Origin of the sequence: Rhodoplanes sp. P11, assembly GCF_964266735.1 — a bacterium.
Classification (GTDB): domain Bacteria; phylum Pseudomonadota; class Alphaproteobacteria; order Rhizobiales; family Xanthobacteraceae; genus Rhodoplanes; species Rhodoplanes serenus.
The window spans coordinates 1,687,269-1,744,213 of the sequence record NZ_CAXWGY010000001.1; the positions used below are offsets into that span (position 1 = coordinate 1,687,269).

The following is a 56,945-nucleotide window of genomic DNA, read 5'->3' on the forward strand; positions in this document are numbered from 1 at the left end:
GCTATCGGGTGCTGCTGTTCCGCGCCGCCGACATCCTCGCCAATCTGGACGGCGTCGTCTCCATCGTCGAGACCGAGCTGCGGGCCGCCCCGCGCAACGCCGGTGCCGGCCGGGCGCGCCCGGCGCCGAGTTCCGGAAAGGGCACGTGATGGCGACCGCCCATCCGAGCTTCGCGCTGCGCCCGGTCCTCCCGGCCGACACGCCGCTGCTCGCCGAGATCCTGCGCGAGAGCGTCGCCGAGCTCGCCGCCGAGGACTACAGCGAGGCCCAGCAGGATGCCTGGGTCACGGCGGTGGACGACGAGGCGGCATTCGCGGCGCGGCTCGCCAGTGCGCTGTCGCTGGTGGTGACCCTCAACGGTGCGCCGGTCGGTTTCGCCACGCTGGTCGACGACAACACCATCGATCTCCTCTACGTGCATCCCGGCGTCGCCGGCCTCGGGGCCGGCGCCATGCTGTGCGACGCGCTGGAGAAGCTGGCCGGGGCGCGCGGCACCAAGACTCTGACGGTCGACGCCAGCGACAACGCCCGCGGCTTCTTCGAGCGGCGCGGTTACGTGGCCCAGCGCCGCAACACCGTGCTGCGCGGCGACGAGTGGCTCGCCAACACGACGATGACCAAGGCGCTCGCCGCCGGGGCCGGTGGCCGATGAAGCGCCCGGAGACGCCGTTTCCGCGCCACTGGATCTTCTACATCGTCATCAAGCTGCTGGTGATCGCCGGCGGCACCGCCTTCGTCCTCAAGTACATCGGCTGGTGGTGACGGCGCCGCCGACCGCTCGCGTTCGTTTCGCCGTTCATTCGCACTCCGGGGCCCGCCATGAAGGACCGCCTGTATCTCTACGACACCACCCTGCGCGACGGCGCGCAGACCAACGGCGTCGACTTCACCCTCTCCGACAAGCTGGCGATCGCCCACATGCTGGCCGAGATCGGCATCGACTACATCGAAGGCGGCTACCCCGGGGCCAATCCGCTCGACACCGAGCTGTTCGCGCAGGCCCACAGTATCGGCGCGACCTTCACGGCCTTCGGGATGACGCGGCGACCGGGGCGCTCCGCCGCCAACGATCCCGGCATGGCGATGCTGCTCGACGCGCATGCCGATGCCATCTGCTTCGTCGCCAAGACGTGGGACTATCACGTCCGCGTCGCGCTGGAGACGACCCCGGAGGAGAACCTCGCCTCGATCCGCGACAGCGTCGCCGCCGCCAAGGCGCGCGATCGTGAGGTGCTGGTCGACTGCGAGCACTTCTTCGACGGCTTCAAGGCCAATCCCGACTTTGCGCTCGCCTGCGCCGAGACGGCATGGCGCGAGGGCGCCCGCTGGGTGGTGCTGTGCGACACCAATGGCGGCACGCTGCCGCACGAGGTCGAGCGCATCGTCGGCGAGGTGGTGAAGCGGGTGCCCGGCGCGCATGTCGGCATCCACGCCCATAACGACACCGAGCAGGCGGTCGCCAACTCGCTCGCCGCCGTGCGGGCCGGGGCGCGCCAGATCCAGGGCACGCTGAACGGTCTCGGCGAGCGCTGCGGCAACGCCAACCTGATGTCGCTGATCCCGACCTTGAAGCTCAAGCCCGCCTACGCGGACCACCTCGAGATCGGCGTCGACGACGCGGCGCTCGGCCGGCTCACCCGGGTGTCGCGCCGGCTCGACGAGATGCTCAATCGCGCGCCCAACCGGCACGCCCCGTATGTCGGCGCCAGCGCCTTCGTCACCAAGGCCGGCATCCATGCGTCGGCGATCCTGAAGGACCCGGCCACCTACGAGCATGTCGCGCCGGAGGCGGTCGGCAACCGCCGCGATCTCCTGGTCTCGGATCAGGGCGGACGCTCCAACGTGCTCGCCGAGCTGGCTCGCATCGGCCTCACGGTCGACAAGAACGATCCGCGCATCGGCACCCTGCTCGATGTGGTGAAGGAGCGCCAGGCGATCGGCTACGCCTACGAGTCGGCGCCGGCCTCCTTCGAGCTCTTGGCCCGCCGCGTGTTCGGCACCGTGCCGGACTATGTCGAGGTGCTGAAGTTCGACGTCAATGTCGAGCACCGCATCAATGCGCTGAACAAGCGCGTCACCGCGACCGTCGCGGTGGTGAAGGTGCAGGTCGGTGACGGCGAGCCGCTGATCTCCGCCGCCGAGGGCATCGGCCCGGTGCATGCCCTCGATCTCGCGCTGCGCAAGGATCTCGGGAAGTACCAGGAGTACATCCAGGGCCTGGAGCTGACCGACTACCGGGTGCGTATCCTCGATGGCGGCACCGGGGCGGTGACGCGGGTGCTCATCGAGAGCCAGGACGAGACCGGCGCGAGCTGGACCACCGTCGGCGTCTCGCCCAACATCATCGACGCCTCGTTCCAGGCCCTGATGGACTCGATCGTCTACAAGCTGGTGCGCTCCGGCGCCCCGGCCTGAGACCGGATTCGGGTAATCAGTTCGCTGTCATTCCGGGGCGCGGCGAAGCCGCGAACCCGGAATCCAGCCGAGAGCCCCGAGTTTTGCCGCTGGGTTCCGGGTTCGCGGCATCCGGACGGCGCGAAGCGTCGGTCCAGATGCCGCGCCCCGGAACGACGGCGAACTGTCACCCGGAAACAGTGGGAAACCGGCGGGACGCGGGCTCCGACCGCTCGCCCGGCGATGTCTCTCCGTCATGGCCCGGCACGCCGCCGGCTCGTCACGAGGCGCGGGCGCTGCGCCGTCCACCCCGGCCGCGGCGAACAGGGGCCGAATGTGCCGCGGCCGGGGCGGTGGGCGGGGCGGCGGCGTCGTCGCTCGCCGCCAGGGCGCCGGACGCTTGCGCCTCCGCCCGCGGGGGTTCGCCATTCTGGTGTTCGGCGGTGGGCCGCGTGGCACCGTCGGTGCCGCCGTCGTCATCGGCACCGCTCCCGACGACCGTGCCGTTGATGCCGCCGTGGCCGAACGGTGCGCCGTTGCCGGCACCCTCGGCGGCGCGTCCGGGCAGCCGATCGGCCGGCAGCACCCGCTCGGGCGGGAACCGCATGGTCACCGTGGTGCCCTTGCCGGGCATGCTGTCGATGACGAGGTCGCCGTTCAGCGCCTTCATCAGCGCCATGCTGACCGGCAGGCCGAGGCCGCTGCCCTCCTTCTCGCCGTGGCGCACGAAACCGGAGACCGCCGGCTCCCCGCCGATCCGTGCGATGGTCTTGGGCTCGATGCCGATGCCGTGGTCTGCCACCTCGACCACGACACCGCCGCTCGCGGGCGTGCGCACCGTGACCCGCACCTTGCCGCCGGGATGCGAGAACTTGACCGCGTTGGACAGCAGGTTGAGCAGCACCTGGCGGACCCTCAGCTCGTCGGCATGCAGGCACACCGGCCCGGCCTCGAACTCGAACACCACCACGACGCCGGCCTTGCTGGCCATCGGGCCGACGAAGCTGACGGCTCCCGACACCAGCCGCACCAGGTCGAGCGGGCCTTCGTGCAGGCGCAGCACGCCGGCCTCGACCTTGGCGATGTCGAACACGTCGTTGATCAGCCCCAGCAGGTGGACGCCCGAGCTGTGGATGTCCTGCACGTAGGAGAGATAGCGCTCGTGCGGCAGCCGGCCGTGGATCTCGGCCAGGATGGCGTCCGAGAAGCCGACGATGGCGTTGAGCGGCGTGCGCAGCTCATGGCTCATGCGGGTCAGGAAGTCGGTCTTGGCGCGGTTCGCCTGCTCGGCCGCCTTCTTGGCGCCGGCGAGTGATTCGCGCGCCTCGTGCAGCTCGGTCACCTCGCGCAGCGAGGCCGCCCGGTAGGTGTCGGCCCCCAGCGCGAAGCGGCTCAGCACGGTGTCGAAGTGGCTGGTCCGGCCGTTGCGGGTGAGGGCGATCTCGAATCGCGTCGGCCGCTCGTCGCCGGGCGCGCCGCGCAGATGGTCCACCAGCGACCCGATATTGGCGTCGTCGGCCAGGAACAGGCCGGCGGCCGGACGGCCGACCACGCCGCCCTCCGGCACGCCGAGGAACGTGCAGGCGGCCGAGTTGCAGACATGCACCAGGCCCTCGCGATCGGCGATGACGATGCCGTCGGTCGACGTCTCGATCAGGATGCGGGCGCGCCGGCCCTGCTCGTCGGCGACGCGCTGCGCGGTGCGCAGATCGGTGATGTCCGACAGCGTCAGGATGGCGCCACCGATTCGCCGGTCGATCCGGTGGGCCGACACCTGCATCAGGTACAGCCGGTCGTGGATCTGGAGCTCCTCGGCATGGGTCGATCCCGAGGCGAGCACCGCCTCGATGGCGGGTCCCACCTCGGCGGTGCCGATCTGGGTGGTGACGTCGAGCAAATGAGGGCGGCCGATGTCGTGGCCGAGGCGCAGGATGCGGGCCGCCTTCTGGTTGGCGCGGACGATGTGGAAGGTCGGGTCGATCAGCACGATCGCCTCGGCCGAGCTGGCCATAATGCCTTCCAGCTCGCTGTTCGCCTCGGCGAGATCGCCGGTCTTGACCGACAGCTCGTCGTTGACGGTGGTCAGCTCCTCGTTGGTCGCCTGAAGCTCCTCGTTGGCGGTCTCCAGCTCCTCGTTGGAGGCCTGAAGCTCCTCGTTGGACGCCTGGAGTTCCTCGTTGGTCGATTGCAGCTCCTCGTTCGAGGTCTCCAGCTCCTCGACGACGGTCTGCAAGTTCTCCTTGGTGGCCTTCAGCTCCTGCTCGAGCGCGGCGATCTGCTGGCTGCTGGCCTCGTCCGCATCGCTCGCCGTGGTGGCGGCGAGGGGGGTCACCGGCTCGCACTCCTCGAAGCACACGAGAAAGAGCCGCTCGTCGGCCCGCGCCCGGTCGACCGCGTGGACCGAGACCCGCAGGCCGCGCCCGCCCTGCGGATCGGCGTGCACCTGGCCACGATGCGAGCCCTGGTCGCGCTGGCAGCGGTGCAGCAGCACGCGCAGCTCGCTGCGCAGCGACGGATCGACGATGTTGGCGAGGTTGAGATCGACCTTGCCGCTGCCGCGGCCGAGGTGAACGAAGCGGCTGACGTCGCCGTAGAAGTGCAGCGGTTCGCCGTCGTTCGATACCAGGATGCTGGGCGGGCCAAAGCGGTCGACCAGAAGGTCGCGGCCGACGCGGCCGAGATCCTCCTCGGGCGGTTCGGTCGGGCGGCGCACCGGGGCGCCGAGATCCGGGGTGGTCGGCAGGATACCCTCGGCCTTGGGCACGTAGTAGGGACGGATCGAGATGTTGCGGCGGCGGAACAGCTTGTGGCGGGCGTCCACCGCCGTGAACAGCGCCTTGCAGTTGCCGAGCGATTCCGACTTGCCGAGGAACAGGTGGCCGCCGGGCCGCAGGGCGTAGTGGAACAGCTTGAAGATGTGGTCCTGCAACGCCGGCTTGAAGTAGATCAGCAGGTTGCGGCAGCTGATCAGGTCCATGTTCTTGAACGGCGGGTCCTGCACCACGTCGTGGCGCGAGAACACCACCATGTCGCGGACCGTCTTGTCGATGCGGAACAGCCGGCCGTTGCTGGAGAAGTGGTTTTGCAGCGTGGCGCTGCCCAGGCTGACGAGGCTGCTCTCGGCATATTCGCCGCGGCGGGCGTGGTTGGTCGCGGCGGCGTCGATGTCGGTGCCGAAGATCTGCACCCGCAGGGCGCCGAGGCGGGTCTGCGCCTTGCCGGCGAGCAGCAGGGCGATGGAGTAGGCTTCCTCGCCGGTGGCGCAGCCCGGCACCCAGATGCGCAGCGAATCCCCGGTCCGCTTCTCCTTGATGATCTTGTCGAGCGCCTTGTTGAGCGCCGCGAACGCCTCCTTGTCGCGGAAGAACGACGTCACCGAGATGAGGAAGTTCTTGGCGAGGACGCCGACCTCGTCGCGGTTGTGCTCGATGTAGCCGATGTAGTCCTTGAGGGTGCCGATCTGCAACGCCGACATTCGGCGGGCGATCTGGCGGCGCAGCGTCGCCTCCTTGTACTTGCTGAAGTCGATGCCGGTCTGGTTGCGGATCACCCGGATGATGGTCTGGTAGGTGCCGCCGACATCGGACTTCTCGACGAGGCCGAGATGCAGGTCGTGTCCCTGCGCGATGGTGGCGAGCTTGCCGGCGATCTCTTTGGGCGGCAGCACGAGGTCGGCGCCTCCCACTGTGATGGCGGCGCGCGGCATGCTCTCGTACTTGGCGGAGTCGGGCTCCTGGGCGAAAGTGATGCCGCCATGCGCCTTCACGGCCCGCAGGCCGTTGGCGCCGTCCGAGCCGGTGCCGGACAGCACGATGGCGATCGCCCGGCTGCCGAGCCCGGCCGCCAAGCTGGTGAAGAAGTGGTCGATGGAGGGCTTCGGCCCGATGGTCTCCATCGGGGTACGCAGCACCAGCTTGCCGCCGCGATAGAACACGTCGCTGTTGGGCGGCGCGATGTAGATGGTGTTGGGCTTGACGGTGACGCCGTTGTTGATGGCGACCACCGGGATGCGGGTCTCGCGCGCCAGCAGCTCCACCATCATGCTGCGATGCTGCGGCGAGAGGTGCTGCACCACCACGAAGCACAGGTTGGACGAGCTTTGCAGGGCGGCGACGAACGGCCGCAACGCCTCCAGGCCACCCGCCGAGGCGCCGATCCCGACCACATAGAGATCGCGGAGGCGGCCCGCCTCGCCGGACTTGACATCCCCCGGCCCGCGGGCGGCGCGAGGTGACGGTGCGCGTCGGCTCATGGTCATGCTCCCGATCATCGGGGTGCACGCAAGTAACCTCGCCGCCGGGGCGACGCGGGTACGCCTACTAGAACAGTTTGTAATGGGCTAAAAGATACCGTTCGACCGACGCCTCGTCTTACGTACGTCTGCGTATCTTAGTAGCACTGCGGAGAATACTCGCGCGTCACGGTCGATACCGCTGGTAAGTTGTCCACTCTTTCGTTGCAATCAGTGGCAGCGTCTCGCCATGACTAGCCTTAATCCTAGCCGAGACTTATTGCGATGAGTGCGTGGCCCACACGTCTCCGCGGCGACGTCCCTGCGTCATGCTGGCGGAATCTCCCGAATCACGTCTCGGCAATGCGCGGTGGTCGGCGGAGCAGGGTGGCCAAACCTTGGGAAACTATGAGGGGCGCGTAGGCGCCGCCCTACATGCGCTCGACGGTGGCGGTATCGCCGGCCTTGTCACGCTCGCTCACCTGGGCGGTGGCGGCCTGGAGGGTCGGCACCACGTCCTCGATGTCGCGGCAGACGTGGTAGTTCATCAGCGCGCCATTGTGGATGAAGCCCGCCTCGCGCATGCGGTCGAGCACCGCGAGGAGCGGTTGCCAGAAGCCGCCGATGTCGGCGAGAAGGATCGGCTTCTTGTGGCGCCCGAGTTGCGCCCAGGTGAGCTGCTCGACCAGCTCCTCCAGGGTGCCGATGCCGCCCGGCAGGGCCACGAAGGCGTCGGCGCGCTCGAACATCAGTTGCTTGCGCTCGTGCATGTCGCGGGTGACGATCAGCTCGGTGGCGCGCCGGAACATGTTCTCGCGGGTTCGCAGGAATTCGGGGATCACCCCGATGACCCGGCCGCCGTGGTCGACGACCGCGTCGGCGACGGCCCCCATCAGGCCGTTGGAGCCGCCGCCATAGACGAGGCCGATGTGGTTCTCGGCAAACAGCCGGCCGAGCCGGCGGGCCGCGGCCACGAAGGCGGGGTCGGTCCCGTTCCGCGAGCCGCAGTAGACACAGACATTTTCGATTTTGCTCATCCCCGGCATCTGGCGTGCCCGCCCGGCGGCGTCAAGATCGTGGGCCGCGCCTCACCGCGCCTCACCGCGTCTCGCCGCGCCGGGCGCCCGGCGAACGGTCGCCGCGCCGTCATTGTGCCGGGGCGGGTGTGCGACACCGTGCACGCCCGCCCGCGATCTCCTATATGGAGGAGGGTAGCCTCCGCCCCTCCCGCCGGCGCGGCGACGCCGCCGCGCACGAGAACTCCGCGATAAGAGACCCGATGAGACCCAACGCGCCCGAATCCCGCGATGTGTCCGCCGACGGCGGCCGTCTGTTCAAGACCCTTCTGGCGCTGTGGCCCTATATCTGGCCGGCGGAGCGCGACGACCTCAAGGGGCGGGTGATGCTGGCGCTGGTGCTGCTCCTCGGCGCCAAGCTCGCCACCGTGCTGATGCCGTTCACCTTCAAGTGGGCGACCGACGCGCTGACCGCGGCCGGCACCACCGGGGTGGACGCGACGACGCTCGCCTGGATCGCCTCCGCGCCGATCGCGCTGACCATCGCGTATGGCGGCTCGCGCATCCTGATGGCGGTGCTGACCCAGCTTCGCGACGGCCTGTTCGCCAAGGTCGCCATGCACGCGGTGCGGCGCCTGGCCATCCTCACCTTCGAGCACATGCACCGGCTGTCGCTGCGCTTCCACTTGGAGCGCAAGACCGGCGGCCTGACCCGGGTGCTGGAGCGCGGCCGCAACGGCATCGAGATCATCGTCCGCATGGTGCTGTTGCAGCTCGTGCCGACCGTGGTCGAGTTCGCCCTGATCGTCGGCGTCCTCCTGTGGGTGTTCGACTGGCGCTACGTCGCCACCATCGTGGCCACGGTGGCGCTGTACATGTGGTACACCTACATCGCCACCGAGTGGCGGATCGGCATCCGCCGCAAGATGAACGACAGCGACAACGACGCCAACACCAAGGCGATCGACTCGCTGCTCAACTACGAGACGGTCAAGTATTTCGACGCCGAGGCGCGCGAGGCGCGCCGCTACGACCGCTCGATGGCCCGCTACGAGGAGGCGAGCGTCAAGGCGTACACGTCGCTCGCCGTGCTCAATGCCGGGCAGGCGATCATCTTCACCATCGGGCTCACCGTGGTGATGGCGATGTGCGCCATCGGGGTGCAGGGCGGCACCCACACGATCGGCGACTTCGTGATGATCAACGCGATGATGATCCAGCTCTACCAGCCGCTCAACTTCATGGGCATGGTGTATCGTGAGATCAAGCAGGCGGTGATCGACATCGAGCAGATGTTCCGCATCCTGAAGCGCGAGACCGAGGTGGCCGACGCGCCCGGCGCGCGTCCGCTCGCCGTCAAGGCCGGCGCCATCCGGTTCGAGGACGTGCGCTTCGCCTACGAGCCGTCGCGGCCGATCCTCGAAGGGCTCAGCTTCGAGGTACCGGCCGGCAAGACGGTCGCCATCGTGGGCCCGTCGGGGGCCGGCAAGTCGACCATCTCGCGGCTCCTGTACCGTTTCTACGACGTCACCGGCGGCCGCATCACCATCGACGGCCAGGATGTCCGGGCGGTGACCCAGGGTTCGCTGCGCAGCGCCATCGGCATGGTTCCGCAGGACACCGTGCTGTTCAACGACACGATCCGCTACAACATCCGCTACGGCCGCTGGGAGGCGACCGACGCCGAGGTCGAGGAGGCCGCCAGGCTCGCCCAGATCGACGGCTTCATCCGCATGGCGCCGAAGGGCTACGAGACCGAGGTGGGCGAGCGCGGCCTCAAGCTGTCGGGTGGCGAGAAGCAGCGCGTCGCCATCGCCCGCACGATCCTGAAAGGGCCGCCGATCCTGCTGCTCGACGAGGCGACCTCGGCGCTCGACAGCCACACCGAGAAGGAGATCCAGGACGCGCTCCAGCAGGTGTCGAAGAACCGCACCACCCTGGTGATCGCCCACCGGCTGTCCACCATCGTCGGGGCCGACGAGATCATCGTGCTCGACAAGGGGCGCATCGTCGAGCGTGGCACTCATGCGGCGCTGCTCGAAGCCGGCGGCCTCTACGCCTCCATGTGGAACCGCCAGCGCGAGGCCGACGAGGCGCGCGAGAAGCTCGCCCAGGTCGACGAGCCCGCCGCCGCCCCGAACCGCGATCCGCCCGGCACGGCGCCGCTCGCCGCCGGAGCAGGCGCCGCGGCGGGGACCGCGGTGGCCGAGGAGGCGGACACCACGACGGGGCCGCCGGAGGACCGCGCCGAGCCGGTCGCCTGACCGGCGGCGCCGTGGCCGCACGGCCCGAAGGCGCCATTGCGCCGCGCCACCACGCGCCGCGGCCGTCCGGCGCGGCCACGGGTCGCTGGGGGCGCCGGCCGGCGGCGGTGGACGAGGGGGCGCCGCCGCGCGCGAGCCGCGCGGCGATGTGCTACCAACGCGACCGACTCAAAGACGGACGCGCGCGCCTGCCCGGCGCGCCGAAGCCATTTCGAGAGCACCCATGTCCATCGTCGATTCGATTCGCTCCCAGCTCGTGCCCATTCATTCCGAGGGCTATCCGTTCGTCGGCGCCTTTGCGCTGGTCAGTCTCGTCCTGTTCTGGCTGTGGTCGCCGCTCGGCTGGATCGGCGTCGTCCTCACCCTGTGGTGCGCCTACTTCTTCCGCGATCCGCCGCGGGTGACGCCGCTGCGCGACGGCATCCTGGTGTCGCCCGCCGACGGTCGCGTGTCCCGCATCGCGCCGGCCAAGCCGCCGGCCGAGCTCGGCCTCGGCGAAGCCCCGCTGCTGCGCGTCTCGATCTTCATGAACGTGTTCAACGTGCATGTGAACCGCAGCCCCACGGCCGGCCGCATCGAGCGCATCGCCTACACGCCCGGCCTGTTCCTCAACGCCGAGCTGGACAAGGCGAGCGAGAACAACGAGCGCAACGGCTTCGTCATCGCCACCCCGTCGGGCGTGCGGATCGGCATGGTGCAGATCGCCGGGCTGATCGCGCGGCGCATCGTCACCTTCACCCGCGAGGGGGCGACGGTCGGGGCGGGCGAGCGCGTCGGCATGATCCGCTTCGGCTCGCGGGTCGACGTCTATCTGCCGGAGGGCACCCGGCCGCTGGTCGCCGAGGGGCAGACCATGCTGGCCGGCGAGACCGTCATCGCCGACCTCAAGGTGAGCGATCCGGGCCGCACCTATCGGGTCGGGTAGTCGTCGGGCCGAGTAGGGCCGGGCGCGGCGCGCCGTCGGGGTGACGGCCGGTACGAGGCCGGCCGGCGCGGCGTGTACGGGCTGTGGGCCGCCGATCCGGGCGTGCATTCCAGGAACAGACGGAGTCCGTGTCGCCGCCGCTCCGCGGAGGCGGCGCGCGGCTAGTTTGGAACCTCTCTAATGTGGGGGCCGATTCGTGAGTCTGGCCCGACAACGGTATTTCAGTAAGGGTTGAAAACCCCGGCGCCGTGGCCGACAACATCACAAGAAGACTTCGAGGCGTCTGCACAACGATAATAAACAAGAAGCCGACTTCGTGTCGTCCTCTCTCTCGGGGCGGCCTGTGGCGGCTCATAATCCGGAACAACACATGGAAGATCCAAGTCGGGCATATCGATAGCCTGACCGAGCAGATCTTTTTCTTGTTCCGATTGGAATGTGTTCGAGTTTCCACTTCACGCGGCCGCGCTTCGACGGTCGCGCCGACCTCGGCGCGGCACACCATCCATGACGAGGCGAGCGATGAGTCGGATCAAGATCGACCACCAGATTCCCGCGGCCACCCAGGCCCGTCTCCTGCTCGTGGTGTTCGGCGCCCGTGCCTACGGGGTGGCGCGTCGGATGCAGCGGCGCAATTTCCGCCGGCCGGAGCGCGCGCGCTACTGGGCCGAGGTGGCCCGGGCGATCCGCAAGGGGCGCGCCGGCGATTCCGTGAGGAGCACCGCGATCACCGGCCATGTCTGGCGCGCTCCGGCACCGGCAGGGGCGGGTGATCGGGCCGGACTGTAAGCGACCGGCCGGCGGACGACGGCGGCGTCCCCCGCGCGATGAGATCCGCCGCGCGATGAGATCGGCTCCGGTGCGTGACGGTCGGCTGCGCACCGGAATCCGTGGCGGAACCGCCGGCGGGGTTCTATAGTTCGCCCGCCATGTCCCTGTTCCCGCCCTTCGATCCCGAACGTGATCGACGCACCCCGCGCCTGCGCGGCTTCCGTCCGATCCCCATCCGCACCCTCATCCCCAACGTCATCACGCTGCTGTCGCTGTGTGCCGGGCTCACCGCCATCCGGCTCGCCGCCGAGGGGCGTTTCGAGGTGGCGCTCGGCGCCATCGTGTTCGCGGCCGTGCTCGACGGGCTCGACGGGCGTCTCGCCCGCCTGCTGCGCGGCACCTCGCGGTTCGGCGCCGAGCTCGACAGCCTCGCCGACTTCGTCAACTTCGGCGTCGCCCCGGCCCTGATCCTGTATTTCTGGGGCCTGCACGTCTTCAACAATATCGGCTGGATCGTCGTCATCGTCTTCGCGATCTGCGGGGGCCTGCGCCTCGCCCGCTTCAACGTGATGATCGACGACCCCAACCGGCCCGCCTGGGCCGCCAACTTCTTCACCGGCATGCCGGCACCGGCCGGCGCCATCGTGGTGCTGTTCCCGATCTACCTCCAGTTCCTCGGCGTCGCGAAGTCGATCATCCCGATGACGCTGGTGCTGATCTACACGCTCGCCATCGGGCTGTTGATGATCTCCAAGCTGCCGGTGTGGTCGGGCAAGCGGCTCGGCACCCGGGTGGCACCCGAGATGGTGCTGCCGGCCTTCGTGCTGGCGGTGCTGTTCTTCGCGCTGTTGATCAGCTTCCCGTGGGAAGTGCTGACGGTCGGCACCCTGGTCTATCTCGGCGTGCTGCCGCTCGGCTGGAAGTCGTACCGCCGCCAGGCCCAGGCCGATGCCGATCGCGCCGCCGCCGACCGGGCCGCCGCGACCCGGACGGCCGCACCCGCGGCGTCGCCCGGCCAACCCGCTGCGGCGGGTACACCGGCGGCGGGTGCACCCGGGACCGGGCCGACGGCAGCGCCGCCCGCCGGCGACGGCAGCGCCCAGGGCGACCGCCCGAATCGCCTCAACTGACTGCGTTGGCGATCCTCTCGCGGGTCGCCGCACAGCGCCCCGCCGGAGGCGGTTGACGGCGGCGCCGTGGCGGGCGATGCCTTCGCCCGAAGCGCCGCCGCGCCCGCGTGCCGGCCGCAGCAACGAAGGCCACGCCGTTGAGTCACGAGCCCACCATCACGCCCGAGCTGATCGCCCAGCACGGGCTCAAGCCCGACGAATATGATCGCATCGTCGCCCTCATCGGGCGGACGCCGACCTTCACGGAGCTCGGCATCTTCTCGGCGATGTGGAACGAGCACTGCTCGTACAAGTCGTCCAAGATCCACTTGAAGACGCTGCCGACCAGCGCCCCCTGGGTGATCCAGGGGCCGGGCGAGAACGCCGGTGTCATCGACATCGGGGACGGGCTCGCGGCGGTGTTCAAGATGGAGAGCCACAATCACCCGAGCTACATCGAGCCCTACCAGGGTGCGACCACCGGGGTAGGGGGCATCCTGCGCGACGTCTTCACCATGGGGGCGCGGCCGATCGCCTGCCTGAACGCGCTGTCGTTCGGGTCGCCGAGCCATCCGAAGACCCGGCGCCTCGTCGCCGGCTGCGTCGCCGGCATCGGCGGCTACGGCAACTCCTTCGGGGTGCCCACCGTCGGCGGCTCGGTGCGCTTCCACAAGAGCTACGACGGTAATTGCCTGGTCAACGCCTTCGCGCTCGGCCTCGCCGAGGCGGACAAGATCTTCTACGCGGCGGCCTCCGGCGTCGGCATGCCGATCGTCTATCTCGGCTCCAAGACGGGCCGCGACGGCATGGGCGGTGCCACCATGGCGTCGGCCGAGTTCGACGAGGACGCCGAGCAGAAGCGCCCGACCGTCCAGGTCGGCGATCCGTTCTCCGAGAAGCTCTTGCTCGAAGCCTGCCTGGAGATCATGGCCAAGGGCTGCGTCATCGCCATCCAGGACATGGGCGCCGCGGGCCTCACCTGCTCGGCCGTCGAGATGGGCGCCAAGGGCGACCTCGGCGTCACCCTCGATCTCGACCAGGTGCCGTGCCGCGAGACCGGCATGACGGCCTACGAGATGATGCTGTCGGAGAGCCAGGAGCGCATGCTCATGGTGCTCAAGCCCGAGAAGGAGCAGGAGGCCGAGGCGATCTTCCGCAAATGGGGGCTCGACTTCGCCGTGGTGGGCGAGACCAACCCGTCGAAGCGCTTCGTGGTGAAGCGCGGCGGCGTGGTGATGGCCGACCTGCCGATCAAGGAGCTCGGCGACGAGGCGCCGGTCTACGACCGCCCGCATGTCCCGACCGAGAAGCCCGCCGTGATCGATCCGGCCGCGGTGGAGCCGAAGACGACGCTGGCCGAGGCGCTGGAGATGCTGATCGGCACCCCCGACCTGTGCAGCAAGCGCTGGGTGTGGGAGCAGTACGACCACGTCATCCTCGGCAACACGATGCAGCGTCCGGGCGGCGATGCCGCCGTGGTGCGGGTGCTCGACGGCCCCAAGGGCCTGGCGATGACCACCGACGTGACGCCGCGCTATTGCGAGGCCGACCCGGTCGAGGGCGGCAAGCAGGCGGTGGCGGAGGCGTGGCGCAACCTGACCGCGGTCGGGGCGCGGCCGCTCGCCGTCACCGACAATCTGAACTTCGGCAATCCCGAGAAGCCGGAGATCATGGGCCAACTGGTCGGCTGCATCGCCGGCATCGCCGAGGCGTGCCGGGCGCTCGACTTCCCGGTCGTGTCCGGCAACGTGTCGCTCTACAACGAGACCAACGGCAAGGCAATCCAGCCGACCCCGACGATCGGCGGCGTCGGCGTGCTCGACGACGTCACTCGCAGCGCCACGGTCGCCTTCAAGGCCGCCGACGAGACCATCCTGCTGGTCGGGGAGACCGTCGGCTGGCTCGGCCAGTCGGTCTACTTGCGCGATGTCTGCGGCCGCGAGGAGGGGGCGCCGCCCCCGGTCGATCTCGCCGCCGAGAAGCGCAACGGCGATCTGGTCCGTGGCCTGATCGGCGACGGCCTCGTCACCGCGGTGCACGACGTTTCCGACGGCGGCCTCCTGGTGGCGGTGGCCGAGATGGCGATGGCGGGCGAGCTGGGCGCGCATCTGGATGCGCGGGCGGTCGGCGACGTGCCGCCGCACGCCTTCTGGTTCGGCGAGGACCAGGCCCGCTACGTGGTCACCACCAAGGGCGAGGCGGTCGCCGCCGTCACGGCGCGGGCCGCGGCGGCCGGCGTTCCGGTGGTGCGGCTCGGTGTCACCGGCGGCCACGCGCTCGCGATTTCCGGTGAGCGCCCGATTGGGCTACATGCCTTGACCGAGCGATTCGAGCAGTGGCTGCCCGCCTACATGGCGGCGGCCGCCGCCTAGGGCCTCGCCGGCGAGCGGCCCTCCTGCTCGCCGGACAGAATGTGCCCACCAAGAACGTGCGGAGTGGGCTCCGATCCGGCCGGATCGGAGTTCCCTTCAGGGAGCAAGGGCGCCGAGACCGGGCGACCATCGAGGACGGGTGCGGAGACCGCCATGCCGATGAGTGCGAACGACATCGAAGCGTTGATCAAGCGGCACATTCCGGATGCCGAGGTGACCATCCGGGATCTCGCCGGCGACGGCGACCACTACGCCGCGACGGTGATCTCCGAGACGTTCCGCGGCAAGACTCGCCTCCAGCAGCATCAGCTCGTCTATGCGGCCCTCAAGGCCGAGATGGGCGGCGAGCTGCACGCCCTGGCCTTGCAGACCGGCACCCCGAAGGGGGCTTGAGTCTGACGGCCGCCGGCCGGCACGCGACCTTCTGCTGGACCACGGCCGGCCCGCCGGCAAGGCGGCGCGCCGGCGGTAGTGACGAGCGGCGCCGGCCCGCGGCGGTCGCTGGACGGTGGGTGGGTGGCGCCTATTATTCAGGCGGTCCGTCCGGCCGACCGCATCCCTCCATCCGTTCGGCCACGAGGCCGGAACGGGAGCGGCCGAGGCGGCCGGACCGCGGTGTCGCGCGGCGTCCCGGAGTTCGGTCCGGCGTCTTCTGTTCGGCAATCCGGGCGTCGTCTCCCTGTTCTCGTCGGTCTCCTTCGGAGGTGACATGATCCGCCCTGGTTTCGCCGCGCTCGCGGCGCTCGCCCTGCTGGTCTGTGGCCCAGTCCAAGCGCAGGACCTGTCCCCCAACGGGGTGAAGACGTTGGCGCCGGTCGGCGCGATCAAGCCCACCGGCACCTGGAACCTCGGGACTCGGGCCGGAGATTTCGTCTTCGTGGCAGGAATGCGCGGCATCGACCCGGCTGCCAACCGCCTCGTCGACGGCGACGAAGCCCGCATCCGCCAGGCGTTCCTCAACATGAAGTTGATCGCCGAATCGGAAGGAGCGTCGCTGCGAGACGCTGTCCGGCTGGTGGTCTACGTCACCGACATGTACCGATTTCGTCCGCTGGTGAACAAGGTGCAGGAGGAGCTGTGGGGCAAGGGGCCCTATCCGCCGCGCACCATTATCGAAGTCGACCGGCTGAACCAGGACGACATCTGCGAGGTGGAGGGCACGTTCTATGCCCCTGCGAAAAAGTGAATATTGATTCGAGGGGCCACGGGGCTTCGCTCGCTCAGGGGGCTTGGTGACATCCCGTGTCCTCGGCTACATATTCGTGACATGCGGGTCCGGCTGCGATTGGGCTGCCGGCCCCAAGGGACGCGATCATGGGCATCGAGCAATTCATCGACAACGAAGTGAAGTCCAACGACGTCGTGCTGTTCATGAAGGGCACGCCGCAGTTCCCGATGTGCGGCTTCTCCGGGCAGGTGGTGCAGATCCTCGACTATCTGGGCGTGCCCTATAAGGGCCTCAACGTCCTCGAGAACGACGATCTCCGCCAGGGCATCAAGGACTTCTCCAACTGGCCGACGATCCCGCAGCTCTATGTGAAGGGCGAGTTCGTGGGCGGCTGCGACATCGTGCGCGAGATGTTCCAGGCCAACGAGCTCCAGCAGTTCTTCAAGGACAAGGGAATCTCAGTCCGCGAGACCGCCGGCTGACGGCTGCGGCCGGCGTCGGTCCGGCCTGATGCTCGGCACCGGGGCGGCGCGCCGCCCCGCCTACGCCGGTGCTCCGGCTGGCGGGCTGGTGATCGCTCAGCCGAGGGTGCGGGCGAGAAAGTCGCGCACGAGCGGCAGCGCCGCGTCGAAATGCGTCTCCAGCAGCCAGTGGCCGGCGCCGGGGATCAGGTGCAGCTCGGCGTCCGGCAGGTCGCGAAGATAGGCGCGGGCCGCCGGCTCCGGCATGTAGCCGTCCTCGGGACCCCAGACGATGAGGGCCGGTGGCCGCCGGGTGCGCAGGTAATCCTGGTAGCGCGGGAACCAGGCGAGGTTGGCCTCGAGCTTCTCCATCAGGCCGACCGACAGCGCCCGGCGCACCGGCGTATCCATCAGTGGCCAGTGCAGCGTCCACAGGTCGGGCGTCACCCGAGCCGCGACCGCGTCGTCGACCTCGCCGACGAACTCGTGCCGGAAGCCGTCCTCGCTCACCGCCTCCTCGAGCGGTCGCCGGGTGGCCGGTGACGGGGCGTCCCAGTAGGCGCGGATGGTCGCGTATTTGGGGCCGAGCACATCGGCGTAGATGTCGCCGTTCTGGATAATGAGGGCGGCGATGCGCTCCGGCCGCGCGATGGCGTGGCGCAGGCCGATCTGGGAGCCGTAGTCGTGCAGCCAGAGGGCGTAGCGGGCGAGCCCCAGCGTGCTCGCAAACGTGTCGAGGAATTCGGCGTAGGCATCGAAATCATAAGCAAAATTTCGCGGGTCTGGGGTGCCGCTATAGCCGAAGCCGGGGAAATCCGGCGCGAGGGTGCGCCAGCGGTCCGCGAGAGCCGGCATCAGCCGTCGGTACTGGAACGACGAGCACGGATAGCCATGCGGCAGCAGCAGCGCCGGCGCATCGCGCGGGCCGGCCTCGCGATAGAAGACCTCGACGCCGCCGACCGTGATGGTCCGGTGAACGACGGCGTGATCGGTGGTCTCGTCCGGCATGGAGCCTCTCGGCTTCGGGGTGTTCCGGCGGGAGAACCGGGCCGTGAAGTGTTTGGTTCCTGGCCGGGCGGCCTGATGCGCAGGGCCGGGTGATCTCGCCGGCTTGCTCCGGCGTAACGCTCGGTGCGGGTGGCTGTGGTGCATCCGGTGTTCGTGCTGGCGGAGCGACGGTGAGGAGAGGGGGCATGCGGGATCTCGTGGCGCGTCTGCGCGCCTATGCGGCGGTCGACGATCCGCTCGCCGCGGCCGCCGCCACCGTCGCCCTGGTGGTGGTCGGCAACCAGCCGTTCTATCCGCTCTATCTGCACGCCATCGCGGGCTCCGCCGCCTGGCCGGCCTGGCTGACGCTGCTGTCGACGCCGTTTTTCCTCGCCGTGCCGGCGGTGGCCCGGTGGAATTCGCTCATCGGCCGCCTGCTGCTGCCGGTGGTCGGCGTCGCCAACACGCTGCTCGCCATCAAGGCGCTGGGGCGGGGCAGCGGGCTCGACCTCTTCCTCATCCCCTGCGCGCTGCTCGCCGCCGTGCTGGTGCGGCCGCGCGAGCGCCTGCTGGCGCTGCCGGTGCTGGCGCTGCCGTTCCTCGCCTATGGGTGGCTCGGTGGCCTCCTCGGTGCCCCGCTGGTGCGCGTCTCGCCCGAGCAGGAGGCCGCCATGCTGGTGGTCAACGCCATCAGCGTGGCGAGCCTGGTGACGCTGATCGGCCTGCTGGTGGCCGGCCTGCTCGATCGGCGCGCCGCGGAGCCGGCCGCGGCGCGCTGATGCCGTAGGGGGACACTGGAACCGGCTCCGGACCTTATGGGACCTTTATGGCGCGGCGGGTCGAGCCGTCTCGATACCCTATGGGGGCATCGGCACATTGACGGGCAGGACGATCACGAGAGGACTTGACCGTCATGCCCATCCTGCGTGCCATGAAACGACTGCTGCTGGCGCGTGTCGCCGATGTCGCCGGCCTGCTGATCGGGCCGCCCGATCCCCGCTACTGGCCGGAGCGCCACTACATGCGCGGCCCCGGCCCCAAGTGGCGCGAGAAGCAGGCCCGCGGAGGCGCCCGGTGAGCGCCGTCTCTTATCGCGATTGGGCGCGCGGCTCGAGCGAGGGCGCCGCGCTGGTCCAGCCGCCGCCGCCGCTTCGCCCGCGCCGCGAGGCGGAGCCGGCCGAGACGCGCCCCGACGGAGACGCAGACGATCGCCGTCGCCGTGCCTTCGCCTACTGCGTCAGCAACGATCTCGTCTAGCTAGAGCATTGTCCGGCGAAGTGGACCTCGGTTCGCCGTCGAAAATACCTCGGCCGGTCTTGTAAGCCAGACGACACCGATCGCGCTCTTCGGCAGGACCCGCGACAGGGGCGGAGACTCGCTATATCGTCGGAGACCCTGGAACGAATTCCGTCCCGATGCGTTGTGTCGCGGGCCGTCTTGCTCGGGGAGGGCCGCGATCGATGCCGACCTTCTTCTTCAATCTGATTCACCGCGGCGGCGTGACATTGGACCCGGACGGCACGACGCTGCCGGATGAACCCGCGGCCCGGCTCCACGCCGAAGGAGTGGCGCGCGAGCTGATGCAGCATCGCGAGGCCGCGACGCGCTTCTGGCGCCTGCGCGTCTGCGACGACGAGCGTCGGCTGCTGTTCGAAGTGCCCTTCGTCGAAATCGACCCGACGCTGCTGCATCTGCCGCTGCACCTGCGCGAGGCGATGCGGGATGTGGTGGTCGGTGCGGCCTCCCTTGGGAATGCCATTCACGACGTCAGGTTCAGCATCCGCCAGTTGAGGGGGACGATGGCGCGTGCCGATGGTCTGCCGTATCTGGTCGCCCTGGACGGGCGGACCTTGCCCGACCGCCCTGCCACCTAGGGTCGGGACGACGGCCCGTTTCGGACGAGACAAAGAGCTAGGCCGGCTGATAACGTGGTGGGCCTCCGTACGCGACCGGCCACACCGGGTATGTCGTCGATCGCACAGCGCTGCCGTCCTCGACGAGGCAGATGCACATCGATCGTGATCCCGCGGGCAACCACGGCCCTCTGTCCGAAAGCTGCTGTCTCGAATCCGAAGGTTCAGCGATGAGCGAGTTCGGTCTGCCGGGAGCCGCCGGTCCGAACGGCAAATTGGCCGCCCTGTCACGCGGCGGCAACGCGACGTCGAACGGAGTCCTGGCGGCTCTGTCGCCGGAAGCGTTCGGCCGGCTCAAGCCGTTCCTGCGCGAGCGCTTCTTCCGTGACGGCCACGTGCTGTGGAAGGGCGGCGAGCGGCCGGATCGGGTCTATTTTCCTGTCTCCGGCATGATCTCGCTGGTCGTGGCGGCCAAGCCGGGCGCAGCCCTGGAGGTCGGCAGCGTCGGCCGCGAGAGCGCCGTCGGGTTCGACGGCGGAGCGGATGCGCCGACCGCACCGGCGAGTGGCGTGGTGCACGCATCCGGTACCTTCGTCCACATGCCGGCACGCGAGTTCGCCGCCGCCAGCCGGCAGAGCGAGGAGCTGCATCGGGTGGAGCTCGTCTGCCGCGAGTGGATTCTGGCTCAGGCCCAGCAGGTCGCCGTCTGCAACGCGATCCACAGCGCCGATGCCCGTTTCGGCCGCTGGCTCGCCCGCGCCGCCGAGGCGACCGGCAGCGATGTCGTCGCCGTCACCCAGGAGGTCGCGGCCGAGATGCTCGGCCTGCGTCGCACCACCGTGACGCTGATCGCCCAGAACTTGCAGGCCGCCGGCATCATCCGGTATCAGCGCGGCGTCATCACCATCCTGGATCACACCGGGCTGCGGGGGGCGGCCTGCTCGTGCAGCGCCTCGCTCGGGCCGTCGCGCTGGCCGTCCAGGCTGGTCGCGTCGCGGGCCGACGGGGCCGGCGCCGATCGGCCTTCGGCCGAGGCGGCGAACCGGAGCGGTTGAGCCGCCGGCCCGACCGTATGCGAGCCGTCAGCCCGGCGACCCGGGCTCGTCGAGCCGGTCTGCCTTCAGTTGATCGAGGCGGCGGATCGCGCCGTCGATGATGCAAGCCTCGCGCCGGTAGTCGCGGGCCCGCGCCCGCCAGTCGGCCGCCAGCATGCCGCGACCGTTCCGCTCCGAGTCGCGGGCCAGCTTCTCCACCAGTGCGACCCGCTCCTCGAGGCTGCGCTGCGCCACCGCCAGCGCCCGCCGCAGGCTCTCGTCGAGCGCCGGGCTCATCGTCTCCGCCGTGTAGGCGTGGCCGACGTGACAGCGGTAGCGGGCAGGCTCGCCGTCGTCGTCGAACTCCCACATCACGCCACCGCAGTCCGGGCAGGTGAGCATGGAGCGCCGCCCGAGATGCTCCATCGTATCCATGTTGGTCTGCCCGCTACGGGCGACCTCGACCTCGTAGCGGAGCTTGTCGGGCACTTGTCGCGTCTCCCCGACAGGTGAATGAATAAGCGCTTCGAGCAGGCGCGGCAGCTCGGCCAGCCGCACCACATGATCGGCCTTCACCCGCTCGAGCGCCGTGCGGGGCATCTCGGGGAACTCCGCGTCCGCCGGGTCCTGCACCACGGCCAGGCCGCCGCAGGCGGCCAGCGTCCGCAGCCCCGAGGCGCCGTCGCCGAGCGTGCCGGTCAGCACCACGCCGATCGCCCGCGGCCCGCAGCACAGCGCCGCCGAGCGCAGCATCGGGTCGATCGCCGGCCGGGTGTTGTTCTCGCGCGGTCCACGGCCGAGACAAACGCGGTCGCCGTCGAGCAGCAGGTGACGGTCGGGCGGCGCGACCAGAATGTGTCCGGGCTCGACGCGATCGCCGTCGCGGGCGAAGCGTGCCGGCAGCGGCCCCGCTCGGGACAGCAGCTCGTCCAGCACCGAGCGCAGATGTGCGGGGAGGTGGATGGTCACCAGCACGGCGGCGGGAAAACGCGCCGGGAGGGCGCCGACCAGCTCGATCAGCGCCTTGACGCCGCCGGCCGAGGTCCCGATCGCCACGATGTCGCGTTGCCCCAAGCCCGTGCTCCACGATCGGTTTATCGTTTCAACGCGGGTGATCCGGCCACCGTTCCTGCGTCGGCCACCCGACCGTCCCCGCGCCCGTCGATTGTCAGTCGGTATGGCGGGCGATAATCTCGCATCCGAAACCTTCGATTTGGAAACGTCGCGGCGGCGTTTCCGGAGCCCTGTTCATCACGACGCTCCGGTCTGCGGACAGGATCGGTGCCGGTCGGCGAGCCGTGCGGGCGCTGCGGATCGGCCGACTCGGCAGAGAGCGTGACGATGGTGGGCGACGTTCACGACGAGCCGCGGCGAGCGGCGGACGGGCCGGGCGGCGAGCCGGGCGTGCTGGTGACGATCGGCGCGTCGGCGGGCGGGATCGCGGCCCTGCAACGGCTCTTTGCCGAGCTGCCCGACGACACCGGCGCCGGCTTCGTGGTGGTGATCCACCTCGATCCCGAGTACCGCAGCGAGCTCGCCTCGATTCTCGCCGCCAAGACCACGATGCCGGTGCGGCAGGTCACCGACTCCATGCCGTTCCTGCCGAACCACGTCTATGTGGTGCCGCCCGACCGGCGGTTGCAGATCGTCGATCATCGCATCTCGGCGGAGCCGTTCGAGGACGAGCGCGCGCGCCGCAGCCCGATCGACCAGTTCTTCCGCTCGGTCGCCCTGGGGTTCGGCGACGGCTGCGCCGTGGTGCTCAGCGGCGCCGGATCGGACGGGGCGCTCGGCGCGCGCGCCATCAAGGAGGCGGGCGGCATCATCCTGGTGCAGGACCCGAACGAGGCCGAGTACCCCTCGATGCCGCGCAGCGCGATCGCCACCGGGGTGGCCGATTTCGTGATGCCGGTCCGCGATCTCGCCGCGCGGCTCGTCGAGCTGATCCGCGGCAAGCGCGGCCGGCCGGGCGAGCCGGACGGCGCCGTCGACGAGGAGAATCTCCGCCGCATCCTGGCGCATCTGCGGGTGCGCACCGGCCACGACTTCTCCAAGTACAAGCGCTCGACCGTGCTGCGGCGGGTGGCGCGCCGCATGCAGGTCACCCGCACCGAGACGCTGCGCGAGTACTACGACGCGCTGCATCAGGACTCGGAGGAGGCGCGGGCGCTGCTCGGCGACCTGCTGATCTCGGTGACGACGTTCTTCCGCGATACCGAGGCGTTCCAGGGCCTGAAGACCCAGGTGCTGCCGGAGCTGTTCCAGGGCAAGGAGCCGAACGACACGATCCGGGTCTGGATACCCGGCTGTGCCACCGGCGAGGAGGCCTACACGATCGCCATGCTGCTTCTGGAGGAGGCGTCGCGCCACGACCTGCGGCCGCTCGTCCAGGTGTTCGGCTCCGACCTCGACACGCGGGCCCTCGCAGTGGCGCGCGAGGGGCGCTATCCGGCCACCATCGAGGCGGATATCGGCGAGGACCGGCTACGCCGCTTCTTCACCCGCGAGGGCGACGGCTTCCGGGTGCGCCAGGAGCTGCGCGACGTGGTGCTGTTCGCGGCGCACGATCTCCTGAAAGATCCGCCGTTCTCGCGCATCGACCTGATCTCCTGCCGCAACGTGCTGATCTATTTCGATCGCGACCTCCAGGACCAGGTCGTCAGCACGTTCCACTACGCGCTCAATCCCGGCGGCTTCCTGCTGGTCGGCGCCTCCGAGGCGGCCGAGAATCCGGCCGGCCTGTTCCGCTGCATCGATCGCGGCGCTCGCATCTACCAGTCGCGCGCATTGCCCGGCGACAAGCCACGCCTGCTGCCGCAGCTCGTCGGCCCGATCGGGCTTCGCGAGCATATCCCCGGCCTCGGCCGCAGTGTCAGCCCGACCGCGGCGCTGAGCGATGCCGTGGCACACCGGCGCGCCATCGAGTTGCTGGCGCCGCCGAGCTTCCTGGTCGACCAGACTCATCGGGTCATTCATCTCTCGGAGACGGCCGGGCGATTCGTCATGCCGTCCGGCGGCCCGCTGACCGGCGACATCGTCGACCTGGTCCGCTCGGAGCTGCGTTTCGAGCTGCGCTCGGCGCTGCATCGCGCCTTCGAGCAGGGGCAGGCGACCCTGAGCCTGCCGATCCCGGTGCGCTTCAACGGCGCGCCGCACCGTGTCCAGCTCCTGGTCAGGCCGGTGCCGGCCGAGGATGGCAGCGGCTCCGGCTCCGCCGTCGTCATGCTGATCGAAGGCGAGCCGCTCGACGAGACGCTCGGCAAGTCCGAGGAGCATCAGGCCGCCGACGAGACGGTGCGCCGGCTCTCGCAGGAGCTGGAGATGACGCAGGCGCGCCTGCGCACCGTCCGCGAGGAGTCGGACGCCGCTAACGAGGAGCTGCGCGCCGCCAACGAGGAGCTCCAGTCGATCAACGAGGAGTATCGCTCGACCTCGGAGGAGCTGGAGACCAGCAAGGAGGAGCTCCAGTCGATCAACGAGGAGCTGCAGACCGTCAACAGCGAGCTGAAGCTCAAGCTGGAGGCGATCTCGCGCGCCCACAGCGATTTGCAGAACCTGATGGCGGCGACCGACTACGGCACGCTGTTCCTCGACTCGGTGCTTCGCATCAAACGGTTCACGGAATCCGTCACGCAACTGTTCAGCATCACGCCGAACGACAGCGGCCGGCCGATCACCGACTTCGCTCATCAGCTCGAATACGACGGCCTGGTCCGCGACGCCCGCGGCGTCCTCTCCGATCTCGTGCCGGTCCGCCGCGAGATCCATAGTCGCGACGGCCGCTGGTACGAGATGCGGATGCGGCCTTACCGCACCGTCGACGACAAGATCGACGGAGTCGTGATCACGTTCATCGACGTGACGCAACGGCGCAGCACCGAGGAGGCGTTGCGCGACAGCGAGGAGAAGCTGAAGCGGCAGACGCGCCTGATCGAGCTGTCGCGCGACCCGATCTTTGTCTGGCATCTCGACGACGGCATCGTCGACTGGAATCGCGGCTGCGAGGAGCTCTATGGCTTCATGCGTGACGAGGCGCTTGGCCGCTCGCCCGCGGTGCTGCTCGGCACCACCCTCGAGACCGGCACGCTGGCGGAGATCAAGGCGCGGCTGAACGCCGAGGGAAGCTGGAGCGGCGACGTGCTCCAGCGGACCAAGGACGGCTGCGAGCTGGTGGTCGACACCCGGATGCGCGTCGAGTCGTTCGCCGGCGATCGCCTGGTGATCGAGACCGGCCGCGACATCACCGAGCGCAGGCTGTGGGACGAGCGCCAGCGCCTGCTGCTGCGCGAGTTGACCCATCGGGTCAAGAACACGCTGGCGGTCGCCCAGGCGATCGCCCATTCGACGTTCCGGGGCGACGCCGAGATGCGCGAGAGAGTGGCGCGCTTCGACGAGCGGTTGGCGGCGCTGGCGAGCAGCCACGGCCTCCTGGTGCAGACCGACTGGACGGCGGCCGATCTCGGCGCGCTGGTGGCCGGCCAGCTCGCCCCCTACGTCTCCGCCCATCCGGACGGGCTGATCACCGAGGGTGGCCCGTTGGCGCTGTCGGCCGACATCGCGACGCCGCTCGGGCTGGTGATCCACGAGCTGGCGACCAATGCCGCCAAGCACGGCGCGCTGTCGCGCCCGAGCGGAAGCGTGCGAGTGGCGTGGAGGCTCGGCGAGCGCGACGGCGCCCGGATGCTGACGCTCGTCTGGTCGGAGATCGGTGGTCCGCCGGTGACGCCGCCGTCCCGGTCCGGCCTCGGAAGCCGGCTGATCGACGGCGCCATCCCGAACGCGACGGTGACGCGCGACTTCCGTCCCGACGGCCTCGTCTGCACCATCGAGGTCGCCATGCCGGACAGGGAGGTGACCTTGCCCCCAACTTATCCCCGGTCATAACTGGACTCTGTTCTCCATCTGGACCTTGTTGCTGCGGGTGGCGAACTCGGCGGGGGTGAGCCCGCCGAGGCTGGTGTGAGGTCGGTGGCCGTTGTAGTCACGCCGCCAGGCCTCGATGATCCGCCGGGCGGCCGGCAGATTGCGGAAGACGTGCTCGTTCAGGCACTCGTCCCGGAAGCGCCCGTTAAGGCTTTCGACGAACGCGTTCTGGACCGGCTTGCCGGGGGCGATGTAGTGCCATTCGACGGCCTGGTCCTCCTGCCACTGCAGGATCGCCCGCGACGTCAGCTCGGTCCCGTTGTCACTGACGATCATTTTCGGACGACCTCGCCTGTCGACGAGCCCGTCGAGCTCCCGGGCGACACGGCGCCCCGACAGCGAGCCGTCCACGACCGACGTTAGGCACTCCCGGGTGAAGTCGTCGACCACGACCAGCACCCGGAACCGGCGGCCGTCGGCGAGCACATCCGACACGAAGTCGAGGGACCAGCGCTGGTTCGGCCCTTGCGGCAGCGTCACCGGCGCCCGTGTCCCCAAGGCGCGCTTGCGGCCGCGCTGGCGGCGAACCGTTAGCCGTTCCTCCCGATACAGGCGGAACAGCTTCTTGTGGTTCACGGTCACGCCCTCCCGCGTCAGCAGGATGTGCAGCCGCCGATAGCCGAACCGCCGGCGCTCGGTCGCCAGAGCCCGCAGGCGCTCGCGCAGCTCCGCGTCGTCCTCGCGTCGGCGAACATAGCGGAACGTCTTCGGCGCCAGCCTGAACAGGCCGCAGGCACGCCGCTGCGAGTAGCCCCTCTCTTCCATCGCCCAGCCCACGGCCTTTCGCCGCGCTCCGAGCGTCAGAAGTTTTTCCGAACGCCTCGCGCAGCGTCGCCGCATCGAAAACCGCCTCGGCCAGCAGCTTCTTCAGCTTCCGATTTTCTTCCTCGAGCGCCTTCAGCCGCTTCGCGTCCGACACCTCCATCCCGGAAAACCGCGACCGCCACGTGTAGAAGGTCGCGTCGCTGATCCCGTACTTACGGCACAGATCCGCGACCGCGATCCCGGCTTGATGCTCCTTCAGGATCCCGACGATCTGCTCTTCGCTGAACCGGCTCTTCCTCATCTCCGTCTCCTCTCGACGGAGTCCAATTCAAACCGGGGGCATTCCAGGGGGGCAAGGTCATCACCAACATGGCGGGAACGTCAAAAAGGGGGTCCGCACGCCACGCCTGCCGCCGCTCGGGACCACGCTCGAGCCCAGTGCATGGGGCGCTCGCGAGGCGGACTGACCACCAAGATCCACGCTCTCGTGGATGCCAACGGCCTTCCGGTCGTCCTTAAGCTCACGGAGGGCCAGGCCCACGACGGCAAGAGCGCCGCCGACATGCTATCGTCGATCGGCAGAGGCCAGATCCTCATGGCCGACCGGGCCTACGACAGCGACGCGCTGCGCAAGTCTATGGAGGCGCGCGGCGCCTGGGCGAATGTCAGGCCCATGCCGACCCGCGTGAATGTGCCAGCCTTCAGCCCATTCCTGTACCGCTACAGGAACCACGTCGAACGCTTCTTCAACAAGCTCAAACACTTCAGAGCCATTGCCACGCGCTACGAAAAACACGCCGCCAACTTCCTCGCCCTCGTGAAGCTTGCAGCCACCCGAATTTGGCTGCGAACTTATGAGTCGGTGACTTATACCAACGGCGTGAGAGGGTGACTCGGGTTTTCGAGGGGTGGTCGGCGTGATTCTCTGAGGTCTCTTGATTCGAGGGAGGCAGGGATGCCGGGGATCACGATCACGCGGAACGACCTTACGGCGGCGCAGCTACGGCATAAGGCGGCGCGGAGCCGCGACGCCAATGCGGCGCGGCGGATGCTGGCGCTGGCGTTGGTGCTGGAGGGAAAGTCTCGGAGCGAAGCGGCCTCGTCGTGCGGGATGGACCGGCAGACGCTGCGCGACTGGGTGCATCGGTACAACGCCTTGGGGCTGGCCGGGCTGGCCGACCGGAAGGCGCCTGGTGCGTCGCCCCGGCTGTCGCCGTCGCAGATGCGGGAGGTGGCGGAGCTGGTCCGGCAAGGGCCCGATCCGGCCGTCCACGGTGTCGTGCGCTGGCGTCGGATCGACCTGTCGCGCCTGATCGAAGAGCGCTGGGGCGTCACCCTCGCCGAACGCTCGGTGGGGGACCTGCTGCGGCGCCTCGGCATCCGGCGGATGTCGGTGCGGCCGCGCTGTCCCGAGCAGGACATCGCGGCCCAGGAGGCGCATAAAAAAACTTCGCCGACCTGGTCACCGCCTGCATCCCGGCCCGCGCACGCGGCAAGCCGATCGAGCTCTGGTGGCAGGACGAAGCGCGTGTCGGCCAGCAGGGCACGCTGACCCGCATCTGGGCCGCGCGCGGCACAAGGCCGCGCGCTCCACGCGACCAGCGCTACGATTGGGCCTATCTGTTCGGGGCGGTCTGTCCGGCTCGCGATTGCGGCGCAACTGGCTCTCCAACCGCGTCTTCGACACCTACGACGACATCGTCGACGCCTGCTGTGACGCCTGGAACGCCCTCGCCGCCGAGCCGAGCCGCATCCGCTCGATCGCAAGCAGAGCTTGGGCAGCGGTCAATCTCTGATGCCGTGGGTATTAGAGTGGAATCCGATCCAGTTGGATCGGATTCCACTCTAAGCGGGCAGCCAAGACCGGCAGCCTAAATCAGCAGCCCGTCGCGCAGCTCCAGCACCCGGTCGAAGCGGTCGACGATCTTGTCGTCGTGGGTGACCACCACGATGGCGGCCTGCTGCTCGACCGCCACCCGGCGCAGCAGATCCATCACCACCTGGGCGCGCTGCGAATCGAGCGCCGCAGTGGGCTCGTCGGCCAGGATGATGCGCGGCCGGTTGGCCAGCGCCCGGGCGATGGCGACGCGCTGCGCCTCGCCGCCGGAGAGCTGGGCCGGGAAGGCGTCGCGCCGATGGCCGACGTCGAGATAGGCGAGCAGCTCGCGGGCACGGCGCTTCGCCGTGCCGGCGCTCTCACCGGCGAGCCGCAGCACCAGCGCGACATTGTCGGTCGAGGTGAGGAACGGCAGCAGATTGTGGAACTGGAAGATGAACCCGATGGTGGCGAGTCGCAGGCTACGCAGATCGCTGCGCCGCCAGCGCCCATCGCTGAACACCGGCTCGCCGGCGAGCCGCAGCTCGCCCGACGACGGCGCCAGGATGCAGCCGACGATGTTGAGCACGGTGGTCTTGCCTGAGCCGCTGGGGCCGCGCAGGCCGACGACCTCGCCGGCCGCCACCGTGAACGAGACGCCGCGCAGGGCGTCGACGCGGGTCTCGCCCTCGCCGTAGTGCTTGCGCACATCGGTGAAGGCGATCAGCGGGGCGTCGGGGTCGGTCATCGTCGCCTCACCCGGCCAGCGCGGTCGCCGGGTCGACCTTGAGGGCGAGTCGCACCCCGAGGCTGCTGGCCAGGATGCAGACCAGCACCACCACGGCGCCGAGCGCCAGCACGTCCGGGCTCTCGACCACGACGCGGCGCGGGAAACCGTCCTTGGCGGCGACGATGAAGCTCACCCCGAACACGAAGCCGATCGCCCCCATGGCCAGCGCCTGCTGCATGATCAGACCGACGATCACCCGGTCGGGCGCGCCGATCAGCTTCAGGGTGGCGATCTCGCGGGTCTTGTCGATGGTCAGCGTGTAGACGATCAGCGCGATGATGACGGTCGACACGATCAGCAGGAGCGACGTGAAAAGGCCGATCTGACGGCGCGCCCGCTCGATCACCGAGCGGCTGAGCACGGTCTCCTGATCCTCCTGGGTGAGCACCGCAAGATGCTTCCAGCGGCGCACCCCGTCGGCGACGGCGGCGACCGGAACGTCTGGGCTCACCCGCGCCACTACGGCGTTGACGATGTCGCTCGTCGCCTCGCCGCTGCCGCGGGCGAGCTCGCGGCGCGCGGCCGGCGGGGCCAGCTCGAACTGCAGCTTCTGCGAATCGCGCAGCGTAATGAAGGCGACCGGGTCGCCGCCCGACGACACCTGACGGGCCGTCAGCCCGACCACCCTGAACTCGCGGCGTCCGAGGCGGATGCGCTCCCCCACCGCGACGCCGGCCGAGCGGTCGATGACCACCTCGTAGCGGCTCTGCGCGATCGCCCGGCCCTCGACGATGGCGGTGGGTGTGCCGGGGCGGCCCGGCTCGAAGCCGACCACGTAGAGGCGCAGCTTGCCGTTCCGCGTCTCGGTCTCCACCGACTGGAAGGTGAGCGAGCCGGCCTCGGTGACGCCGGCGACCCGCGCCACCGCCTCGCGCACGTCGCCGGGCAGGCGCGATGCTTCCGCGAACGGCCCGCGGGTGTTGGTCTCGACCACCCACAGGTCGACCGCCGGGGCGCGGGCGAGGGTCAGCGACTCGGCCACCAAGCCGCGATAGATGCCGAGCATCGACAGCACGATGGCGAGCAGCAGGCTGAGCCCCAGGCAGGTCAGCAGGAAGCGGCCGAGATTGTGCCGGATGTCGCGGATCGCCAGGTTCACGGTCGTGCCCCTCCGGTCGTGCTGCCGCCCGGGGCGGCGTCGGCCGCGGCGGCCCGTCCGTCACGCAAGCCCGTCCCGATCGCGGCGACCACGGCGGCGCCGTCGGGCAGACCGTCGACCAGCTCGACCCGGCCGTCATGGGTGCGGTGCCCGAAGCGCGCGGGCAGGCGGGCGAGCCGGCCGTCGCGGATGACCCAGAGAAAGCCCGTGGCACCGTCGAACCGCTCGATCGCCTTCTCGGGCACCATCAGGGCGCGCGGCAGCACCGCCTTGGTGACGAACACCTCGGCCTGCTCGCCGAGATGGAAGTCGGGCGGGCAGTCGGTGCAGGTCACGTAGACGCGGCGCTCCTCGTTGACGCGGTCGCTCTCGAGGCCGACCCGCGCCACGGTGCCATGGAATAGCCGCTGCGGCAGCGAGCGCAGGCGCACCTCGGCCGGCTGACCGACCGCGATGCCGCCCGATCTGGCCTCGTCCACATAGGCGAGAATCCACACGGTCTCCGGCGCCACCAGGGTGAACAGCGTCTCGCCGGCGCCGACGACGGCGCCGAGCTCCTTGGCGCGCGACACCACGAGGGCGTCGAACGGCGCCTTCAGCTCGTGCTGGCCGAGCACCGCGAGATCGCTCACGAGCTGAGCGCGCGCGTCGTCGAACTTGGCGCGCGCCGAGGCGATCTCGCTCTGGGCGACCAGCAGGTCGGCGCCGGCGATCGCCTCGTTGGCCTGCGACTCCTCGGCCGCCTCCTGCGACACCGACTGGCGCTCCAGCAGCGACTGGCGTCGCCGGTTGGTCTGCACCCGCTGGCGGTGCAGCGCCTCCGCCTTGCGGGCGGCGGCTTCGGCGACCGCGACGGCTGCTTCGGCGTTCGCCACCTGGGCGCGGGCCTTGGCGACCCGAGCCTGCTGCTCGGTGGCGTCGATGGTGGCGAGCAGCCGGCCGGCCGCGACGGTGTCGCCGTGGTCGGCGTTCAGGGCGTCGAGCGTGCCGGCGACCTTGAAGCCGGTGCGGCTCAGCACCCGCGCCTCGACGGTGCCGAGGCCGAACACCTTGACGGCAAAGTCCGTCTCGGGCCGCACCACCGGCACCGTCAGCGGTGCGTTGCGGGCCCACAGGAGGCCGCCGCCGGCCGCGGCGACCGCCAGTCCGACGAGGGCGAGGACGACGACGCGGCGCATGGCGGCCTCCTGGTCATTGGGCCGGAGCCGGCGGACCGGCCGGCGGGGCAGGGGCCTCGATCACCCGGTCGGCATCGCGCAGCACCACGTAGATGGCCGGGATCACCAGCACGGTCAGCAGCGTGGAGGAGGCGAGGCCGAACAAGAGCGAGATCGCGAGCCCCTGGAAGATCGGGTCGAGCAGGATGGTGGCGGCCCCGATCATGGCCGCAAGCGCCGTGAGCAGGATCGGCTTGAAGCGCACCGCGCCGGCCTCCAGCAGCACCTCGCGCAACGTCTTCCCGTGCCCCGCACCGTGCCGGATGAAGTCGACCAGCAGGATCGAGTTGCGCACGATGATCCCGGCGAGCGCGATGAAGCCGATCATCGAGGTCGCCGTGAAGGCAGCGCCGAACAGCCAGTGGCCGAGCACGATGCCGATCAGGGTCAGTGGGATCGGCGTCAGGATGACGAGCGGCAGGCGGAAGCTGCCGAACTGCACCACCACCAGGATGTAGATGCCGACCAGCGCGGCACCGAACGCCGCCCCCATGTCGCGGAAGGTCACGTAGGTGATCTCCCACTCGCCGTCCCACAGCATCGATGGCTTGCTCTCGTCGGCGGGCTGGCCGTGCAGCAGCACGGCGGGCTTCGGCAGCGTACCCCAATCGTGGGCATCGATCACCTTGCCGACGTCGAGCATGCCGTAGATCGGTGCCTCGAAGGCCCCCGCCAGCTCCGCCGTCACCATGTCGGCGAAGCGGCCGTCGCGGCGGAAGATCAGCGGCGAGCCGGCCTCCTCGGTGACGCGGACGATGTCGCCGAGCTCGACCCACGCCTTGTTGCCCGGCACCGTGTTGGCCGGGATGGGCGTGGAGGCGAGGGTCTCCGACCAGGTCAGGCGGGTCTTCGGCAGCCGCACCGCGATCTCGATCGGGTTGCGGTTCTCGCCGCGATGCGAGTAGCCGACCGTGACGCCGCCGATGAGTGCCTGGAGGGCGTCGTAGACGTCGCCCTGCTCGACGCCGAAGAACTCCAGCCGGTCCTGGTCGATGGCGATGCGCAGCCGCGGCCGCGGGGCGCCGATCGAGTCGTCGATGTCGACCACGAAGGGCACCTTGGCGAACAGGCCCTTCAGCTCGCGGACGACGGCGCGGCGTGTTTCGGAGTCCGGGCCGTAGACCTCGGCCAGCAGCGTCGCCAGAACCGGCGGGCCGGGCGGCACCTCGACCACCTTGGCGACCGCGCCGGCGGGCAGCGGCACCGCCTTGATGCGCTCGCGCAGATCGAGCGCGACGGCGTGGCTTGCCCGCTTGCGGTCCTTGCGCGGTGCCAGATTGACCTGAAGCTCCCCCAGCTCCGGGAACTCGCGCAGATAAGAGTGGCGCACCAGCCCGTTGAAGTTGAACGGGGCGGGCGTGCCGGCGTAGATCTGGAGGTCGCGGGCCTCCGGGATGGTGCGGGCGACGGCGGCGAGGGCGAACAGCGTCCGCTCGGTGTCCTCGAGCGTCGCGCCTTCGGCGAGGTCGACCGTGACGGCCAGCTCCGACTTGTCGTCGAACGGCAGCAGCTTCACGGTGACGCCGCGGGTGACGAACAGGACGCACACCGCAACGGTGGCGATGCCGACCGCGCCGAGGAAGATCCAGGCGTTGCGGCGATTGCGCACCACCGGCGCGGCGAACGCCCGGTACAGCCGGCCGAGGCGGCCGCCGTCGTGGCTCTCGGCGTGGATCGGCGCGCCCGAGCGCGGCGCCAGCTTCAGCATCAGCCACGGCGCCACCACGACCGCGACGAAGAACGAGAACAGCATGGCGGCCGAGGCGTTGATCGGGATCGGCGCCATGTAGGGGCCCATCAGGCCCGACACGAACAGCATCGGCAGCAGCGCCGCCACCACGGTAAGCGTGGCGATGACGGTCGGGTTGCCGACCTCGGCGACCGCCTCGATGGCGGCGCGCTCGCGTGGGCGTCCGTCCCCCATGCCCCAATGGCGGGCGATGTTCTCCACCATCACGATGGCGTCGTCGACCAGGATGCCGATCGCGAAGATGAGGGCAAACAGGCTGACCCGGTTGATGGTGTAGCCCATCAGGTTGGCGGCGAAGAGGGTGAGCAGGATGGTGGTGGGGATCACCACCGCGGTGACCACCGCCTCGCGCCAGCCGATCGCCACCGCGATCAGGATGACGATCGACACAGTGGCGAGGCCGAGATGGAAGAACAGCTCGTCGGCCTTGTCGCTCGCCGTCTCGCCGTAGTCGCGCGTCACCGTCACGGTGACGTCGTCGGGGATCAGGCGCGACTTGGCGTTGTCCAGGCGCGCCAGGAGATCGGCCGAGACCGTGACGGCGTTGGCACCGGCCCGCTTGGCGAAGGCGACGCTGACCGCCGGCGTGCGGACGAAGGCGCGATCCTCGGGCCGGTCGTGCGAGGCGGTCGCGTCGGGCGTGTCCATCCACACCCGCGCCTCGCGCGGGCTCGGGCCGATGATCACCGAGGCGAGGTCGCGCACATAGACGGGGCGGTTGTCGCGGGTGGTGACGAGCAGGAGGCCGATGTCGGGCACGCCGGCGAGCGTCTGGCCGGCCGCGACGGTGCGCATGACACTGTCCTCGCGCACGCCGCCGGCCAGGAACGAGCGGTTGGCGTTCTTCACCTTGCCGACGAGCTGCTGGAGCGTCACGCCGTAGAGGGCGAGCTTCTCCGGATCGGGCTCGACCCGGATCTGCTGCGGATTGCCGCCCGAGATGTAGGTGAGCCCGACATCGTCGACCTTGACCAGCTCGGCCCGCAGCTTGTCGGCCAGCTCGTAGAGGTCCTTGTCGGTCCAGCGCGCCGCCGCGTCCGGCTTCGGCGTCAGCGTGAGCACCAGGATGGCGACGTCGTTGATGCCGCGGCCGACGATCAGCGGCTCGGTGATGCCGGCCGGCATACGATCGTAGTTGGCGCGGATCTTCTCGTGGACGCGGAGGATGGCATTCTCGGCCGTGGTGCCGACCAGGAAGCGCGCCGTCACCATCACCCGGTCGTCCTGGGTCTGGCTGTAGACGTGCTCGACGCCGTCGATGCTCTTGACGATGGTCTCCAGCGGCTTGGTCACCAGCTCCACCGCGTCGGGCGCCTTGAGGCCGTCGGCGTTGATGCGGATGTCGACCATCGGCACGCTGATCTGCGGCTCCTCCTCGCGCGGGATCGAGATCAGCGCCAGGGTGCCGGCGACCAGCGCCGCGATGAGGAACAGCGGCGTCAGCGGCGACCGGATGCTCGCCTGGGTGAGACGCCCCGAGAGGCCGAGATTCATGGCGCCACCAGGCGGTCGCCGGACTTGAGGCCGGACAGGATTTCGAGAGCATCGGGCTCGCCCGGCCGCCGGACGAGGCGGCCGCGCTGCACCGGCACCTCGATGACGGCACTGGCGGGATCGCCGTCGCGGGCGAGGCCGACATAGTCGATGCCGAAGCGGGTGCGGACGAAACGGGCCGGCACCACCACGGCGTCGCGCTCGCCGGCCGACACCCAGACCCGGATGCGCTCGCCGACGAAATAGTCGCCGAGCCCGTCGACGGCGGCATCGGCGACGACGCGACCGTCCTCGATCTGCGGATAGACCAGCTTGATGGTGCCGAACATGGCGTCGCGGCGGCCGAGCGCCTCGCCGTCGATGCGCACCGTATCGCCGGGCTTCAGGACGCGCGCGTGGCGCTCCGGCACGCGCAGGCGCAGCACGAAGTTGCCCTCGGCGATCATCGCGATGGCCTCGCCCGGCAGCGTCACGGTGCCGGGCGTCACCGGCACCTTGAGGACGCGGCCGGAGGTCGGCGCGAACACGGTGCCTTCGGCGAGCTGCTGCTCGATGACGCTCTTCTCGGCGCGCCGCGCCCGCAGCGCGTTGTCGGCGACGTTGAACGCGGTGCGCACCTCGTCGAAGCGCGAGCGCGGCACGGTGCCCCGCTCGAACAGGCTCTCGGTGCGGTCGAGATCGATCTTCGCCTGGGCGACCTGCGCCTCGAGGCCGGCGATCTGGGCATCGAGCGAGCCCATCTGGAGGATCAGCTTGGTGTCGCCGACCGCCGCGATCGCCTGGCCGCGCTCGACATGGTCGCCGTATTTCACGTCGATCTTCGCCACGGTGCCACCGATGCGGGCACGGGCCGGCACCACATAGGCACTCTCGACGGTGGCGAACACCGCCTTCTCGTCGCGGGTCGGGGTGGGCGTCACCGTGAAGGTGTCGGCGCGAGCGGGCAGCGTTCCGGTGGCGAGCAGCAGCGCCAGCATGGCGGCGCGCACCATCGCCCGCTGCCGGTCGTCGAGGCGGGCCAGGACACGTCGCTGACTCTTCGCGGGACCCTTGCGCGAGCGGGCGGGCGGACGGGCCGGCGGTGGGGGAAGGAGCTTCATCGGGGTGGCCTCTTGTCGGACGAGGGGGCTTGACGGGTGTTTGATGAGGGAACGTCGCCGGCGGCGGGCGTGCAGTAGATGCCGTGCAGGGCGGCGAGAAGCTCGCGGGCGGCGGGGCTCGCGATGGCGTACCAGACGGTCTGGCCGTCGCGCCGCGCCGTCACCAGCCCATCCTTGCGCAGCAGCGTCAGGTGCTGCGACACGTTGGCGATGCGCATGCCGAGCGTCTCGGCGAGTTCCCCGACCGAGCGGTCCCGGTCGAGCAGGGCGCACATCATCATCAGCCGGTGCGGGCTCGCCAGCGCCCGCAGCAGCGTGCAGGCGGCCTCGGCCGCGAACGACGGATCGGGGTTCCTTGTTTTCATGATTGCGAATATATGCAATAATCGATATGAACACAACAACGACTGCGCGGCCGTCGCGCGTCGTGTTTCGAACAGGAGGATTTCGATGACCATCGACCGCGCCGTGCTGGCCTTCGCGGGCGTCATGGTGCTCGCCAGCGCCGCTCTCGCGGCGTTCGTGAGCCCGTGGTGGCTGCTGCTCACCGCTTTCGTCGGGGCCAATATGCTCCAGGCGGCCTTCACCCGTTTCTGCCCCGCCGCTATCCTGTTGCGGAAAGTGGGGCTGAGGCCCGGCTGCGCCTTCGATTGACGCGGCTGCCGTCGTCTGCCGCCACCGCACGGCGATCGAGCATCGGCCACGGCTCTCCTCGTGGGGCTGTGCTGGATGGCTTCGGCTGCGGTGCGACGGGCGATGCCCTGACACCAACAAGGAGACGACCCGTGAAGACCAATTGGCCCGAGATGATGAAGGAGCTGAGCGTCAGCCTGAAGGAGCTGCGCGGCGGCGCTCCCGACGTGATGAAGGGCTTCTCGTCCATCGCTCAGGCGGCGCTCGCCCCCAAGGCGCTCGACACCAAGACCAAGGAGCTGATCGCGCTGGCGATCGGCGTGGCGATCCGCTGCGACGACTGCATCGCCTTCCACGTCAAGGCGGCGATCGAGCAGGGCGCCACCAAGGAGGAGCTGATGGAGACTCTCGGCATGGCGGTCTACATGGGCGCCGGCCCGAGCGTCATGTATGCGAGCCACGCGGTGGAGGCTTACGGCCAGCTCGCGCCCAAGAGTTGAGCGGTCGACGCCGCGGCCGCCGCGGCTGAACGGACGGTCCCCGATCGACGACCATCAATCGTACGTCTTGCGGACGACGAACCAGGGTACAATGGGGGGCGGCCCGGCAGCGGGCCGCCCATTGTCGTTTTCCGAGGGAGAGAACCGGAGTGTCGGGCGCAACAATCGGCTGCGAGGACGGGCGGTGAGGCGCTTCGTCGTCCTGTTGGTCGCGGCCGTGGTGTTCGTCGCCGGTCTCGCGCCGGCGCGGGCCGAGACCATTCGGATCGGCGTGCTGGCATTCCTCGGGGCCGAGCGCAGCCTGGAGGAGTGGGGTCCCACGGCGCGGGCGGTCGAGGCCGGATTGCCGGGCACCACCGTCATCATCGTGCCCTACGACCACGCCGGGCTCGACCGCGCCGTGGCGGCCGGCGAGATCGATTTCCTCATCACCAATCCGGGCCACTATGTCGAGCTGGAGGTGGCGCACGGGGTCAGCCGCATCGCCACGCTCGAGTCCGGCCAGCCGGTCGCCGCCGCCATCGTGGTGCGGTCCGAGCGCAGCGACCTGCGCGACCTCGCCGACCTCGCCGGCAAGCGTGTCGCCGTCGTCGGCACGACGGCGTTCGGCGGCTTCCAGGCGGCCTGGCGCGAGCTGGCCGCCGCGGGTCTCGATCCGTTCCGCGATCTCGCCGGGCTCGACAGCGTCGGCTTCCCGATGACCGGCGTCCTCGACGCCGTGCTGACCAACCGGGTCGATGCGGGCATCGTGCGGGCCTGCCTGCTGGAGCAGCGCGAGGCGGACGGCGCCGTCGCCCGCGGAGCCCTGCGGGTGCTGGCGCCACGCTCGACCGCCGCGACGTCGTGCCGGGTGTCGAGCCGAGTCTATCCGGACTGGCCGATCGCCAAGCTGCGCGGCACTGCGCCGGATCTCGCCAAGCGGGTGGCCACCGCGCTTCTCACCTTCCGGCCAGCGCCGGGCCAGGCCGGCTGGACGGTGCCGCTCGACTACCAGCCGGTGCACGAGGCGTTCCGCGACCTGAAGATCGGCCCCTACGAGTCGCTCCGCCACGTCTCGGCGCGCGAGCTGCTGGCGCGCTACTGGCAGGTGTTCGCGGTGCTCGGCATCGCGCTCGGCGCGTGGGGCGTGCATGTGCTGCGGGTGGAGCGGCTGGTGCGCCGGCGCACCGCCGAGCTCGCCACCGTCAATATCGATCTGCGCCGCGAGATCGAGCAGCGCCGCCGCGCCGAGGAGCGCGAGGCGCAGCACCGCCGCGAGCTCGACCACGCGGCCCGGCTGTCGATCCTCGGCGAGATGGCGGGCGGCATGGCGCACGAGCTGAACCAGCCGCTCGCCGCCATCGCCAACTACGCCGACGGCTGCGAGCTGCGGCTCAAGACCGCGCCGGTGGACACCGCGGCGCTGATCGGCGCGACGCGGCGTATCCGTCAGCAGGCCGACCGCGCCGCCCAGGTGGTGCAGCGCATGCGGGCCTTCCTGCGCAAGCGCGAGCCGGTGCATGCGCCGCTCGATCTCGCCGAGGTGGCGGGCGAGGCGCTGGAGCTGTTCGAGGGGCCGGCGCGCCGCGCCGGCGTCGCGGTCGAGACGGTCTTCGCGGCGGGGCTGCCGGCCGTCCTCGGCGATCGCATCCAGCTCCAGCAGGTGCTGCTCAACCTGATGCAGAACGCCGTCGACGCCTCGGCGGGGGTGCCGGCCGCCACGCTGCGGGTGGAGACGGCGGCCCACGACGGCGGCGCCTGCGTGGCGGTCGTCGATCGCGGCAGCGGCATGCCGGCGGACGTCAAGGCGCGGCTGTTCGAGCCGTTCTTCACCACCAAGCCGACCGGCCTCGGCCTCGGCCTGGCGCTGTGCCGCTCGATCGTCGAGGAGCACCGCGGCCGCCTCGAAGCGGCCGACAACCCGGGCGGCGGCACGGTGATGCGGCTGTGGCTGCCGGCGGCGCCCGATGACGGGAGAGAGGACGGAGACCCGCGATGAAGCCCGCCGCCGTTCCGCCGGTCGTCTACGTGGTCGACGACGACGACGCCATGCGCGACTCGCTCCTGTTCCTGCTGGAGCCGCTCGGCCACGCCGTCGAGGTCTTCGCCTCGGCCGATGCCTTCCTGGCCGGCTACGATCCGCGGCGGGTCGCCTGCCTGGTCGCCGACGTGCGGATGCCCGGCATGAGCGGCCTCGCGCTGCACGAGGAGCTGGTGCGGCGCGGCTCGGTGATGCCGGTGATCATCATCACCGGCCATGGCGACGTGCCGATGGCGGTGCGGGCGATGCGCACTGGTGCCATCGACTTCATCGAGAAGCCGCTCAACAACCAGGTGCTGATCGAGCGCATCGACGAGGCGCTGCGGCTCGCCACGACGCGCCACGCCGCGGCCCAGGAGATCGGGGCGATCCGCACGCGGCTCGCCACCCTGACGGCGCGCGAGCGCGAGGTCGCCGACCTTGTCGCCGCCGGCAAGCAGAACAAGGCGATCGCCCACGTGCTCGGCATCAGCCTGAAGACCGTCGAGATCCACCGCCACAACGCGATGGACAAGATGGCGGCGACCACCGGAGCCGACCTCGCCCGCATGCTGACGCTGGCACGACCAGAAAAGTAGTTCATCGATCCGACTCAGGTCGTTCTGCCTTTCAGCGAAGAAGACACGGCCGATACGATCTTGTCAGCCTCTTGAGGAAACGCCTGAGCCCATATCGTGCAGAATGCCATGCGCACGGTTTCCTCTGGTAATAGTCCAAGCCGCTCTCCGATCTGAACGAATAGCAGGTGCGGGTCCATGTTCTCACGCCGCACGTCTTCGCAGATTTTTTTGACAGCGCCTAGTTGGTCAAACTCGCGCAATAGAGCGACAGACAATTTTCGACCGAACTTGTCCCAGACGTTAAGAACTGAATCGAAAATGTAGGATTCCGGCATTTCACCTGGCAGCCGGAATATCCTCTTGCTGGCATCGTCATGTTCACGAGAGTCGCCATCTATGAAGCAGATAGACGGTATTGAAATCGCTGGATTGGTGTTGTGATATTTATGCGTAGCGACAGCTATTCCGTCTCCTTGCATTGAGTGAACTTCGACATGATCTATAAGAGTGAGATTTCTTTGTCTTATTGCTGCCTCAACCCATGCTTTGGAAAGCTCATCTTCGACAAATATGGCCGCCTGTTTTGCAATTTGTCCGGTGATTGCTCTTAAGGAGCCTACATCAAGCTTGCCTTGAAATATCCTATCTTGTGTTGCAACCCAAATAGCTTTTGATGGTAATGGCATTAACGCTTCGTTAGAGTGGGTTGTAAAAATTACCTGGACCCTTTTCCTCTCCGCTGCTTCAATTAGGTATTCGACTACACGTATCGTTGCTACAGGGTGCAGTCCATTTTCAATTTCTTCAATTAAAATAAGGGCTTGATCATCCGCGGATTCGATTTCTGCAATCATCCTGATAATGCTTGACTCGCCTGCGCCGAAGTGGAACTCGGAATACCCAAGGCCTTTCAAAGTCACTCCTGTCAACAATTGTATGCGACCACTGTTCTGGATTCTCATTGATTTGTAACCAGTGACGTCCTTGCCCAGAATTCTGCCTACGGCCTCTCGCACAGTATCAGGAAACGCAGAAATCTGGTCTACCGGAACCTTGAAGTCGCCGCGGGCGCACTTGAGGAGTTCTGCTCTTTCGTTTGCGGGGACCGTTCGAGAGACGCCAAACATAAGAACCTTTCGATCTGGAGCATCGCGATTCCATCTTCTATTCTTGAAGTTTGCGGTTCTGCGGATGCTGTCTTTTGGATTCAAGGCCCGGTCGACTATTTCGTACTCAATCGACCAATCTAACATGCTCTCGTCGTAGATCCCGCTCTTCGCAAAGAAGCGTCGCGGGGTGACGTCTTTGTATGCGCAGGCGGCGGCGCCTAGGACTGTCGTCTTTCCTCCTCCATTAGGTCCAATGATTGCAGTTACCGGAAAGTCGAATGCGACTGGTTGATCTGTAAATCCCCTAACTTTTTTAATAATTAGTTTTGAAAGGTATTTTCCATAGTTCTTTTGAGCGGATTTTTCGAGCAGATTGTTGATTGTGCTGGTTCGAATTTGTGTCTTTAGCATATTTCATCTCTGGCTGGAGTGCTGATCAAGCTAGATTAGCTGAGTCGGTGGCTTATAGAAGAGGGTGCTTTAGTGAAGTTCGATTTGCGCGTTCACCTGGATTAAACGAGCGATACGGTGAGGCTCCTTCCTTGGTCGAACGGTCGGTCCTGTCGAAGAGGAAGAGGGAGGAGCCAAATTTATGTTTAGGGGTTAACCCCTAAGCCCCTGGGGGAAATCTCCAAATTCCTTTGTTCCGAGTGCCGGCCTAGCGTCGCGGAGGCTGCGGAGCGGGCTGTCGTCACGTGCCGGCGCTCCGCCGCCCACAAGGAGCCCGGCATGTCCGAATCCCGTCGAAACTTCCTGCGCGCCTTCGGCGCCATGACGGTCGGGGCCGCGGTCGCGGCACCCGCCGCCGCGGCACCAGCCGCCGCGGCACCCACCACCGCTTCAAATGCCGGCACCGCCGCGCCGTCGCCGCGCTGGGCCATGGTGGTGGACGTCGCCAAGTGCATCGGCTGCCAGTCGTGCACGATGTCGTGCATCTACGAGAACGCCGTGCCGGAGGATTCCTTCCGCACCATCGTGTCGACCTACGAGGTGCAGGAGGGCGGGCGCACCGCCATGGTGATGCTGCCGCGGCTCTGCAACCACTGCGCCGACGCCCCCTGCATCCCGGTCTGCCCGGTCGGCGCCACCTATCAGCGCCCCGACGGCATCGTGGTGGTCGACGCCGACCGCTGCGTCGGCTGCGCCTACTGCGTCCAGGCGTGCCCGTACGACGCGCGCTTCATCAATCACCACACCGGCAAGGCCGACAAGTGCACGTTCTGCGCCCACCGGGTCGAGGCGGGGCTGATGCCGGCCTGCGTCGAGACCTGCGTGGGCGGCGCCCGCATCTTCGGCGATCTCGCCGATCCGGACAGCACCGTGTCGAAGCTGGTCGCCAAGGGCGACTCCAAGGTGCTCAAGCCCGAGCTCGGCACCCGCCCGCACGTCTTCTATCTCGGCCTCGACGACCGCCTGACCGGCAAGGTCGAGGGCGAGCCCACCCTCTGGCGTCCGCGCGCGACGGAGAGCCACGCATGACCATTCTCGAAGTCGTCAACGTCTCCCGCGATGTCGCCTGGCTGCCCTGGGCCGTGCAGTACTTCTTCCTGGTCGGTCTGTCGGTGGCGTGCTTCTTCATGTCGCTGCGCGGCCTGGTGCTCGGGGCCGCGCGCGAGCGCCGCTTCGCCCGTGACGCGCTGATCGGCGCGCTCGCCTGCGGGCTCGTCGCGCCGGTGGCGCTGCTCGCCGACCTGCACCAGCCGGGCCGGTTCTGGCACTTCTACGCCTATCCCAATCTCGGCTCCTGGATGGCCTGGGGCGCCTTCTTCATTCCGGCCTATGTGGGCGGCCTTCTCGTCTATGCCTGGGCGGTCCTGCGCGGCGATCTCGCCGCCGCCGGCCAGGGCGACGGCGTGCTGGCCCGTCTCCAGCGCCTCGTCGCGCTGGGCGGCGCGCCGGCACCGCGCCTCGCGCGCCTCGCCGCCGGCTGGACCGTGGTGTTCGGCCTGCTGATCCTGCTCTACACCGGCATGGAGGTGATGGTGGTGCGGGCGCGTCCCCTGTGGGACACGCCGATCCTGCCGCTCCAGTTTGCCGCGACCGCCGTCACCGGCGCCGCCGGCCTGGTGTTGATCGTGGCGCGGCTGCGCGGCGACGCGACGCCCGCCGCCGATGCCGCGGCGGCGCGCTGGATGGCCGGGGGCCTCCTCGCCACCGTGCTGCTCGGGCTGGTCTGGCTCGGCCTCGGGCTGACCGGCGTCGCCGAGACCCACGCCCGCGCCCTCGCCAGCGTCGCCGGCCATCGCGCCTGGCAGCTCACCGCCGCCTGGGCGGCACTCGCCACCGTGCTGCCGCTGGCGCTGCTGTGGGGCCGGCCGGCCGGCTGGGGCTGGATCGTCGGTCTCCTCGGCCTGCACGCCGCCTGGATGTTCCGCTGGACCGTGTTCATCGGCGGCCAGACCGTGCCGAAGACCGGCGCCGGCCTCTACGTCTATCAGCTCCCGCTTGGCCACGACGGCCTGCTCGGCATCGCCGGCTCGCTCGGCCTGTGGGTGTTCGTCTTCGTCCTGCTCACCACGCTGCTACCCCCGCCGCCGCCGGTCCCCGTCCGGCCGGCGCTCGTTCCGGCCGAATAGGAGCCCGCCATGGATCGCAGAACCATCCTCAAGTCCGGCGTCGCCGCCGGCGGGCTGGGCCTGTTCGCGGCCGGCTATGCCGACACCGCCCGCAAGGTGGTCGACGGCGTCGTCGACGCCCTCGCCCCCAAGGCGGGCGCCGCCAACATCCACGGCGCCTCGCTGAAGCCCGAATACACCGTCGACCCGGTCACCGGCGCGGTGACGCCCGATCCGCGCCAGCAGGTCTCCTACGTGATGTGCATGGGCTGCACGACCTATTGCGGCGTGCGGGTGCGGGTCGACCGCGACACCGGCACGGTGCTGCGCATCGCCGGCAATCCGTATCACCCGCTGTCGTCCGATCCGCCGCTCGCCCCCGACGCCTCGATCCGCGACTCCTTCGCGGCGGTGTCGCGGGCCGGCGAGAGGGGGCTGGCGGGCCGTTCCACCACCTGCGGCCGCGGCTCGGCGATGCTCGGCTGGATGACCAGCCCGTATCGCATCACCCAGCCGCTCAAGCGGGTCGGCCGCCGCGGCAGCGGCGAATGGCAGCCGATCTCCTTCGAGCAGATGGTGCGCGAGATCGCCGACGGTGGCGACCTGTTCGGAGAGGGCCACGTCGACGGCCTGCGGGCGCTGCGCAGCTTCGATCCGATCGACCCGAAGGCGCCGGAGCTGGGGCCGAAGGTCAACCAGGTCGGGCTCCTGTCGTCGACCAACGAGGGGCGCGAGAACTTCGCCCGCCGCTTCGTCCAGAAGGCGTTCGGCTCGCTCAACTTCATCGGCCACGGGGGCTATTGCGGCGGCTCTTATCGCTCCGGCTCCGGCGCCGCCATGGGCAACGTCAAGACGCTGCCGCACGCCAAGCCGGACTTCGCCAACTGCGAGTTCGTGATCTTCTGCGGCACGGCGCCCGCCAATGCCGGCAACCCGTTCAAGCGGCAGGCGGCGCTGCTCGCCAAGGGCCGCACCGAGGGCAAGCTGAACTACGTGGTGGTCGATCCGGTGATCGGTCACTCGGACAGCCTGGCGAGCCGCCATCGCGGTCGCTGGATTCCGATCCGGCCGGCGACCGACGGCGCCTTCGCCATGGCGCTGGCCCGCTGGATCATCGACAACGCGCGTTACGACCGCGCCTTCCTGGAGCAGCCGAACCCCAAGGCGGCGGCCGCCGCCGGCGAGGCCGGATGGTGCAACGCCACGCATCTGGTGATCGCCGAGCCCGGCCATCCGCGTGACGGCTTCATGCTGCGTGGCTCCGATCTCGGGATGGCCACCGAGGGCGACACGTACGGCGACAAGGACCCCTATGTGGTGGTCGAGCCCGGCAGCCGCCGGCTGGTGCCGCACGGCGATCTCGCCGGCCCGGCGACGCTGTTCGTCGACGGCCGTTTTGCGGTCGGCGACACGGAGATCCGGCTGCGCTCGTCGTTCGACCTCTATGCCGAGAGCGCCCGTCGCCACACCCTCGACGAGTACGCGAACATCTGCGGTATCCCGGCCCAGACGCTGGCCGGTCTCGCCGAGGAGTTCACCAGCCACGGCAAGAAGGCGGCGGTGAACACCCATGGCGGCACCATGGCGGGCAACGGCTTCTACAACGCCTTCGCGCTCGTCACCCTGAACACGCTGATCGGCAACATCAACGTGAAGGGCGGCACGATGGCGCCGGGCGGCCCCTTCCCGGCGGAAGGCAAGGGGCCGCGCTACGATCTCGACGGCTTCCCGGGCCAGGTGACGCCGAAGGGCACGCCGCTGTCGCGCAACGTGCCCTACGAGCGGTCGAGCGAGTTCAAGCGCAAGAAGGAGGCCGGCAAGCCGTACCCGGCCGAGGCGCCGTGGTATCCGGCGGCGCCGCAGCTCGGCTCCGAATGGCTCACCAGCGCGCTCAACGGCTACCCGTATCCGATGAAGGCGCTGTTCGTCTGGAACACCAACCCGATCTACGGCATTCCCGGCCTCAAGGGCGCCGTGTCGGAGGCGCTGAAGGACCCCAAGCGGCTGCCGCTGATCGTCTCGATCGATCCGTTCATCAACGAGACCGGGGCGTTCGCCGACTACATCCTGCCGGACTCGCTGCTGTTCGAGACCTGGGGCTTCGCGGCGCCCTGGCATGCGGTCCCGAGCCGCACCTCGACGGCGCGCTGGCCGGTGGTGCGCTCGAAGAACGCCACCACCGCCGATGGCGAGCCGATCGGCATGGAGGCGTTCTTCATCGCGCTCGCCAAGGCGATCGGGCTGCCTGGCTTCGGGCCGAACGCCATGACCGACGCGGCCGGCGCGCCGCTCGCGCTCGACCGGCCGACCGACTGGTTCTTCCGGGCCGCCGCCAACGTCGCCTTCGCGGGACAGAAGCCGGTCGCTGATGCCACCGACGAGGACATCGATCTCACCGGCTTCGGGCCGCATGTCGAGGCCCTGAAGGCGACGCTGAAGCCGGAGGAGTGGCGCAAGGCGGCCCATGTGTTCACCCGCGGCGGCCGCTACCAGCCCTATGGCCAGGCGTATGACGGCGATCGCATGGCGCAGAAGTTCGCGCCGGCCCTGACCCTCTACAACGAGCAGGTCGCGACCGCCCGCAACGCCGTCACCGGCAAGCGCCACTCCGGTGTGCCGCAGTGGACGCCGCCGGCCTTCTCGGACGGCACGCCGATGCGCCAGGTGTATGGCGAGGCCGACTGGCCGCTGCTGCTGATCAGCCAGAAGTCGGTGCTGATGGGCGCCTACACGATCGGGCTCGATCGGCTGCGCGGCCTCCATCCGGAGAATCCGGTGGCGCTGCATGCCGACGACGCGGCGCGCCTCGGCATCCGCAACGGCGACAAGGTGCGCATCGCCACGCCGGGCGGCGAGGTGGTGGGGACCGCGCTGGTGCGGCACGGGGTGATGCGTGGCGTCGTCGCGGTCGAGCACGGCTTCGGCCACACCGAGTTCGGCGCCCGCGGGCACCGCATCGGCGGCACCCGGCAGCCCGACGGCGAGGCGCTCGCCGCCGGCATCAACCTCAACGATGTCGGCCTGTCGGACCCGACCCGCAAGGACCTCTCGGTGTGGCTCGATCCGGTCGCCGGCTCGGCGGTTCGCCAGGGCTTGCCGGCGCGCCTGGCACGCGCCTGACGAGATGCGCCGCCGTTCCGCGGGCGCCGGTTCCCCCGGCCGGCGTCCGGCCTCCATCCACCCCCGGCAGCCCGGTGGAGGACGGCCCCTCGGGCCGCGGGCGGCGGCGCAGCCCGCCTCGCGGCGGGGTGCCGGCTCAGGCTCGCGTCGCCACCATGGATGGGCGGAGGCTCACCCGGTCGAGCCAGCCGGCGAGATCGGGCCGGGCGGAGCGCCACGGGACGTCGGGCAGGCGGAAATCCAGATAGGCGAGCGCGCAGGCGAGCGTGACGTCGCCGAGATCGGCGTCGCCAAAGCCCTCCGGGTCGCCCGAGATGCGGACCAGCGGCACGGTGCGGTCGAGCGCGCCGCGCAGGCGGTCGAACCAGCCTTGCCACTGCGTCTCGGGCGGGCGGCGGCTCTCGACCACGAGGCCGAAGCCGGCGTCGATCAGCCCCTGCGCCAGCCCGGTGCGGGCGGCGCGGTCGAGCGCCGCGTCGGCGTCGGGAGCCGGGCGGCCGGCGAGCCGCAGCAGGTACTCGCCGATGGCGGTGCTCTCGGTCAGCGTCGTGTCGCCGACGACGAGCGCCGGAATCTTGGCGAGCGGCGTCGCGGCGAGAAGCTCCGGCGGATCACGCCACGGATCGACCGCCACCAGCGTCATCTGGTCGGCGAGGCCGAGCTCGTGGGCCAGCACCCGCACCTTGCGGGCATAGGGGGAGGGGGCGTTGTAGAACAGTCGCATCGGGGTCCTCACGGGGGATGGTCGGCACGGACACGCTGCCGCGCGGCGAGCCATGCGGCGATCCGGTCGAGCAGCAGCGCCAGCGCGAACGCGGCGGTGCCGAAGGCGAACAGCAGCCGGTGCTCGCCGGTCTCGGCGAAGGCGGCCGACAGCAGCCAGGCGCCGGCCGCCTGGCCGACCGAGAACACCACGGTGGCGCGGCTCCAGGCGACCTGCTGGCGGGTGGGATCGTGGAAGATCTCGCGGATCTTGCCGAGCACCAGCGGGGCCGATCCGGGCACATAGGCGCCGACCATGAAGCTGGTGATCGCCAGCGCCGCCGTCCCGGTCGACACCAGCACGATGCCGACCGCGGCGATCTGCACGGTGAGCGCGATGGCGAGCGCCGCGCCGTAGCCGACCCGGTCGCCGAGCGCCCCGAACAGCGCCGGGCCGACGGTGGCGCCGAGCCCGAACGCCACCCACCAGCCGGCCCCCGCCGCGATCCCGGCCCCGAGGCCGCGGGCGATGAAGTCGACCAGGAACACCATGTGGGGCACCAGCGCGACCGCGATGGTGCCGTACACGGCGATCACCAGCGTGGCACTCGTCGGCCATGGCTGCGCCGCGTCGGCGACGGCCGCATCGGTCGATACGACGACGTCCGGCGGCCAGCCGCGGGCGGTCGCGACGGTGGCGAGAGCGGCGAGGAGCCCGAGCGCCATCCAGGTCTCGCCGAGACCGATGCGCAGCAGGGCCGGCACCACGAGGCCCGAGGTCACGATGCCGAGCCCGACGCCGGCGAACACCAAGCCGCCGGCGACGCCGCGCCGCGCCGGCTCGACCAGCCGCAGGGCCGCGGGCGCCGCCATCACCATCAGGGCGCCGCCGCCGAGGCCGGAGACGAAACGCCAGGCGGCGAACCAGGAGAAGGGCAGCGGCCAGGCGCAGGCCACGAAGGTCGCCGCCGTCACCAGCATCAGCACCGGAGCGGCGATGCGGGTGCGGGCGGCGAGCCGCCGGCCCGCGATGGCGCCGATCAGGTAGCCGGCGAGATTGGACGCGCCCAGATAGGCCGCCTGGTCCGGCCCGAACCAGCCAGCCGCCACCACGGCGGGCAGCAGCGGCGTGTAGGCGAAGCGGGCGAGGCCGACGCCGACGAACAGGGCGGCGAGCGCCGCCAGGATGGCGGCGCGGGGGCTCGGCGCGGGTGGGGTCGCTTGGTGCATGGGGGCTCCGGGGCGCCGACTGTAGAGAGCGGCGGTCGCCCGGAGAAACGCTTTGTGGTGATCGCGGCGATCACGCCCGGTGATCACGGCCGGCGATCGATGTGGTGATCGCGGTGGTCGCCCGACGCCTTCACTCGGCCGCGATGGCGGCCGGGCGGCTCTCCCGCATGGCCGCCACGAAGGCGGCCAGCGCGCTCGACAGGCGGCCGTCGCGGCGGCGGATCAGCACGGTGTCGACCCTTGCGTCGGCGGGCGGCAGCGCATGGACGCGGACGCGCTCCGCTGGCCATACCGGCCCGAGCAACGCGCGTGGCAGCAGGGTGACGCCGAGCCCGGCGGCGACACAACCGAAGATGGCCTCCAGGGTGCCGAACTCCTGCACCCGCAGGCCGACGATGCCGCGCCGCGCCAGCACCTCCTCCAGTCGCTGCCGGTACGAGCAGCCGAGCCGCAAGACGACGACGCGCAGGTCGCCTGGCGACGGCCCGGCGTCGAGCGGTGGCGCGTCGGGCGCCGTCATCACCACCAGCTCCTCACGGAACATGGTCTCGGACACGAGGTCGGAATGGTCCACGGGGCCGCACACGAAAGCTGCCTCCAGGTCACGCCGCAGCACGCGCTCGATCAGCTCGGCGGTGGTGCCGGTGCGCAGCATCAGGTCGACGTCCGGGCAGTCCCGGGTGAAGCCGGCGAGCCGCGGCGAGAGCCGCAACGCCAGCGTCGTCTCCAGCGCGCCGACCACCAGCGGGCCGTGCGGCGTGCCGTCGTCGCGGGCTGCGGCGGCGGCCTCGTCGATCAGGCCGGCGATGCGGTCCACATAGGGCAGCAGGCGGCGGCCGGCCGCCGTCGGCACGACGCCGCGGCTGTGACGGGCGAACAGCGGCGTGCCGATCTCCGCCTCGAGCGCTCGGATGCGCGCCGTCACGTTCGACTGCACGGTGTTCAGCGCCTCGGCGGCGGCCCGCATGCTGCCGAGCCGGGCGACGGCGGCGAACACGGCGAGGTCGGCGGGCTGCATGGGTTCTTCCTTCGACGGGCACGTCGGTCGAGCGTCGGCCGCCACGCCAGTCTAGGAAGCCTCGCCGCGCCCGTCACCCTGCCGCGGCGGCCGGCGGTGATCGACGCCCCGGGGTCACGGCCGCGGCGACGGTGTTCCGCTCTCGATCGGGGCCTCGGGACGCGCCGCCCAGGCGGCCCACGAGCCCTTGTAGAGCCGCACGTTGCGAAAGCCGAGCTCCTTCAGGATGCCGAAGGTCTCGGAGGCGCGGCCGCCGGTCTGGCAGTAGACGATCGTCTCCTTGGCGGGATCGAGCCCGGCATAGAGGCGGCGCAGCTCGGCGATGGGCTTCAAGGCCATGCCGCGGGTGTCGGCCACCTGGCGGCGGGCGATCTTGAGGTTGGCGTCGGGATCGATCCAGTTCTCCTCGTAGGGGATGTTCACGGCGCCTGGGACGTGACCGGCGCGGGCGGCGCGGACGTCGCGCCCGGCATATTCGGCGGGGGTGCGGGTGTCGACGATCTGCACCGCAGGGTCCTTCAGCCGCGCGATCAGCTCCTCGGTGGTGACGGTCATCCGGGGATCGGGCGTGAGCCGGACGACGGCCGGCCGCCGCCTGCCGTCGCCCGTCTCGATCGGCCTGCCGGACTCGTGCCAGCCCTCGATGCCGTCGTGGAACACGGCGACCTGGCGGCCGCCGAAGTACTGCACGGCCACCATCGCCGCATAGGCGCGCGGGCTGCCGCGGTTGGCGTAGACGACGATCTCGCGGCCGAGGTCGAGCCCGGCCTCGGCGAGGCTCTTCTCGGCGCGCAGCAGCTCGCCGACCTCCTTGGGGGCCGGCAGGCGCAGCAGGCGGTCGGCGTCCGCGACCGTGACGGCGCCGGGCAGATGCGCCTGGCGGTACGCGGCGGCATCCCGGGCGTCCCAGACGAGGGCACCGCGGGCGATCGCCGCGGCCGTCCCCTCGGCATCGAGGATCAGCGGGCCGGCCCGCAGCGGGACCGCGATGGTCAGCAGCAGGGCGATCAGAGCGAGGCGAAACGAGACGGGCATCGGGCGGCCTCGGCGCGGGGGCGCAGCACAGCAGATGCGGGACCATCGGGGCTGCGGGGTGGCGGGTCGTTGATCCGGATCAGGCGTTGGTAGGGGAGCGCCCGCCCGCGAGGGCGGGCCGTCCGCGCCGTCAAGACATCTTGACGCTGCTTTTGCATGTTATTACATAACGAATATTCCCCTTATCGCGGGCGCCTCTGCGGTGCCCGGAGGTGCTTTCATGACCGCCATCACTGCCCCGAATCCGAGCCGGCGCGACTTTCTCTATCTCGCGACCGGGGTGGCCGCTGCCGCCGGCGTCGCCGCCGCGGCTTGGCCGCTGGTCGACCAGATGAACCCGGACCGCAAGACCATCGCGTCCGGGGTGCCGATCGAGATCGATCTCGCTCCCATCGCGCCGGGGCAGATCCTCAGCCTGATCTGGCGCGGCAAGCCGATCTTCGTGCGTCATCGCACCGCGCAGGAGATCGCCGCCGAGGAGGCGACGCCGCTGTCCGCCCTGATGGACCCGCAGGCCGACGCCGACCGGGTGAAGCCCGGCAAGGCGCAATGGCTGGTGGTGTATGCGAGCTGCACCCATCTCGGTTGCATTCCGCTCGGTCACCGCGGCGACTGGGGCGGCTGGTTCTGCCCGTGCCACGGCTCGCAGTACGACGCCTCGGGGCGAGTGCGGCGCGGGCCGGCCGCCCTCAACCTGCCGGTGCCGCCCTACAGCTTCGTCGACGACACGACGCTGCGGATCGGCGAGGCGTGAGATGACGCGAGGAGAGACGATGATGCGCATCGCGGTGGCGAGCGACGACTTCCGCACGGTGACGGCGCATGCCGGCAAGGCATGCCGGTTCCTGGTGTTCGAGACGGCGCCCGGCGCGGCGCCCCGCGAGGTGGCACGGCTCGACCTGCCGCCCGAGCAGTCGATTCACGAGTTCCGTGGCGACGGTCCGCATCCGTTGTTCGCGATGCGCGCCGTGATCGCCGGCAGCGCCGGTGCCGGCTTCGTCCGCCGGCTGGCGGGCCACGGGGTGGCGACGGTCACCACCGACGAGACTGATCCGGCGACGGCAGCCGCGCGCTACGCGGCCGGCACGCTGGCGCCCGCGGTGGCCGACGCCGACGCCGACGGCTGCGGCTGCACCTGCGGGTGAGGACGGCGAGCCGCTCGCCCGCCCGTGCCGCGGCATGCACTCTCAAAACGCGAAAACCGCCGGGCGGGGGATGGTCCCGCTCGGCGGTTTCGTCTCGCGGTCCGCGCCGGCGGGCCACGAGAGTTCGGCAGCTCGTGGGGTCCACCCCGGCGCGCTTGCGCCGCGCCGGGGGCACTCCGGAGCCGAGAGCGGCATCCGATCCAACTGGATCGGCCCTACTCTAGAAGCCCTTATTTGATCGCATTTTCGACGGCGAACCGGGTCCCACTTCGCGGAAAATGCTCTAGCTCTTGGCGGTCGGGCAGGTGTTGATGCCGAAGATCGTGTAGGCCGGGCAGTAGGAGATCGCCGCGGTGGCCAGCGGCACCAGGCCGATCCAGGCCCACATCGGGCCGCCGGTCAGCGCCCAGTAGACGAGGCCGAAGCCGACCACGGCCCGCACCAGCCGATCCATCATTCCCATGTTTTTCGTCATGACAGTCCTCTCGCTCGCTTCGATGCACAGGATGAAGTCGAGACGTAATCGCGGGAGCGCCGGTCGTCTGTGACGAAGTCACCAATCCGGCGCGGCCGTCGATCCGGACGGATGGCGACGATCGCCGCGGAATGGCCGTCGTCACGTCGGACATCGCCGAAAAACGGCGGAGCGACGCGGCCGCGGAGGCATTGTACGCCGGAGGGGCGGTGCCGTCGCGCGCATTCGGCAGCGGCGATGTCGCAGCGTCATGTCTCGCCGACGAAGCGTCGCCGTTCAGGCGTCGCCCGGGCCGGCGGTGCGGCGCAGGGAGGCGGCGTCGCGGACCTCGATGCGGCCGCGCGCGAGCGACACCCAGCCACGCCGCTCGAATGTCTTGAGATGCCGGCTGATCACCTCGCGGGCGCTGCCGATCTCGGCGGCGAGCTGCTGATGGGTGATCGACAGCGCGCGGCGATCGGCGGCGAGCGCCAGGAGCCGTGCGGCCAGGCGGCTCTCGATCGACTCGAAGGCGACGTTGCGGATCACCCGCATGAGATCCGCCATGCGCTCCGCATGGGCCGTGAACACGAAGCTGCGGAAGCGGCCCGAACGGGCCATCAGGGTCTCGAAGGCGGTGTCGGTCAACGCCACTGCCTCGACGGCGGTCTCGGTGGTGGCGAAGGCGCTGTAGCGGTCGGCCGCCAGCAGCGCCATGGTGGTGAGGATGCAGATGCTGCCGGGTCCGAGCCGATACAGCACGATCTCGTTGCCGTCGCGATCGAGCTGATAGACGCGGATGCGCCCTTGCCGCACCAGCAGGAAGGCGCCGCACGCCTGGTGCGGCTCGAACACGGTGGCGTCGGCCGGCAGCGCTACCGAAGCGGAGGCGCCGGTGAGGATGGCGCGCTCGTCCGGTGGCAGCGTGGACAACGGCGAAAACTCCGCGAGCCAGCCGGGTGAGGGGGTGTTCACGCGCAGCCCCCTCGGGCATCACCGGCGCGGCCGCGGCCGCGCAGCCGGGGGCCATGCGCCGCCGTGCGGCGGGCACGGCCTGCCACCGCTGCGGCGCGGTTCGCCCGCTTGCTCGATGCTCGCATCATCACCGATCCCTATCAGCCGGCCCTGGCCCCCTCAAGCCGGCGACGAGCGAGCCGCCGCGGCACCGTGAACGTGCGAGCCGGGGTTGCGTGGCGGCCGATGCTTCGCCTAGATCACCCGGCGCGCCGCCGCCGCGGCCGCCCGCCGCGGAGGCGGCTCGTCGACCGCCCCGCCGTCCCGTCCCACCTCGACCTCCGAGCACGCCCCATGAGCGACCTGAAGATCATCGCCGGCCCGTTCACGTTCGACGCCCGCTTCGAGCGCGCGGCGGCGCCTAAGACCTGCGCGGCCTTCATCGAGCGGCTGCCCTTCGTCAGCAAGGTGGTGCATGTGCGCTGGAGCGGCGAGGGCGTGTGGATTCCGCTCGGCGACTACAGCTTCGGGGTCGACTACGAGAACCACACGAGCTTCCCGGCGCCCGGCCAGATCATCCTCTATCCGGGCGGCATCAGCGAGACCGAGATCCTGCTCGCCTATGGCGGCGTGCGCTTCGCCAGCAAGGTCGGTCAGCTCGCCGGCAACCACTTCATCACGCTGACCTCGAACCTCGACAAGCTGCCGGAGCTCGGCCGTCTGGCCCTGTGGGAGGGCGCCCAGCCGATCCGCTTCGAGGCGGTCCAATAGATAAAGGACTTTCAGAGCGGAACACGATCCCGTCGGATCGGATTCCGCTCTGGAAGGCGTCCGCCCGGATCGATCCCGAGAGTCGCGCTCGCAAAACGTCCTCGGCAGTAATTCGACACCGCGACTGGGTCGATGTCGTCATTTTCAGACAATTCGCACAGGTTTCGCTGTGCCGTTCTTCGCCATTCGTCTGATGGATTCACGCCTTGACGTCTGGTGGTCGTCATGAGACCGTTTCTCGTCGCAAAACGACGATGCGGGAGAGACCGGCCGAGGCCGCGAGCCAAAGCCGGCGCCGACGGAGCAACACCCCCGGAAACTCTCAGGCACCCGAGACCGCATCGATCGGACACTCTGGAGAGAGGCGTTTCGGACGCCCACCGAAGGGGAAGTTTCGCCCGGCGACGGGCGGGATAAGCTCTCAGGTACCGTGACAGAGGGGGCCACCGGATCGGACATCGTCCGGTCCACGGCTCCTCGTGTCACGGAGGGCGAGCATGCCCCACACTCCGGTCGATCCCATCTCTGCTCATCACGATTCTGATCATCACGTCGCCGATCATCACGCTTCCGTTCATCAGGTCTCTGATCATCCTCTCTCCGCGCACGACGTCTCGCCGTCTCCCATCGCGGCGCCGCTCGCCGGCATCCCGCAAGCGGCGGCGGACGGCGCCGGCCGTCACGTTGTCGTGGTGGGGGCCGGCATCACCGGCGTCACCACGGCTTACGAGCTGCTGACCCGCGGCTACGCCGTGACAGTGCTGGACCGGCAGCGCTATCCGGCGATGGAGACCTCCTTCGCCAATGGCGGCCAGCTCTCCGCCAGCAATGCCGAGGTGTGGAACAGCTGGGCCACCGTGCTGAAGGGCCTGAGGTGGATGTTCAGGTCCGATGCGCCGCTGCGGCTCGGCCTCGCGCCGAGCTGGCACAAGCTGTCGTGGCTGGCCGAGTTCATGGCCGCCATCCCGCGCCGGGAGCCCAACACGATCGCCACCGCCCGGTTGGCGATCGCGGCGCGCGAGCGGCTGTTCGCCATCGCCCGCCAGGAGGGCATCGACTTCAGCCACGAGACCCGCGGCATTCTCCACGTCTATCGCGATCGCGCCGGCTGGGAGCACGCCGCCGCGGTGAACCGTCTGCTCGCCGCCGGCGGGCTCGCACGTCGCCCGGTCTCCGCCACCGAGATTCACGACATCGAGCCGAGCCTCCATGGCCGCTGGTACGGCGGCTTCCTGACGCCGTCGGACTCGACCGGCGACATCCACATGTTCACCCGTCGGCTCGCCCAGGCGTGCCGGCGGCGCGGTGCCCGGTTTGTCCAGAATGCCGAGGTGACCGCCGCCTCGGCCGACACGCGGGGCGTGCGCCTCGGCTGGCGCACCGGCGATGACGTCGGCGTGCTCACGGCCGATTTGGTCGTGGTTTGCGCCGGCGTCGGCAGCCGCCGCATCGCCGCGATGCTGGGAGATCGCCTCAACGTCTATCCGGTGAAGGGCTACTCGATCACGGTCGAGCTGCACGACGACATCAGCCGACGCGCCGCGCCGTGGGTGAGCCTGCTCGACGACGAGGCGAAGGTGGTGTCGAGCCGGTTGGGTCCGGACCGCCTGCGGGTCGCCGGCACCGCCGAGATCGCCGGCTTCGGTCTCGATATCCGCGCCGACCGCGTGCGCCCGCTGGTGGAGTGGACGCAACGCCTGTTTCCGGCGGTGGCGACCGACCGGGTGATTCCGTGGGCGGGTCTGCGGCCGATGATGCCCGACATGATGCCGCGCGTCGGTCCCGGTCGGCACGCCCGCGTGTTCTACAACACCGGCCACGGTCATCTCGGCTGGACGCTGGCGGCCGCGACCGCGGCGCTGGTCGCCGATCGCATCGCCGGCGATCCGGCGGGCCGCCTCGATCGCGCCGCGTAATCGCGTCCGTCGCGCGTCGGCGCGCGGTTGCGACGCGCGCCAGTCGACACGCCGAAGGCGACCTGCACGCGGCGATCGCATCGCCGCGGCAGCCCTCGACCATGTGATTGCTTGCACCGCCACACGAACGACGCGACAACGCGCAACGACGCGCAAGGGAGGAACGGATGGACGCCTTCACCCACTGGCTCAATGTCGTCAACGGCGTGGTATGGGGCGTCCCCATGCTGATCGCCATTCTCGGCACCGGGCTCTATCTCCAGATCCGGCTGAAGTTCATGCCGATCGCTCGTATCGGCCACGGCTTTCGGATGGTCTGGGACGGCCGCCGCTCGGCCGAGACGGCAGTCGGCGAGATCAGCCCCTTCGCGGCGCTGATGACGGCGCTCGCCGCGACCGTCGGCACCGGCAACATCGCCGGCGTCGCCACCGCGATCGCGCTCGGCGGCCCCGGCGCGCTGTTCTGGATGTGGTGCACGGCGCTGGTCGGCATGGCCACGAAGTACGCCGAGGTGCTGCTCGCGGTGCATTACCGCGAGGTGGACGAGCGCGGCGAGGCGGTGGGTGGCCCCATGTACGCCATCAGGAACGGGCTCGGCCCGCGCTTCGCGTGGCTCGGCGTGCTGTTCGCGGTGTTCGGGGGCGTCGCCGGCTTCGGCATCGGCAACATGGTTCAATCGAACTCCATCGCCAGCGTGATGGACACCACCTTCGGGGTCCCGAACTGGGTCACCGGCGTGGTGCTGAGCGGCATCACCGGCGCCGTCGTGCTCGGCGGCATCCGCCGCATCGGGGCGGTGGCGACCGCGCTGGTGCCGTTCATGTGCGTCGCCTACGTGGTCGGCGCCCTGCTGGTCCTCGTCATCTTCGCGGATCGCGTGCCGGGCGCGCTGGCGCTCGTCTTCCAGCACGCCTTCACGCCGGTTGCGGCGACCGGCGGCTTCGCCGGCGCCGCCGTGTGGGCGGCGATGCGCTACGGCGTCGCCCGCGGCGTGTTCTCCAACGAGGCGGGCCTCGGCACCGCCGGCATCGCCCAGGCGGCCGGCAAGGCGAAGAGCCCGGTGAACTCGGCGCTGATCGGCATGATGGGGACGTTCATCGACACCATCGTGGTGTGCAGCATGACGGGCCTGGCCATCATCGCGTCGGGCGTGTGGTCGAACGGCGAGTCGGGCGCGGTGCTGTCCACCTCGGCGTTCAGCGCCGCACTGCCCGGCATCGGTCAGTACGTGCTGGCCGGCAGCCTGATCATCTTCGCGCTGACCACCATCCTGGGCTGGGCCTATTACGGCGAGAAGTGCTGGGAGTTCCTGATCGGCGTCAAGGCCATCACGCCGTACCGGGTGCTGTGGACGATCGCCGTGCTGATCGGCACCGTCACCCATCTCGACACCGTGTGGTTGATCGCCGACACGCTCAACGCCCTGATGGCGGTACCCAACCTGATCTCGCTGGTGCTGCTCTCGCCGGTGGTAGTGGAGCTGACCCGCGCGCATTTCGCCGACATGGCCCGCCGACCGGCCGAGGCCGCCGTCACCGAGCTCTGACCCGACCGGGTCCCTCGTTCGCCGACCCGTCAAAAAGAGCGGCCCGCCTTCGGATCGTCTCCGGAGGCGGGCCGCGTCGTCATCGCCGGTCTGGCGCCGGCTGGCCGTGCAGGCGGCCGTTTACGAGACGGCCGGTT

General features: G+C 69.8%; 49 protein-coding genes, 1 pseudogene and 2 riboswitches (2 of these 52 cut by a window edge). Of the genes and pseudogenes, 31 read left to right on the forward strand and 19 right to left on the reverse strand.

Annotation, left to right across the window (positions count from 1 at the left end; all coding sequences use genetic code 11):
- The 3 genes from ACFQUV_RS07665 to cimA form a co-directional block, all read left to right on the forward strand.
- Nucleotides 1-149: the end of an endonuclease domain-containing protein gene (locus ACFQUV_RS07665; protein ID WP_129609159.1), read on the forward strand. It extends 226 nt beyond the left edge of the window; 149 of the gene's 375 nt are visible here — the last part of the coding sequence; the start codon falls outside the window, past its left edge; the stop codon is at nt 147-149.
- Nucleotides 149-652 carry a GNAT family N-acetyltransferase gene (locus tag ACFQUV_RS07670; protein ID WP_129609192.1) on the forward strand — a complete coding sequence of 168 codons (504 nt, stop codon included), beginning with the start codon at nt 149-151 and terminating at the stop codon, nt 650-652. Before ACFQUV_RS07665 ends, ACFQUV_RS07670 begins: the two co-directional genes overlap by 1 nt.
- 167 nt (nt 653-819) lie before the next feature.
- Complete coding sequence (gene cimA, locus ACFQUV_RS07675; RefSeq protein ID WP_129609160.1) at nt 820-2,415, forward strand: citramalate synthase; 1,596 nt, start codon at nt 820-822, stop codon at nt 2,413-2,415.
- 259 nt (nt 2,416-2,674) lie between these two features.
- Here the strand turns inward: cimA and ACFQUV_RS07680 are convergent, their stop codons facing one another.
- Nucleotides 2,675-6,646 carry a chemotaxis protein CheB gene (locus tag ACFQUV_RS07680; protein ID WP_165363895.1) on the reverse strand — a complete coding sequence of 1,324 codons (3,972 nt, stop codon included), beginning with the start codon at nt 6,644-6,646 and terminating at the stop codon, nt 2,675-2,677.
- A 410-nt stretch (nt 6,647-7,056) separates the two neighbouring features.
- The gene (locus ACFQUV_RS07685; protein ID WP_129609162.1) at nt 7,057-7,662 is read right to left on the reverse strand and encodes a TIGR00730 family Rossman fold protein; all 606 of its coding nucleotides are present in this window, start codon (nt 7,660-7,662) and stop codon (nt 7,057-7,059) included.
- A gap of 242 nt (nt 7,663-7,904) precedes the next feature.
- Between ACFQUV_RS07685 and ACFQUV_RS07690 the strand changes: the two genes are divergently transcribed.
- The 8 genes from ACFQUV_RS07690 to grxD all read left to right on the forward strand — a co-directional run bounded on the left by ACFQUV_RS07690 (nt 7,905) and on the right by grxD (nt 16,732).
- A complete protein-coding gene (locus tag ACFQUV_RS07690; protein ID WP_129609163.1) occupies nt 7,905-9,905 on the forward strand; it encodes an ABC transporter ATP-binding protein/permease in 2,001 nt (666 codons plus the stop codon).
- A 148-nt stretch (nt 9,906-10,053) separates the two neighbouring features.
- Entirely contained in the window at nt 10,054-10,830 is a 777-nt protein-coding gene (locus ACFQUV_RS07695) for a phosphatidylserine decarboxylase (protein WP_280176758.1), read from the forward strand.
- Between the two features lie 522 nt (nt 10,831-11,352).
- A complete protein-coding gene (locus ACFQUV_RS07700) occupies nt 11,353-11,619 on the forward strand; it encodes a hypothetical protein (protein WP_129609165.1) in 267 nt (88 codons plus the stop codon).
- A gap of 140 nt (nt 11,620-11,759) precedes the next feature.
- Nucleotides 11,760-12,731, forward strand: a complete 972-nt coding sequence (gene pssA, locus ACFQUV_RS07705) for a CDP-diacylglycerol--serine O-phosphatidyltransferase (RefSeq protein WP_129609166.1) — start codon at nt 11,760-11,762, stop codon at nt 12,729-12,731.
- Between the two features lie 137 nt (nt 12,732-12,868).
- Entirely contained in the window at nt 12,869-15,082 is a 2,214-nt protein-coding gene (purL, locus tag ACFQUV_RS07710) for a phosphoribosylformylglycinamidine synthase subunit PurL (RefSeq protein WP_129609167.1), read from the forward strand.
- A gap of 153 nt (nt 15,083-15,235) precedes the next feature.
- A complete protein-coding gene (locus tag ACFQUV_RS07715) occupies nt 15,236-15,475 on the forward strand; it encodes a BolA family protein (protein WP_129609168.1) in 240 nt (79 codons plus the stop codon).
- A 316-nt stretch (nt 15,476-15,791) separates the two neighbouring features.
- Nucleotides 15,792-16,268: a RidA family protein gene (locus ACFQUV_RS07720; protein WP_129609169.1), complete on the forward strand. Its 477-nt coding sequence runs from the start codon at nt 15,792-15,794 to the stop codon at nt 16,266-16,268.
- Between the two features lie 128 nt (nt 16,269-16,396).
- Nucleotides 16,397-16,732: a Grx4 family monothiol glutaredoxin gene (gene grxD / locus ACFQUV_RS07725; RefSeq protein WP_129609170.1), complete on the forward strand. Its 336-nt coding sequence runs from the start codon at nt 16,397-16,399 to the stop codon at nt 16,730-16,732.
- A gap of 96 nt (nt 16,733-16,828) precedes the next feature.
- On the opposite strand, the gene ACFQUV_RS07730 is transcribed toward grxD, so the two are convergent.
- A complete protein-coding gene (locus ACFQUV_RS07730) occupies nt 16,829-17,719 on the reverse strand; it encodes an alpha/beta fold hydrolase (protein ID WP_129609171.1) in 891 nt (296 codons plus the stop codon).
- Between the two features lie 185 nt (nt 17,720-17,904).
- Between ACFQUV_RS07730 and ACFQUV_RS07735 the strand changes: the two genes are divergently transcribed.
- The 5 genes from ACFQUV_RS07735 to ACFQUV_RS07755 all read left to right on the forward strand — a co-directional run bounded on the left by ACFQUV_RS07735 (nt 17,905) and on the right by ACFQUV_RS07755 (nt 20,606).
- The gene (locus ACFQUV_RS07735; protein WP_129609172.1) at nt 17,905-18,477 is read left to right on the forward strand and encodes a hypothetical protein; all 573 of its coding nucleotides are present in this window, start codon (nt 17,905-17,907) and stop codon (nt 18,475-18,477) included.
- A gap of 134 nt (nt 18,478-18,611) precedes the next feature.
- Nucleotides 18,612-18,776, forward strand: a complete 165-nt coding sequence (locus tag ACFQUV_RS07740) for a hypothetical protein (protein ID WP_165363899.1) — start codon at nt 18,612-18,614, stop codon at nt 18,774-18,776.
- Complete coding sequence (locus ACFQUV_RS07745; RefSeq protein ID WP_129609173.1) at nt 18,773-18,955, forward strand: hypothetical protein; 183 nt, start codon at nt 18,773-18,775, stop codon at nt 18,953-18,955. The genes ACFQUV_RS07740 and ACFQUV_RS07745 overlap by 4 nt, the downstream gene beginning before the upstream one ends.
- 203 nt (nt 18,956-19,158) lie before the next feature.
- Entirely contained in the window at nt 19,159-19,572 is a 414-nt protein-coding gene (locus ACFQUV_RS07750) for a DUF6894 family protein (protein WP_129609174.1), read from the forward strand.
- A 209-nt stretch (nt 19,573-19,781) separates the two neighbouring features.
- A complete protein-coding gene (locus tag ACFQUV_RS07755) occupies nt 19,782-20,606 on the forward strand; it encodes a Crp/Fnr family transcriptional regulator (RefSeq protein WP_165363901.1) in 825 nt (274 codons plus the stop codon).
- Nucleotides 20,607-20,633: 27 nt separating this feature from the next.
- On the opposite strand, the gene ACFQUV_RS07760 is transcribed toward ACFQUV_RS07755, so the two are convergent.
- Nucleotides 20,634-21,659 (reverse strand): chemotaxis protein CheB, encoded by a 1,026-nt coding sequence (locus ACFQUV_RS07760; RefSeq protein WP_129609176.1) that lies wholly within the window; start codon nt 21,657-21,659, stop codon nt 20,634-20,636.
- A 267-nt stretch (nt 21,660-21,926) separates the two neighbouring features.
- Between ACFQUV_RS07760 and ACFQUV_RS07765 the strand changes: the two genes are divergently transcribed.
- Nucleotides 21,927-25,469, forward strand: coding sequence for a chemotaxis protein CheB (locus tag ACFQUV_RS07765; RefSeq protein WP_129609177.1), 3,543 nt, complete (start codon nt 21,927-21,929; stop codon nt 25,467-25,469).
- Here the strand turns inward: ACFQUV_RS07765 and ACFQUV_RS07770 are convergent.
- A protein-coding gene (locus ACFQUV_RS07770; RefSeq protein WP_129609178.1) for an IS3 family transposase occupies nt 25,464-26,574 on the reverse strand; the annotation gives its coding sequence in 2 pieces (ribosomal slippage) (nt 25,464-26,319 and nt 26,318-26,574; 1,113 coding nt in all). The genes ACFQUV_RS07765 and ACFQUV_RS07770 overlap by 6 nt on opposite strands.
- On the opposite strand from ACFQUV_RS07770, the gene ACFQUV_RS07775 reads away from it, so the two are divergent.
- Entirely contained in the window at nt 26,521-27,165 is a 645-nt protein-coding gene (locus ACFQUV_RS07775; RefSeq protein WP_280176759.1) for an IS5 family transposase, read from the forward strand. The genes ACFQUV_RS07770 and ACFQUV_RS07775 overlap by 54 nt on opposite strands.
- 63 nt (nt 27,166-27,228) lie before the next feature.
- Nucleotides 27,229-28,069: pseudogene (locus tag ACFQUV_RS07780) on the forward strand (IS630 family transposase).
- Nucleotides 28,070-28,144: 75 nt separating this feature from the next.
- Here ACFQUV_RS07780 and ACFQUV_RS07785 read toward each other — a convergent pair.
- The 6 genes from ACFQUV_RS07785 to ACFQUV_RS07810 form a co-directional block, all read right to left on the reverse strand.
- Nucleotides 28,145-28,837: an ABC transporter ATP-binding protein gene (locus ACFQUV_RS07785; protein ID WP_129609179.1), complete on the reverse strand. Its 693-nt coding sequence runs from the start codon at nt 28,835-28,837 to the stop codon at nt 28,145-28,147.
- 7 nt (nt 28,838-28,844) lie between these two features.
- On the reverse strand, nt 28,845-29,978 hold the full coding sequence (locus ACFQUV_RS07790) for an ABC transporter permease (RefSeq protein WP_129609180.1): 1,134 nt from the start codon (nt 29,976-29,978) through the stop codon (nt 28,845-28,847).
- A complete protein-coding gene (locus tag ACFQUV_RS07795) occupies nt 29,975-31,156 on the reverse strand; it encodes an efflux RND transporter periplasmic adaptor subunit (protein ID WP_129609181.1) in 1,182 nt (393 codons plus the stop codon). Before ACFQUV_RS07795 ends, ACFQUV_RS07790 begins: the two co-directional genes overlap by 4 nt.
- Before the next feature lie 13 nt (nt 31,157-31,169).
- Entirely contained in the window at nt 31,170-34,439 is a 3,270-nt protein-coding gene (locus ACFQUV_RS07800) for an efflux RND transporter permease subunit (RefSeq protein WP_129609182.1), read from the reverse strand.
- A complete protein-coding gene (locus ACFQUV_RS07805) occupies nt 34,436-35,431 on the reverse strand; it encodes an efflux RND transporter periplasmic adaptor subunit (protein ID WP_129609193.1) in 996 nt (331 codons plus the stop codon). Before ACFQUV_RS07805 ends, ACFQUV_RS07800 begins: the two co-directional genes overlap by 4 nt.
- A gap of 104 nt (nt 35,432-35,535) precedes the next feature.
- Nucleotides 35,536-35,997, reverse strand: coding sequence for an ArsR/SmtB family transcription factor (locus ACFQUV_RS07810; RefSeq protein WP_378394512.1), 462 nt, complete (start codon nt 35,995-35,997; stop codon nt 35,536-35,538).
- On the opposite strand from ACFQUV_RS07810, the gene ACFQUV_RS07815 reads away from it, so the two are divergent.
- The 4 genes from ACFQUV_RS07815 (at nt 35,990) to ACFQUV_RS07830 (ending at nt 39,270) form a co-directional block, all read left to right on the forward strand.
- Nucleotides 35,990-36,193, forward strand: coding sequence for a DUF2892 domain-containing protein (locus tag ACFQUV_RS07815; protein WP_111384848.1), 204 nt, complete (start codon nt 35,990-35,992; stop codon nt 36,191-36,193). The genes ACFQUV_RS07810 and ACFQUV_RS07815 overlap by 8 nt on opposite strands.
- Before the next feature lie 152 nt (nt 36,194-36,345).
- Nucleotides 36,346-36,672: a carboxymuconolactone decarboxylase family protein gene (locus ACFQUV_RS07820; RefSeq protein WP_155480563.1), complete on the forward strand. Its 327-nt coding sequence runs from the start codon at nt 36,346-36,348 to the stop codon at nt 36,670-36,672.
- Between the two features lie 184 nt (nt 36,673-36,856).
- Nucleotides 36,857-38,650: a PhnD/SsuA/transferrin family substrate-binding protein gene (locus tag ACFQUV_RS07825; protein WP_207211471.1), complete on the forward strand. Its 1,794-nt coding sequence runs from the start codon at nt 36,857-36,859 to the stop codon at nt 38,648-38,650.
- Nucleotides 38,647-39,270, forward strand: a complete 624-nt coding sequence (locus tag ACFQUV_RS07830) for a response regulator transcription factor (protein WP_129609185.1) — start codon at nt 38,647-38,649, stop codon at nt 39,268-39,270. Before ACFQUV_RS07825 ends, ACFQUV_RS07830 begins: the two co-directional genes overlap by 4 nt.
- A gap of 14 nt (nt 39,271-39,284) precedes the next feature.
- Here the strand turns inward: ACFQUV_RS07830 and ACFQUV_RS07835 are convergent, their stop codons facing one another.
- Complete coding sequence (locus tag ACFQUV_RS07835) at nt 39,285-40,772, reverse strand: ATP-dependent endonuclease (protein ID WP_129609186.1); 1,488 nt, start codon at nt 40,770-40,772, stop codon at nt 39,285-39,287.
- A 318-nt stretch (nt 40,773-41,090) separates the two neighbouring features.
- Between ACFQUV_RS07835 and dsrO the strand changes: the two genes are divergently transcribed.
- The 3 genes from dsrO to ACFQUV_RS07850 are packed head-to-tail and all read left to right on the forward strand — an operon-like array spanning nt 41,091 to nt 46,036.
- Nucleotides 41,091-41,840: a sulfate reduction electron transfer complex DsrMKJOP subunit DsrO gene (gene dsrO / locus ACFQUV_RS07840; RefSeq protein ID WP_129609187.1), complete on the forward strand. Its 750-nt coding sequence runs from the start codon at nt 41,091-41,093 to the stop codon at nt 41,838-41,840.
- A complete protein-coding gene (gene nrfD / locus ACFQUV_RS07845; protein ID WP_129609188.1) occupies nt 41,837-42,937 on the forward strand; it encodes an NrfD/PsrC family molybdoenzyme membrane anchor subunit in 1,101 nt (366 codons plus the stop codon). Before dsrO ends, nrfD begins: the two co-directional genes overlap by 4 nt.
- Nucleotides 42,938-42,946: 9 nt before the next feature.
- Nucleotides 42,947-46,036: a molybdopterin dinucleotide binding domain-containing protein gene (locus tag ACFQUV_RS07850; RefSeq protein ID WP_129609189.1), complete on the forward strand. Its 3,090-nt coding sequence runs from the start codon at nt 42,947-42,949 to the stop codon at nt 46,034-46,036.
- 136 nt (nt 46,037-46,172) lie between these two features.
- Here the strand turns inward: ACFQUV_RS07850 and ACFQUV_RS07855 are convergent, their stop codons facing one another.
- The 4 genes from ACFQUV_RS07855 to ACFQUV_RS07870 form a co-directional block, all read right to left on the reverse strand.
- Entirely contained in the window at nt 46,173-46,760 is a 588-nt protein-coding gene (locus ACFQUV_RS07855) for a glutathione S-transferase family protein (protein ID WP_165363902.1), read from the reverse strand.
- A gap of 8 nt (nt 46,761-46,768) precedes the next feature.
- Nucleotides 46,769-47,968, reverse strand: coding sequence for a YbfB/YjiJ family MFS transporter (locus ACFQUV_RS07860; protein ID WP_378394518.1), 1,200 nt, complete (start codon nt 47,966-47,968; stop codon nt 46,769-46,771).
- 130 nt (nt 47,969-48,098) lie between these two features.
- Nucleotides 48,099-48,986: a LysR family transcriptional regulator gene (locus ACFQUV_RS07865; RefSeq protein ID WP_129611086.1), complete on the reverse strand. Its 888-nt coding sequence runs from the start codon at nt 48,984-48,986 to the stop codon at nt 48,099-48,101.
- Nucleotides 48,987-49,100: 114 nt separating this feature from the next.
- A complete protein-coding gene (locus tag ACFQUV_RS07870) occupies nt 49,101-50,021 on the reverse strand; it encodes a sulfurtransferase (protein WP_129611087.1) in 921 nt (306 codons plus the stop codon).
- A 220-nt stretch (nt 50,022-50,241) separates the two neighbouring features.
- On the opposite strand from ACFQUV_RS07870, the gene petA reads away from it, so the two are divergent.
- Nucleotides 50,242-50,775, forward strand: coding sequence for a ubiquinol-cytochrome c reductase iron-sulfur subunit (petA, locus tag ACFQUV_RS07875; protein WP_129611088.1), 534 nt, complete (start codon nt 50,242-50,244; stop codon nt 50,773-50,775).
- Nucleotides 50,776-50,794: 19 nt separating this feature from the next.
- Nucleotides 50,795-51,166: a nitrogen fixation protein gene (locus tag ACFQUV_RS07880; RefSeq protein ID WP_307719476.1), complete on the forward strand. Its 372-nt coding sequence runs from the start codon at nt 50,795-50,797 to the stop codon at nt 51,164-51,166.
- Between the two features lie 283 nt (nt 51,167-51,449).
- On the opposite strand, the gene ACFQUV_RS07885 is transcribed toward ACFQUV_RS07880, so the two are convergent.
- Together ACFQUV_RS07885 and ACFQUV_RS07890 are read right to left on the reverse strand one after the other, a co-directional pair.
- On the reverse strand, nt 51,450-51,641 hold the full coding sequence (locus tag ACFQUV_RS07885; protein WP_111384518.1) for a DUF2892 domain-containing protein: 192 nt from the start codon (nt 51,639-51,641) through the stop codon (nt 51,450-51,452).
- A gap of 276 nt (nt 51,642-51,917) precedes the next feature.
- Nucleotides 51,918-52,553: a Crp/Fnr family transcriptional regulator gene (locus tag ACFQUV_RS07890; protein WP_244601728.1), complete on the reverse strand. Its 636-nt coding sequence runs from the start codon at nt 52,551-52,553 to the stop codon at nt 51,918-51,920.
- A gap of 375 nt (nt 52,554-52,928) precedes the next feature.
- On the opposite strand from ACFQUV_RS07890, the gene ACFQUV_RS07895 reads away from it, so the two are divergent.
- The 3 genes from ACFQUV_RS07895 to ACFQUV_RS07905 all read left to right on the forward strand — a co-directional run bounded on the left by ACFQUV_RS07895 (nt 52,929) and on the right by ACFQUV_RS07905 (nt 56,808).
- Nucleotides 52,929-53,345, forward strand: a complete 417-nt coding sequence (locus tag ACFQUV_RS07895) for a DUF3830 family protein (RefSeq protein WP_111384520.1) — start codon at nt 52,929-52,931, stop codon at nt 53,343-53,345.
- Nucleotides 53,346-53,592: 247 nt separating this feature from the next.
- A riboswitch (glycine riboswitch) is annotated at nt 53,593-53,694 on the forward strand.
- 1 nt (nt 53,695) lies between these two features.
- Nucleotides 53,696-53,786: riboswitch (glycine riboswitch) on the forward strand.
- A 56-nt stretch (nt 53,787-53,842) separates the two neighbouring features.
- A complete protein-coding gene (locus tag ACFQUV_RS07900) occupies nt 53,843-55,261 on the forward strand; it encodes a D-amino acid dehydrogenase (protein ID WP_129611091.1) in 1,419 nt (472 codons plus the stop codon).
- Nucleotides 55,262-55,428: 167 nt separating this feature from the next.
- On the forward strand, nt 55,429-56,808 hold the full coding sequence (locus tag ACFQUV_RS07905; protein WP_129611092.1) for a sodium:alanine symporter family protein: 1,380 nt from the start codon (nt 55,429-55,431) through the stop codon (nt 56,806-56,808).
- 120 nt (nt 56,809-56,928) lie between these two features.
- On the opposite strand, the gene ACFQUV_RS07910 is transcribed toward ACFQUV_RS07905, so the two are convergent.
- Nucleotides 56,929-56,945, reverse strand: the 3' end of a protein-coding gene (locus tag ACFQUV_RS07910; RefSeq protein WP_129611093.1) for an MFS transporter. 1,300 nt of this gene lie beyond the right edge of the window; 17 of the gene's 1,317 nt are visible here — the last part of the coding sequence; its start codon lies off the right edge, out of view — the gene reads right to left on this strand; its stop codon occupies nt 56,929-56,931.

Coding starts and splice junctions, on each gene's coding strand:
- ACFQUV_RS07755 (WP_165363901.1), top strand. CDS start 19,782: ATGAGCGAGTTCGGTCTGCCGGGAGCCGCCGGTCCGAACGGCAAATTG.
- ACFQUV_RS07775 (WP_280176759.1), top strand. CDS start 26,521: ATGCTCCTTCAGGATCCCGACGATCTGCTCTTCGCTGAACCGGCTCTT.
- ACFQUV_RS07895 (WP_111384520.1), top strand. CDS start 52,929: ATGAGCGACCTGAAGATCATCGCCGGCCCGTTCACGTTCGACGCCCGC.
- ACFQUV_RS07830 (WP_129609185.1), top strand. CDS start 38,647: ATGAAGCCCGCCGCCGTTCCGCCGGTCGTCTACGTGGTCGACGACGAC.
- ACFQUV_RS07715 (WP_129609168.1), top strand. CDS start 15,236: ATGCCGATGAGTGCGAACGACATCGAAGCGTTGATCAAGCGGCACATT.
- ACFQUV_RS07820 (WP_155480563.1), top strand. CDS start 36,346: ATGATGAAGGAGCTGAGCGTCAGCCTGAAGGAGCTGCGCGGCGGCGCT.
- ACFQUV_RS07800 (WP_129609182.1), bottom strand. CDS start 34,439: ATGAATCTCGGCCTCTCGGGGCGTCTCACCCAGGCGAGCATCCGGTCG.
- ACFQUV_RS07855 (WP_165363902.1), bottom strand. CDS start 46,760: ATGCGACTGTTCTACAACGCCCCCTCCCCCTATGCCCGCAAGGTGCGG.
- ACFQUV_RS07750 (WP_129609174.1), top strand. CDS start 19,159: ATGCCGACCTTCTTCTTCAATCTGATTCACCGCGGCGGCGTGACATTG.
- ACFQUV_RS07815 (WP_111384848.1), top strand. CDS start 35,990: ATGACCATCGACCGCGCCGTGCTGGCCTTCGCGGGCGTCATGGTGCTC.
- ACFQUV_RS07860 (WP_378394518.1), bottom strand. CDS start 47,968: ATGCACCAAGCGACCCCACCCGCGCCGAGCCCCCGCGCCGCCATCCTG.
- ACFQUV_RS07690 (WP_129609163.1), top strand. CDS start 7,905: ATGAGACCCAACGCGCCCGAATCCCGCGATGTGTCCGCCGACGGCGGC.
- ACFQUV_RS07880 (WP_307719476.1), top strand. CDS start 50,795: ATGATGCGCATCGCGGTGGCGAGCGACGACTTCCGCACGGTGACGGCG.
- ACFQUV_RS07720 (WP_129609169.1), top strand. CDS start 15,792: ATGATCCGCCCTGGTTTCGCCGCGCTCGCGGCGCTCGCCCTGCTGGTC.
- nrfD (WP_129609188.1), top strand. CDS start 41,837: ATGACCATTCTCGAAGTCGTCAACGTCTCCCGCGATGTCGCCTGGCTG.
- petA (WP_129611088.1), top strand. CDS start 50,242: ATGACCGCCATCACTGCCCCGAATCCGAGCCGGCGCGACTTTCTCTAT.
- dsrO (WP_129609187.1), top strand. CDS start 41,091: ATGTCCGAATCCCGTCGAAACTTCCTGCGCGCCTTCGGCGCCATGACG.
- ACFQUV_RS07805 (WP_129609193.1), bottom strand. CDS start 35,431: ATGGTGCGCGCCGCCATGCTGGCGCTGCTGCTCGCCACCGGAACGCTG.
- ACFQUV_RS07835 (WP_129609186.1), bottom strand. CDS start 40,772: ATGCTAAAGACACAAATTCGAACCAGCACAATCAACAATCTGCTCGAA.
- ACFQUV_RS07765 (WP_129609177.1), top strand. CDS start 21,927: ATGGTGGGCGACGTTCACGACGAGCCGCGGCGAGCGGCGGACGGGCCG.
- ACFQUV_RS07680 (WP_165363895.1), bottom strand. CDS start 6,646: ATGAGCCGACGCGCACCGTCACCTCGCGCCGCCCGCGGGCCGGGGGAT.
- grxD (WP_129609170.1), top strand. CDS start 16,397: ATGGGCATCGAGCAATTCATCGACAACGAAGTGAAGTCCAACGACGTC.
- ACFQUV_RS07850 (WP_129609189.1), top strand. CDS start 42,947: ATGGATCGCAGAACCATCCTCAAGTCCGGCGTCGCCGCCGGCGGGCTG.
- ACFQUV_RS07795 (WP_129609181.1), bottom strand. CDS start 31,156: ATGCGCCGCGTCGTCGTCCTCGCCCTCGTCGGACTGGCGGTCGCCGCG.
- ACFQUV_RS07700 (WP_129609165.1), top strand. CDS start 11,353: ATGAGTCGGATCAAGATCGACCACCAGATTCCCGCGGCCACCCAGGCC.
- ACFQUV_RS07685 (WP_129609162.1), bottom strand. CDS start 7,662: ATGAGCAAAATCGAAAATGTCTGTGTCTACTGCGGCTCGCGGAACGGG.
- ACFQUV_RS07730 (WP_129609171.1), bottom strand. CDS start 17,719: ATGCCGGACGAGACCACCGATCACGCCGTCGTTCACCGGACCATCACG.
- ACFQUV_RS07905 (WP_129611092.1), top strand. CDS start 55,429: ATGGACGCCTTCACCCACTGGCTCAATGTCGTCAACGGCGTGGTATGG.
- ACFQUV_RS07740 (WP_165363899.1), top strand. CDS start 18,612: ATGCCCATCCTGCGTGCCATGAAACGACTGCTGCTGGCGCGTGTCGCC.
- cimA (WP_129609160.1), top strand. CDS start 820: ATGAAGGACCGCCTGTATCTCTACGACACCACCCTGCGCGACGGCGCG.
- ACFQUV_RS07810 (WP_378394512.1), bottom strand. CDS start 35,997: ATGGTCATCGAAATCCTCCTGTTCGAAACACGACGCGCGACGGCCGCG.
- ACFQUV_RS07900 (WP_129611091.1), top strand. CDS start 53,843: ATGCCCCACACTCCGGTCGATCCCATCTCTGCTCATCACGATTCTGAT.
- ACFQUV_RS07785 (WP_129609179.1), bottom strand. CDS start 28,837: ATGACCGACCCCGACGCCCCGCTGATCGCCTTCACCGATGTGCGCAAG.
- ACFQUV_RS07670 (WP_129609192.1), top strand. CDS start 149: ATGGCGACCGCCCATCCGAGCTTCGCGCTGCGCCCGGTCCTCCCGGCC.
- pssA (WP_129609166.1), top strand. CDS start 11,760: ATGTCCCTGTTCCCGCCCTTCGATCCCGAACGTGATCGACGCACCCCG.
- ACFQUV_RS07885 (WP_111384518.1), bottom strand. CDS start 51,641: ATGACGAAAAACATGGGAATGATGGATCGGCTGGTGCGGGCCGTGGTC.
- ACFQUV_RS07865 (WP_129611086.1), bottom strand. CDS start 48,986: ATGCAGCCCGCCGACCTCGCCGTGTTCGCCGCCGTCGCCCGGCTCGGC.
- ACFQUV_RS07735 (WP_129609172.1), top strand. CDS start 17,905: ATGCGGGATCTCGTGGCGCGTCTGCGCGCCTATGCGGCGGTCGACGAT.
- ACFQUV_RS07870 (WP_129611087.1), bottom strand. CDS start 50,021: ATGCCCGTCTCGTTTCGCCTCGCTCTGATCGCCCTGCTGCTGACCATC.